At 69.1% G+C, this 40,987-nt stretch carries 43 protein-coding genes and 3 tRNA genes (1 of these 46 cut by a window edge); 34 read left to right on the forward strand and 12 right to left on the reverse strand.

All coding sequences use genetic code 11. The features are described from left to right. Both ACODTB_RS18990 and ACODTB_RS18995 read right to left on the reverse strand, forming a co-directional pair. Nucleotides 1–327, reverse strand: partial view of a molybdopterin-dependent oxidoreductase gene (locus ACODTB_RS18990; protein WP_291117388.1) — the 5' portion only. Its footprint begins 1,980 nt before the window's first position; the window shows 327 of its 2,307 coding nt (coding positions 1–327); it begins with the start codon at nucleotides 325–327; its stop codon lies off the left edge, out of view. Nucleotides 328–361: 34 nt separating this feature from the next. Next, on the reverse strand, nucleotides 362–823 hold the full coding sequence (locus ACODTB_RS18995) for an Lrp/AsnC family transcriptional regulator (RefSeq protein WP_291117390.1): 462 nt from the start codon (nucleotides 821–823) through the stop codon (nucleotides 362–364). Nucleotides 824–949: 126 nt separating this feature from the next. Here ACODTB_RS18995 and metC point away from each other — a divergent pair, with 126 nt between their 5' ends. The 18 genes from metC to ACODTB_RS19085 all read left to right on the forward strand — a co-directional run bounded on the left by metC (nucleotide 950) and on the right by ACODTB_RS19085 (nucleotide 17,569). Continuing rightward, nucleotides 950–2,137 (forward strand): cystathionine beta-lyase, encoded by a 1,188-nt coding sequence (metC, locus tag ACODTB_RS19000; protein ID WP_488929627.1) that lies wholly within the window; start codon nucleotides 950–952, stop codon nucleotides 2,135–2,137. A gap of 125 nt (nucleotides 2,138–2,262) precedes the next feature. Further along, complete coding sequence (locus ACODTB_RS19005; protein WP_291117396.1) at nucleotides 2,263–3,198, forward strand: 4-hydroxy-tetrahydrodipicolinate synthase family protein; 936 nt, start codon at nucleotides 2,263–2,265, stop codon at nucleotides 3,196–3,198. A gap of 1 nt (nucleotide 3,199) precedes the next feature. Further along, the gene (locus ACODTB_RS19010) at nucleotides 3,200–3,979 is read left to right on the forward strand and encodes an SDR family oxidoreductase (RefSeq protein WP_291117399.1); all 780 of its coding nucleotides are present in this window, start codon (nucleotides 3,200–3,202) and stop codon (nucleotides 3,977–3,979) included. Between the two features lie 86 nt (nucleotides 3,980–4,065). After that, the gene (locus ACODTB_RS19015; RefSeq protein ID WP_291117401.1) at nucleotides 4,066–5,079 is read left to right on the forward strand and encodes a Bug family tripartite tricarboxylate transporter substrate binding protein; all 1,014 of its coding nucleotides are present in this window, start codon (nucleotides 4,066–4,068) and stop codon (nucleotides 5,077–5,079) included. Between the two features lie 64 nt (nucleotides 5,080–5,143). After that, entirely contained in the window at nucleotides 5,144–6,412 is a 1,269-nt protein-coding gene (locus ACODTB_RS19020) for a D-amino acid dehydrogenase (RefSeq protein ID WP_291117404.1), read from the forward strand. A gap of 76 nt (nucleotides 6,413–6,488) precedes the next feature. Continuing rightward, nucleotides 6,489–8,162 carry an arginine--tRNA ligase gene (argS, locus tag ACODTB_RS19025; protein ID WP_291117407.1) on the forward strand — a complete coding sequence of 558 codons (1,674 nt, stop codon included), beginning with the start codon at nucleotides 6,489–6,491 and terminating at the stop codon, nucleotides 8,160–8,162. Nucleotides 8,163–8,176: 14 nt separating this feature from the next. Continuing rightward, nucleotides 8,177–8,878 carry an SPOR domain-containing protein gene (locus ACODTB_RS19030; protein WP_291117410.1) on the forward strand — a complete coding sequence of 234 codons (702 nt, stop codon included), beginning with the start codon at nucleotides 8,177–8,179 and terminating at the stop codon, nucleotides 8,876–8,878. A gap of 73 nt (nucleotides 8,879–8,951) precedes the next feature. Next, entirely contained in the window at nucleotides 8,952–9,605 is a 654-nt protein-coding gene (locus ACODTB_RS19035) for a thiol:disulfide interchange protein DsbA/DsbL (protein WP_291117414.1), read from the forward strand. Nucleotides 9,606–9,727: 122 nt separating this feature from the next. Beyond that, nucleotides 9,728–10,363 (forward strand): lipopolysaccharide transport periplasmic protein LptA, encoded by a 636-nt coding sequence (gene lptA, locus ACODTB_RS19040; protein ID WP_291117417.1) that lies wholly within the window; start codon nucleotides 9,728–9,730, stop codon nucleotides 10,361–10,363. Continuing rightward, nucleotides 10,360–11,157: an LPS export ABC transporter ATP-binding protein gene (lptB, locus tag ACODTB_RS19045; RefSeq protein ID WP_291117420.1), complete on the forward strand. Its 798-nt coding sequence runs from the start codon at nucleotides 10,360–10,362 to the stop codon at nucleotides 11,155–11,157. Before lptA ends, lptB begins: the two co-directional genes overlap by 4 nt. Nucleotides 11,158–11,287: 130 nt before the next feature. Beyond that, on the forward strand, nucleotides 11,288–12,916 hold the full coding sequence (gene rpoN, locus ACODTB_RS19050; protein WP_291117424.1) for an RNA polymerase factor sigma-54: 1,629 nt from the start codon (nucleotides 11,288–11,290) through the stop codon (nucleotides 12,914–12,916). Beyond that, nucleotides 12,913–14,226 carry a THUMP domain-containing class I SAM-dependent RNA methyltransferase gene (locus tag ACODTB_RS19055; RefSeq protein ID WP_291117428.1) on the forward strand — a complete coding sequence of 438 codons (1,314 nt, stop codon included), beginning with the start codon at nucleotides 12,913–12,915 and terminating at the stop codon, nucleotides 14,224–14,226. Before rpoN ends, ACODTB_RS19055 begins: the two co-directional genes overlap by 4 nt. Nucleotide 14,227: 1 nt before the next feature. Then, complete coding sequence (locus ACODTB_RS19060) at nucleotides 14,228–14,653, forward strand: putative toxin-antitoxin system toxin component, PIN family (protein WP_291117431.1); 426 nt, start codon at nucleotides 14,228–14,230, stop codon at nucleotides 14,651–14,653. After that, entirely contained in the window at nucleotides 14,643–15,767 is a 1,125-nt protein-coding gene (locus tag ACODTB_RS19065; RefSeq protein WP_291117434.1) for a toxin-antitoxin system YwqK family antitoxin, read from the forward strand. The genes ACODTB_RS19060 and ACODTB_RS19065 overlap by 11 nt, the downstream gene beginning before the upstream one ends. Before the next feature lie 20 nt (nucleotides 15,768–15,787). Continuing rightward, a complete protein-coding gene (locus tag ACODTB_RS19070; RefSeq protein WP_291117436.1) occupies nucleotides 15,788–16,177 on the forward strand; it encodes a DUF488 domain-containing protein in 390 nt (129 codons plus the stop codon). Next, a complete protein-coding gene (locus tag ACODTB_RS19075) occupies nucleotides 16,174–16,638 on the forward strand; it encodes an anthrone oxygenase family protein (protein WP_291117439.1) in 465 nt (154 codons plus the stop codon). The genes ACODTB_RS19070 and ACODTB_RS19075 overlap by 4 nt, the downstream gene beginning before the upstream one ends. 31 nt (nucleotides 16,639–16,669) lie before the next feature. After that, nucleotides 16,670–17,026, forward strand: coding sequence for a GFA family protein (locus ACODTB_RS19080; protein ID WP_291117442.1), 357 nt, complete (start codon nucleotides 16,670–16,672; stop codon nucleotides 17,024–17,026). A gap of 72 nt (nucleotides 17,027–17,098) precedes the next feature. Then, entirely contained in the window at nucleotides 17,099–17,569 is a 471-nt protein-coding gene (locus ACODTB_RS19085) for a hypothetical protein (protein WP_291117445.1), read from the forward strand. A gap of 13 nt (nucleotides 17,570–17,582) precedes the next feature. Here ACODTB_RS19085 and ACODTB_RS19090 read toward each other — a convergent pair whose 3' ends face one another. Continuing rightward, nucleotides 17,583–19,202, reverse strand: a complete 1,620-nt coding sequence (locus tag ACODTB_RS19090) for an FMN-binding glutamate synthase family protein (protein WP_488929628.1) — start codon at nucleotides 19,200–19,202, stop codon at nucleotides 17,583–17,585. 67 nt (nucleotides 19,203–19,269) lie between these two features. Here ACODTB_RS19090 and ACODTB_RS19095 point away from each other — a divergent pair, with 67 nt between their 5' ends. The 4 genes from ACODTB_RS19095 to ACODTB_RS19110 all read left to right on the forward strand — a co-directional run bounded on the left by ACODTB_RS19095 (nucleotide 19,270) and on the right by ACODTB_RS19110 (nucleotide 23,642). Further along, entirely contained in the window at nucleotides 19,270–20,082 is an 813-nt protein-coding gene (locus tag ACODTB_RS19095; RefSeq protein ID WP_291117451.1) for a UPF0149 family protein, read from the forward strand. Nucleotides 20,083–20,233: 151 nt separating this feature from the next. Then, nucleotides 20,234–20,806, forward strand: coding sequence for a TetR/AcrR family transcriptional regulator (locus tag ACODTB_RS19100; RefSeq protein ID WP_291117453.1), 573 nt, complete (start codon nucleotides 20,234–20,236; stop codon nucleotides 20,804–20,806). 95 nt (nucleotides 20,807–20,901) lie between these two features. Next, complete coding sequence (locus tag ACODTB_RS19105; RefSeq protein ID WP_291117456.1) at nucleotides 20,902–21,363, forward strand: (2Fe-2S)-binding protein; 462 nt, start codon at nucleotides 20,902–20,904, stop codon at nucleotides 21,361–21,363. A gap of 14 nt (nucleotides 21,364–21,377) precedes the next feature. Further along, entirely contained in the window at nucleotides 21,378–23,642 is a 2,265-nt protein-coding gene (locus ACODTB_RS19110) for a xanthine dehydrogenase family protein molybdopterin-binding subunit (RefSeq protein ID WP_291117459.1), read from the forward strand. Between the two features lie 128 nt (nucleotides 23,643–23,770). Here the strand turns inward: ACODTB_RS19110 and ACODTB_RS19115 are convergent, their stop codons facing one another. Genes ACODTB_RS19115 through apaG form a run of 7 tightly spaced genes read right to left on the reverse strand, consistent with a single transcriptional unit; the run spans nucleotide 23,771 to nucleotide 30,114 of the window. Beyond that, the gene (locus tag ACODTB_RS19115; RefSeq protein ID WP_291117462.1) at nucleotides 23,771–24,442 is read right to left on the reverse strand and encodes a glutathione S-transferase family protein; all 672 of its coding nucleotides are present in this window, start codon (nucleotides 24,440–24,442) and stop codon (nucleotides 23,771–23,773) included. Between the two features lie 33 nt (nucleotides 24,443–24,475). After that, nucleotides 24,476–25,627: a DNA alkylation repair protein gene (locus tag ACODTB_RS19120; protein WP_291117465.1), complete on the reverse strand. Its 1,152-nt coding sequence runs from the start codon at nucleotides 25,625–25,627 to the stop codon at nucleotides 24,476–24,478. 5 nt (nucleotides 25,628–25,632) lie between these two features. Continuing rightward, nucleotides 25,633–26,121: a CinA family protein gene (locus ACODTB_RS19125; RefSeq protein WP_291117468.1), complete on the reverse strand. Its 489-nt coding sequence runs from the start codon at nucleotides 26,119–26,121 to the stop codon at nucleotides 25,633–25,635. 2 nt (nucleotides 26,122–26,123) lie between these two features. Further along, a complete protein-coding gene (locus ACODTB_RS19130) occupies nucleotides 26,124–26,642 on the reverse strand; it encodes a phosphatidylglycerophosphatase A family protein (protein ID WP_488929629.1) in 519 nt (172 codons plus the stop codon). Between the two features lie 22 nt (nucleotides 26,643–26,664). Continuing rightward, complete coding sequence (gene thiL, locus ACODTB_RS19135) at nucleotides 26,665–27,636, reverse strand: thiamine-phosphate kinase (RefSeq protein ID WP_488929630.1); 972 nt, start codon at nucleotides 27,634–27,636, stop codon at nucleotides 26,665–26,667. Next, complete coding sequence (locus ACODTB_RS19140; protein ID WP_488929631.1) at nucleotides 27,629–29,677, reverse strand: site-specific recombinase; 2,049 nt, start codon at nucleotides 29,675–29,677, stop codon at nucleotides 27,629–27,631. Before ACODTB_RS19140 ends, thiL begins: the two co-directional genes overlap by 8 nt. A 41-nt stretch (nucleotides 29,678–29,718) precedes the next feature. Continuing rightward, nucleotides 29,719–30,114, reverse strand: a complete 396-nt coding sequence (gene apaG, locus ACODTB_RS19145) for a Co2+/Mg2+ efflux protein ApaG (RefSeq protein WP_291117488.1) — start codon at nucleotides 30,112–30,114, stop codon at nucleotides 29,719–29,721. Nucleotides 30,115–30,217: 103 nt separating this feature from the next. Here apaG and rpe point away from each other — a divergent pair, with 103 nt between their 5' ends. Both rpe and gph read left to right on the forward strand, forming a co-directional pair. Then, a complete protein-coding gene (rpe, locus tag ACODTB_RS19150) occupies nucleotides 30,218–30,907 on the forward strand; it encodes a ribulose-phosphate 3-epimerase (protein WP_488929632.1) in 690 nt (229 codons plus the stop codon). Between the two features lie 122 nt (nucleotides 30,908–31,029). Beyond that, nucleotides 31,030–31,665 carry a phosphoglycolate phosphatase gene (gph, locus tag ACODTB_RS19155; protein ID WP_291121881.1) on the forward strand — a complete coding sequence of 212 codons (636 nt, stop codon included), beginning with the start codon at nucleotides 31,030–31,032 and terminating at the stop codon, nucleotides 31,663–31,665. Nucleotides 31,666–31,671: 6 nt separating this feature from the next. Here gph and ACODTB_RS19160 read toward each other — a convergent pair whose 3' ends face one another. Together ACODTB_RS19160 and ACODTB_RS19165 are read right to left on the reverse strand one after the other, a co-directional pair. Further along, a complete protein-coding gene (locus ACODTB_RS19160) occupies nucleotides 31,672–32,796 on the reverse strand; it encodes an ABC transporter substrate-binding protein (RefSeq protein WP_291121880.1) in 1,125 nt (374 codons plus the stop codon). 91 nt (nucleotides 32,797–32,887) lie between these two features. Then, on the reverse strand, nucleotides 32,888–33,481 hold the full coding sequence (locus tag ACODTB_RS19165; RefSeq protein WP_382162686.1) for a chalcone isomerase family protein: 594 nt from the start codon (nucleotides 33,479–33,481) through the stop codon (nucleotides 32,888–32,890). A gap of 418 nt (nucleotides 33,482–33,899) precedes the next feature. Between ACODTB_RS19165 and trpE the strand changes: the two genes are divergently transcribed. The 10 genes from trpE (at nucleotide 33,900) to ACODTB_RS19215 (ending at nucleotide 40,883) form a co-directional block, all read left to right on the forward strand. Then, nucleotides 33,900–35,414 (forward strand): anthranilate synthase component I, encoded by a 1,515-nt coding sequence (gene trpE / locus ACODTB_RS19170; protein ID WP_488929633.1) that lies wholly within the window; start codon nucleotides 33,900–33,902, stop codon nucleotides 35,412–35,414. Further along, nucleotides 35,411–36,004: an aminodeoxychorismate/anthranilate synthase component II gene (locus ACODTB_RS19175; RefSeq protein ID WP_488929634.1), complete on the forward strand. Its 594-nt coding sequence runs from the start codon at nucleotides 35,411–35,413 to the stop codon at nucleotides 36,002–36,004. The genes trpE and ACODTB_RS19175 overlap by 4 nt, the downstream gene beginning before the upstream one ends. 80 nt (nucleotides 36,005–36,084) lie before the next feature. Next, on the forward strand, nucleotides 36,085–37,155 hold the full coding sequence (gene ltaE, locus ACODTB_RS19180) for a low-specificity L-threonine aldolase (RefSeq protein WP_488929635.1): 1,071 nt from the start codon (nucleotides 36,085–36,087) through the stop codon (nucleotides 37,153–37,155). A 13-nt stretch (nucleotides 37,156–37,168) separates the two neighbouring features. Beyond that, nucleotides 37,169–37,807 (forward strand): LysE family translocator, encoded by a 639-nt coding sequence (locus ACODTB_RS19185; RefSeq protein ID WP_488929636.1) that lies wholly within the window; start codon nucleotides 37,169–37,171, stop codon nucleotides 37,805–37,807. Between the two features lie 20 nt (nucleotides 37,808–37,827). Continuing rightward, nucleotides 37,828–38,877 carry an anthranilate phosphoribosyltransferase gene (gene trpD, locus ACODTB_RS19190; protein ID WP_488929637.1) on the forward strand — a complete coding sequence of 350 codons (1,050 nt, stop codon included), beginning with the start codon at nucleotides 37,828–37,830 and terminating at the stop codon, nucleotides 38,875–38,877. A gap of 14 nt (nucleotides 38,878–38,891) precedes the next feature. Beyond that, nucleotides 38,892–39,692, forward strand: coding sequence for an indole-3-glycerol phosphate synthase TrpC (gene trpC, locus ACODTB_RS19195; RefSeq protein WP_488929638.1), 801 nt, complete (start codon nucleotides 38,892–38,894; stop codon nucleotides 39,690–39,692). Between the two features lie 7 nt (nucleotides 39,693–39,699). Next, entirely contained in the window at nucleotides 39,700–40,431 is a 732-nt protein-coding gene (locus ACODTB_RS19200; protein ID WP_488929639.1) for a uracil-DNA glycosylase, read from the forward strand. A 67-nt stretch (nucleotides 40,432–40,498) separates the two neighbouring features. Next, nucleotides 40,499–40,584 (forward strand) — tRNA-Tyr (locus tag ACODTB_RS19205). Between the two features lie 75 nt (nucleotides 40,585–40,659). Beyond that, nucleotides 40,660–40,733, forward strand: a tRNA-Gly gene (locus ACODTB_RS19210). A gap of 75 nt (nucleotides 40,734–40,808) precedes the next feature. After that, nucleotides 40,809–40,883, forward strand: a tRNA-Thr gene (locus ACODTB_RS19215). Nucleotides 40,884–40,987 lie beyond the last annotated feature (104 nt).

A 40,987-nucleotide genomic window follows, 5' to 3' on the forward strand; every position in this document is an offset into this window, starting at 1 on the left:
GACCGCGCCGTGGCCGTGTTGCCCGCGCACCCGGGCCAGTTCGCCGGCCACCAGGTCCAGCGCGGTGTCCCAGTCGACCTCGACGAAGCGGTCGTGGCCGCGCGCGGCGCGGTCGCTGCCCTCACGCTGGCGCAGCCAACCCTCGCGCACCGCCGGGCGCGCGATGCGCAGCGGCGAATGCACCATGCCCGGCATGGAGCGCAGGATGGGCGAAGGCACCGGGTCGCGCGCGAAGGGCAGGCAGTCGACCACGCGGCCGTCTTCGACCACGGCGGTGAAGGCGCCCCAATGGGACAGGGAGGGAAAGTGCTGGCGCGGATGTGGCATGGTTGGAAATGGAGGCCGCGTCTGGCACGGGGGGTCAGGCGGCGTAGTTGAGCGGCAGCGCGGTGGTGTACTTGATCTCTTCCATCGCGAAGCTGGAGCTGACGTCGAACAGCTCCACGATCTGGATCAGCTTCTTGTAGACGACGTCGAAGCCGGCGATGTCGGGCACCACCACCTTGAGCAGGTAGTCGGTGTCGCCGCTCATGCGGTAGAACTCGACCACCTCGGGCAGGTCGCGCACGCCCAGGGCGAAGCGGCGCAGCCATTGCAGGTCGTGGTGGCTGGTCTTGATGGACACGAACACCGTCACGCCCAGGCCGAGTTTGGCGCTGTCGAGCAGGCACACCTGCTGGCGGATGTAGCCCTGTTCGTGCAGGCGCTGCACGCGCTTCCAGCAGGCGGTGGTCGACAGGCTCACGCGCTCGGCGATCTCGCTGACGGGCAGCCGCGCATCGGTCTGCAGCAGGGCGAGGATGGCTCGGTCTTTCTTGTCCATGGGTGCTTCCGAGTGTCGGGTCGGCAATGGTAAATTTTTTTCACTTGCACGGTGGATTGAGTGCCCATTTGGAAAAAAACGTCTCCGCCCCCGCTCCTAGACTGGCCGCTCAAGGAGTTCCCTCACATGCAAGAAAGCACCCGCCTGGCCTCCCTCGGCCGAGACCCCCAGCGCTTTGGCGGCCTGGTCAACACGCCCATCTTCCGCGGCTCGACGATCCTGTCGTCCAGCATGGCCGAATGGGAGCAGCGCAAGGTCGATCGTGCCGCCGACGTGCCGGGCGCTACCACCTACGGCCGTTTCGGCACCCCCACCACGCACGCGCTGGAAGACGCCATCGCCCAGCTCGAAGGCGGCCACCGCGCCCAGCTGTTCCCCTCGGGGCTGGCCGCCATCACCACCGTGCTCACCGGCCTGCTGCGCCAGGGTGACCATGTGCTGGTGACCGACAGCGCCTACGGCCCCACGCGCGGCTTCCTCTCGCGCGTGCTGGCGCGCTTCGGTGTCGAGATGACGCTGTACGACCCCCGCATCGGGGCCGGCATCGCCGCGCTGATGCGACCCAACACCCGCGTCGTCTACGTGGAATCGCCGGGCTCGGAGACCTTCGAGATCCAGGACATCCCGGCCATTGCCGAGGTCGCGCACCGCCAGGGCGCCCACGTGGTGATGGACAACACCTGGGGCACGCCGCTGTTCTACAAGCCCTTCGAGCACGGCGTGGACGTGTCCATCCAGGCCGCCACCAAGTACATCGTCGGCCATTCGGACGCCATGCTGGGCATCGCCACCTGCACCGCGCAGACCTGGCCGCTGATCAAGCAGGCGGCCCAGGACCTGGGCCAGACTACCAGCCCTGACGATGCCTACCTGGCGCTGCGCGGCCTGCGCACGCTGGGCGTGCGCCTGCGCCAGCACCACAGCGCCGGCCTGGAGGTGGCGCGCTGGCTGGAAGGCCACGACGCCGTCGAGGCCGTGCTGCACCCGGCCCTGCCCAGCCACCCGGGCCACGCCCTGTGGCAACGCGACTTCCTGGGCGCCTGCGGCCTGTTCTCCGTGGTGCTCAAGACCACCTCGGTGCAGGACATGCACGGCTTCGTCGACGCGCTGCAGCTGTTCGGCCTGGGCGTGTCCTGGGGCGGCTTCGAAAGCCTGGTCATTCCCTTCACGCCGGGCGGCGACCACACCGCGGCGCGCTGGCCCTGGCGCGGCCAGGCCCTGCGCCTGCACGTGGGGCTGGAAGACCCGCAGGACCTGATCGCCGACCTCGATCAGGCCCTGCTGGCCATGTCGCGGCGCCTGCGCGCGGCCTGACATAAGCTTCTTTCCAATCTGTCTAAACGATCGGCTCCAAATGACCTTGCGGCGACTACCATCGCTCCCCTTGGAACATACTGGACGGTCGTTTTTCCGTTCCACCCCATCCCAGGTATCTCTCCATGAGCAAGATGAAAATTGAGGGCTCCTTCGTCGCCCTGATCACGCCGTTCAACCAGGACGGCAGCCCCGACTTCGGCGCCTTTCGCAGCCTGCTGAAGTTCCAGGAAGACAACGGCACCAGCGCGGTGCTCATCATGGGATCGACCGGCGAAGTCTCCATGCTCTCGCAGAAGGAGCGCGAAACCATCATCGCCGAGACCGCGCGTTTCAAGACCGGGAAGATGAAGTTCTTCTACGGTTGCACTGGCAACAACACCCAGACCACCATCGATTACCTGAAGTTCGCCCGTGCCAACGGCGCCGACGGTGCGATCCTGGCCGCACCGGCCTACATCTGCGGCCCCGAGGCCGATCTGGAGGACTACTTCCTGGAAGTGGCCGATGCCACCGACCTGCCGCTGGGCCTCTACAACAACCCGCCGCGCGTGAAGACCGACCTGCACTGGGACAACCTGCTGCGCATCTTCAAGCACCCCAACTACGTTGTGCACAAGGAATCGACCACCCGCGTGGGCCAGGTCGCGCAGGTGCTCAAGGCGCGCCCGGACGTGTCGGTGATGTGCTGCGACTCGCCCAACCTGGGCCTGGTCGTGCCGACCATGAGCCTGGGCGGCCATGGCACCGCCAACATGACCGGCAACATCGCCCCTGCCGAGATGGTGACGATCTCCAAGCCCTGGACCACGCCGGACGTGTCGGTCAGCTTCCGCGACGCCTACCTGGGCCTGCTGCCCATGCTTCATTACTCCTACTCCGCCATCAACCCGGTGGCCATCAAGTCCCTGATGAAGGCCGTTGGCCTGCCCTCCGGCATCCTGCGCAAGCCGCTCAAGAACCTGGAAGGCGAAGCGCTGCTCAAGGGCCTGCGCATCGTCAAGGAGCTGGAGCTGGACAAGAAGTACGGCTGGAGCTCGCCCGAGCTGAAGGCGGCCTGACATGGACCTGGGCATCGCAGGGCGCAAGGCGCTGGTGTTTGGCGGCAGCAAGGGCATGGGCCGCGCCTGCGCGCGCGAGCTGTCGGCCGAGGGCGTCGAGGTGGTGATCGCCGCGCGCACGCCAGCCACGCTGGAACAGGCGGCGGCCGAGATCCAGGCCGAAACGGGCACCCCGGTGCGCTGGGTGTCGGCCGACATCACCACCGATGCTGGGCGCGACGCGGCCTTGGCGGCCTGCCCGGCGCCCGACATCCTGATCAACAACGCCGACGGCATGCCGCCCGGCGATTTCCGCGAATGGACGCCGGCCGACTGGCACCGCGCGGTGGACTCGATGATGGTCGGCCCGATCGAAATGATGCGCCGCACCGTGGACGGCATGATCGAACGGCGCTTCGGCCGCATCGTCAACATCGTCTCGCGCAGCGTCAAGACGCCGCAACTGGAGCTGGGCCTGTCCAACGGCGCGCGCTCGGGCCTGGTGGGTTTCGTGGCCGGTCTGGCGCGCCAGACCGTGCGCCACAACGTGACCATCAACAACCTGCTGCCCGGCGTGTTCGCCACCGACGCGCAGCGCCACCACATCCTGGGCATGCTCGACACCACGGGCAAGACCTTCGACCAGCTCTGGCACGAGCGCGGCACCCAGAACCCGGCCGGCCGCTATGGCGAGGCCCATGAGCTCGGGGCGCTGTGCGGCTTCATCTGCTCGGCGCGCGCGGGCTACATCACCGGCCAGAACCTCTTGATCGACGGAGGCGCCTACCCAGGCACCTTCTGACGTCCGATTTGCAAGCCGGCACTCGACCGGCGTCACCGGAGACAGCGTCCCCACCACCGTCCCACCGCCAACCATCCGAGGTCTCCATGAAATCGATCCATCGCCGCGCTTTCACCCGTTATGGCGTCGCCCTGGCCAGCCTGGCCGCTGCTGGTGCGCTTCACGCGCCCCTGGCCCTGGCCCAGGCGCCGTATCCCACCGCCAAGCCCATCGTCATCGTCGTGCCGCACGCGGCTGGTGGCGCGGTGGACGGTGTGGCCCGCACCCTGGCCGAGCGCCTGGCCGAGGATCTGAAGCAAAGCGTGGTGGTGGAGAACCGCCCGGGGGCGTCGGGCCTGATCGGCGCCGCCTCGGTGGCGCGTGCCGATGCCGACGGCTACACGCTGTACTTCAACGCCTCCATCCACGCCGCGGCGCCCCTGCTCTACAAGAGCCAGGTCAAGTTCGACGCGATCAAGGACTTCACGCCGATCGGCATGGTGGCCGAAGGCGCACTGATCTTCAGCGTCAACCCGCAGGTGCCGGCGAACACGGTGATCGACCTGGTCAACGTGGTCAAGGCCAACCCCAACAAGTACAGCTTCGTCACCAGCGGTTACGGCTCCGCGGGCCACCTGGGCATCGCACAGTTCGTGTCCGACGTCGGCCTGGGCGACAAGGGCATTCCGATCGCGCTGTACAAGGGCGCCGCACCCGCGCTGCAGGACCTGATCGGCGGCCAGGTGCACGCCATGATGGACCCGTTCCTCTCTTCGCTGCCGCACGTGCAGAGCGGCCGCCTGCGCGCCATCGCCCAGACCGGCCGCGTGCGCAGCCCGCTGCTGCCCGATGTGCCCACCATGCGCGAAGCCGGCCTGCGCGACTTCGAGTTCTATTCCTGGTATGGCCTGTGGGCGCCGGCCAAGCTGCCCGCACCCGTGTTGAAGGCGCTGGAGTCCGCTACCGAGCGCTCCACGAAGTCGGCCGCGTTCAAGACCAAGCTCAACGGCCTGGGCTTTGACGCCACCTTCCGCAACTCGGCCGACTTCAACAAGTACATCATCAGCGAGACGGCCAAGTACCAGGCCATCATCGAGAAGGCCGGCATCAAGATCGAGTGACCACCCGGTCTTGCGCGGCCCCGGGCCGCGGGGCCGGAGGGCGCGCGAGCGAGCCGATCCGACGATGAAAGTCCTGGTGCTGGGCGCGGGCGTGGTCGGCATGGCCACGGCCTACTACCTCTGGCGCGATGGCCACGAAGTGACCGTGGTCGAGCGCAACGCCGGCCCCGCCGGCGAGACCAGCTTCGGCAATGCCGGCGGCCTGTGTCCCAGTTTCGCCGGCCCCTGGGCGGCGCCCGGCATGGTGTCCAAGGTGCTGCGCATGCTGCTGCAGGCGGACGCCCCCATCCGCTTCCGGCCGCAGGCCAGCCTGCACCAGTGGCGCTGGATCGCCCGCTGGGTGGCCGAATGCAACCCGGAGAGCTTTCGCCGCAACAAGCTGCGCATGCAGCGCGTGGCGCACTACAGCCTGGCCTGCCTGCGCAGCCTGGCCGACGAAGCCGGCCTGCACGACTTCGACTTCCACGCCGACGGCACGCTGTGGCTGTTCCGCACACCGCAGGAGGCCGAGCTCGGCCGCCTGGCCGCGCGGGCGCTGGACAGCTTCGGCGTGCCCTGGCGCTGGCTGGAGCCGAACGAGGTCGATGCCTGCGAGCCCGCGCTGGCGCAGCGCAGCGCCCGCATCGCCGGTGCGCTGCAGCTGCCCGCCGACGCCTCGGGCGACAGCCACCGGTTCGCCCAGTCGCTGGCGCAGCTGCTGCGCGACCAGGGGGTGGCGCTGCGCTTCAACACCACGGTCGAGGCGCTGGAGACCGAAGGGGACCGCGTCACCGGCGTGCGCAGCTCGGCCGGGCGGCTGACGGCCGACGCCTGCGTAGTGGCCCTGGGCAACCAGGCGCCCTTCCTGCTGCGCCCGCTGGGGCTGAACCTGCCGGTCTACCCGCTCAAGGGTTATTCGATCACCGTGCCGCTGCGGGAGGACGCGCCCGACATCCGTCCCGCGCTGATGGACGAGCACAACAAGGTCATGATCTCGCGCCTGGGCGGGCGCATCCGCGCGGCGGGCATGGCCGAGCTGGGCGGCTATGGCCTGAGCGCCGACCCGGCCCAGCGCGACATGCTGCTGCGCGTGGTGCGCGAGTTCATCCCGCGCGGCATGGACGAACAGCGGGTGGATTTCTGGGCCGGCCTGCGCCCCATGACGCCCGATGGCCCACCCATCCTGGGGCCCACGCGCTGGCTCGGCCTGTTCCTCAACAGCGGGCACGGCTCCAACGGCTGGACCCAGGCCTGCGGCACCAGCCGCATCGTGGCCAGCCTGGTGGCCGGGCGCCCGCCCGAGATCGACCTCGAAGGCCTCACTGGCGAGCGCTTCGGCATCAGCGCGCGCTGAGCCGGTGTAGCCCCGCAGGGTGCCACCAGGGCGCCGATCCCGCCGTGAAAGGCGGCCCCCGTAAAATTCCGCCCCTATGCTCAAGATCAAACAGGAACTGTTGGACGGCCTCGCCGCCGCGCTGGAAAGCCTCTCGCCCGGTGCCGGCGCCAAGGCGGCGTTCGAATCGCCCAAGGTGGCGGCCCATGGCGACTTCGCCAGCACCGCGGCCATGCAGTTGGCCAAACCGCTCAAGCTCAACCCGCGCCAGCTCGGCGAGAGCCTGCGCGCCCTGCTGCTGGCGCAGCCGGTGTACCAGCGCTGGGTGTCGGAGATCGACCTGGCCGGCCCGGGTTTCCTCAACATCCGCCTCAAGCCCGAGGCCAAGCAGCAGATCGTGCGCGAGGTGCTGCAGGGCGGTGACGCGTTCGGCATGCAGCCGTCCAACGGCCAGCGCCTGATGGTCGAGTTCGTCTCGGCCAACCCCACCGGCCCGCTGCACGTGGGCCACGGCCGCCAGGCCGCGCTGGGCGACGCGATCTGCAACCTCTACGGCACCCAGGGCTGGAGCGTGCACCGCGAGTTCTATTACAACGACGCGGGCGTGCAGATCGGCACCCTGGCCACCTCCACGCAGCTGCGCGCCCAGGGCGTCAAGCCGGGTGATGCGGACTGGCCCGAGGCCGCCTACAACGGTGACTACATCCAGGACATCGCCAACGACTTCCTCGCGAAGCAGACCGTGAAGGCCGACGACCGCGAGTTCACCGCCAGCGGCGACGTGAACGACCTCGACGGCATCCGCCAGTTCGCCGTGGCCTACCTGCGCCACGAGCAGGACCTGGACCTGCAGGCCTTCGCGGTGAAGTTCGACCACTACTACCTGGAGTCCAGCCTGTACACCAGCGGGCGCGTGGCGGCCACGGTGCAGAAGCTGATCGACGCCGGCAAGACCTACGAGCAGGACGGCGCGCTCTGGCTCAAGTCGACCGAGTACGGCGACGACAAGGACCGCGTGATGCGCAAGTCCGACGGCTCGTTCACCTACTTCGTGCCCGACGTGGCGTACCACATCGCCAAATGGGAGCGCGGCTTCAGCAAGGTCATCAACATCCAGGGCACGGACCACCACGGCACCATCGCGCGCGTGCGCGCCGGCCTGCAGGCCGCGGGCGTGGGCATTCCCCAGGGCTACCCCGACTACGTGCTGCACACCATGGTGCGGGTGGTGCGCGGCGGCGAAGAGGTCAAGATCAGCAAGCGCGCGGGCAGCTACGTCACGCTGCGCGACCTGATCGAATGGACCAGCAAGGACGCGGTGCGCTTCTTCCTGCTCAGCCGCAAGCCCGACACCGAGTACACCTTCGATGTCGATCTGGCGGTGCAGAAGAACAACGACAACCCGGTGTACTACGTGCAGTACGCGCACGCGCGCATCTGCTCGGTGCTGGCCTCGTGGGGCGGCGATGCCAGCACGCTGGCCGACGCCGACCTGTCCGCGCTCGACAGCGCGCCGGCCCAGGCCCTGATGCTGCTGCTGGCCAAGTACCCGGCGATGCTGAGCGACGCCGCGCGCGACTTCGCGCCGCACGACGTCACCTTCTACCTGCGCGAGCTTGCGGCCAGTTACCACAGTTACTACGACGCCGAGCGCATCCTGGTCGATGATGAGGCGGTGAAAACGGCCCGCTTGGCGTTGGTGAAGGCCACCGCGCAGGTGTTGCACAATGGGCTGGCCGTGCTGGGCGTCAGTGCCCCGCAGAAGATGTGATGGTGAAACAAGCGATGAAAAAGAAATCCTCCACCAGCCGAAGCAGCTTTGGCGGCACCCTGATGGGTTTCGTCATCGGCCTGCTCGTGGGCCTGGGCGCCGCACTGGCCGTGGCGGTGTACGTGACGCGCGTGCCGATCCCGTTCGTGGACCGCAACGTCTCGCGCAATCCCGATCAGGACGCGCTCGAGGCCGAGCGCAACAAGGGTTGGAACCCGAACCGCAGCCTGGGTGGCGCCCCCGTGCCGGCCACCCCGGCGCCCGCCGTGCCGGCCGCGCAGGCGCCGGGCGCCATCGTGGTGCCTCCGGCCGATGGCCAGCCCCTGCCGGCGCCGGCCGCGCCCGCCACCGGCGCGGCCACCCGCCCGGCCGCCGACCCGCTGGGCGACCTGGTGCAGTCGCGCCTGGGCCAGCCCGGGGCTGCCGCGCCAGCGCCCACCACGCCGGCCACCACGGCCGCCGCCCCCCCCGGGGCCGACCCCTTCACCTACTTCGTGCAGGCCGGCGCCTTCCGCACGCCGGAAGACGCCGAGGCCCAGCGCGCCAAGCTCGCCATGCTGGGCATCGATGCCGCGATCAGCGAGCGCGAGCAGAACGGCCGCACGGTGTTCCGCGTGCGCGTGGGCCCCTTCAACCAGAAGGCCCTGGCCGACCTGACGCTGGAGCAACTGCAGGTCAATCACATCGAATCGGCCCTGGTGCGCGTGCAGCGCTGAGGCGATCCTCCGGCGGGAACTTTTGCCGCTTCGGCCAGCCCCAACCGGGCCTGTTCCCCTGGAGTTTCATTTCATGCAACGTCGCGATTTCTCCCGTTCCCTGCTGGCCGCCGGCACCACCGCCCTGGGCGCCGCCAGCGGCCTGACCCTCACGCCCGCCCTGGCGCAGCGCGTGGGGCCCAAGGAGGGCGTGGACTTCATGCGCCTGGCCAAGCCGGCCCCGGTGCAGAGCCCGGCGAGCCAGGTCGAGGTGCTGGAGTTTTTTGCCTACAGCTGCATCCACTGTTTCAACTTCGAGCCGATCTTCGACGACTGGATCCAGAAGAAGCCGGCGCATGTGACCGTCAGGCGCATGCCGGTCGCCTTCAGCCCGCAGTTCGTGCCCATGCAGCGCCTGTACTTCACGCTGGAGGCCATGAACCTGGTCGACAAGCTGCACGCCAAGGTCTTCCAGGCCATCCATGTGGAGCGCCTGCCGCTGACCACGCCGCCGGCCATCATCGACTGGGTGGGCAAGCAGGGCGTGGACCGCGCGAAGTTCACCGAGATCTTCGACATCGCCGCGACCGGCCAGAAGGCCCAGCAGGCCGTGAACCTGCAGGATGCCTACGGGGTGGAGGGCACGCCTGCGCTGGGCATCGGCGGCCGCTACTACCTGCCTGGGCAGGGCCCGCGCACCCTGGTGGTGGCCAATGCCCTGATCGCCGAGCTGCGCGCCAAGGCCTGAAACCGCCGCTTGCCCTGCTCACAAGGCCCGCCCCGTGCGGGCCTTGTGGTTTGTGCGGCACTGCCCCGGGGATTGAAGTTGTCGCCGCTACAATGAATGCAAGTTTCGTGCCCTCAAATCCCATGCCCTTCCTTTCCACTTCCCGCCGCGCCGTTCCCTGGGCCCTCTGCCTGTCCGCCGCGCTGTGGTGCGCGAGCCCTGCCCAGGCCGAAAAAGCCGACCGCAACCTGCCCTTGAACGCCGAAGCCGATGCGCTGCGCCACGACGACGCGCGCCAGACCAGCGTGTTCACCGGCAACGTGGTCATCACCAAGGGCACCATCATCATCCGTGGCGACCAGGTCGAGGTGCGGCAGGACGCCCAGGGCAACCAGTTCGGCATCGTGCACGGCAAACCCGGCTTCTTCCGCCAGAAGCGCGACCTGGTCGACGAGTTCATCGAAGGCACGGGCCAGCGCATCGACTACGACGGCAAGGCCGACACCGTGCGCTTCACCGGCAACGCGGTGCTCAAGCGCTTCAAGGGCACGCAACTGAACGACGAGACCACGGGCAACGTGATCGTCTACAACAACACCACCGACGTGTTCACCGTGGACGGTGGCGTGGCCAACCGCACGCCGCAGAACCCCACCGGCCGCGTGCGCGCCATGCTCACGCCCGTGCCGAAGGAGGGCGGCGTCCCTGCCACCCCACCGCCGCCCGCCCCGCCGGCCACACTCAAACCCAGTCCCCAGCTTGAAGAGGGCCGCCAGTGACGGATGCCTCTCCCAGCCCGGCGGCCTCCCCCAGGGGCCGCCCCGCCCCGGTGGTCAGCCGCCTCGAGGCGCGCGGCCTGCAGAAGTCCTACGGCAGCCGCAAGGTGGTCAAGGACGTGTCGCTCGCGGTCTTCAAGGGCGAGGTGGTCGGCCTGCTCGGGCCCAACGGCGCGGGCAAGACCACGTCCTTCTACATGCTGGTCGGCCTGCTGCGCTCCGACGCGGGCCAGATCCTGCTGGACAACCAGCCGATCGAAAGCCTGCCCATCCACCGCCGCGCGCGCCTGGGACTGGGCTACCTGCCGCAGGAGGCCTCGATCTTCCGCAAGCTCAGCGTGGCCGACAACGTGCGCGCCGTGCTGGAGCTGCAGGAGGACGAGCAGGGCAAGTCGCTGGACCGTGCCACCATCGAAGCCCGGCTCGACGCCCTGCTGCAGGACCTGCACGTGGAGCACCTGCGCGATTCGCCCGCGCCGGCACTCTCCGGCGGTGAACGCCGCCGCGTGGAAATCGCCCGCGCCCTGGCCACCGAGCCGCGCTTCATCCTGCTCGACGAGCCCTTCGCCGGCATCGACCCGATCGCCGTGATCGAGATCCAGCGCATCATCGGTTTTCTCAAATCGCGTGGCATCGGTGTGCTGATCACCGACCACAACGTGCGCGAAACGCTGGGCATCTGCGACCGCGCCTACATCATCAACGACGGCCACGTGCTCACCAGCGGCACCCCCGCAGAGATCGTGGAAAACGCCGACGTTCGCCGGGTGTATCTCGGCGAACACTTCAGGATGTGAGGGTCGGCATGTCGCTCGCATCAGAACGCCCGCGAGGGCCTGCATTCACCAGGGCTCCCGAGGATCCGGCTTTGCCGGGCCCAGGGTGCGCCCCCCTGGGGGGGGCGCGCAAAGCGCGGCGGGGGGGCTTGTGAAACAAGGCCTTTCGCTCCGCGTCTCGCAGCACCTGGCGCTCACGCCCCAGCTGCAGCAGTCGATCCGGCTGCTGCAGCTGTCCACGCTGGAGATGGCGCAGGAAGTCGAGCAGATGCTCGACGACAACCCCTTCCTCGAACGCGCGGAGGAAATCGCCGAGCGCGAGACCTTCGGGCTGGAGCAGACCGATGTGCCGGTGAGCGCCGGCGAGCAGATCGCCGAGGCGGCCCTGCCCGAGGCGCCGGTGTCTTTGTCCTCATCGCTCGAATCCACCAGCGCGAGCACCGACAGCGCTGACGGCGATGGGCTGGAAAGCAAGCTGGACGGCGCCACCCCGGTGGAGGAAAGCTGGGAGGGCGACGGCACGGTGGAGATGGCGCCTGACGACAGCGAGTGGGGCGGCGACGCGCCCGCGCGCAACAACGGTTCGGGCGACAGCGACGAAACCGCCAGCGCCGCCGACCTGGCCCGTGCTCCGGTCAGCCTGCAGGACCACCTGCACGACCAGGCACGCTGCCTGCGCCTGTCGGACGAAGACCGCGCCGCGCTGTACTTCCTGATCGAATCGCTCAACGACGACGGCTACCTGGAAGAAAGCCTGGCCGAACTGGCCGACGCCTGGCTGCATCTCTCGGGCACGCCCCAGCTCGCGGGCGACCCGAACGACGCGCTGGAGGCGCGCGAGGCGCTGGAGCAGCGCCTGGCGGTGGCGCTGCAGCTGCTGCAGCACATGGAGCCCTCGGGCGTGGGCGCGCGGGATCTGGGCGAATGCCTGCGCCTGCAGATCCTGGAGCTGCGCAACACCGCCGAGGCGCGCGCCGCGCTCGCCATCTGCAACCAGCCGCTGGAGCTCATGGCCAAGCGCGACGTGAAGCGCCTGTGCAACCTCTGCGGCATCGACGACGAGACCGCGCGCGCCGCGCTCGGCCTGATCGCCCGCCTCGAACCCAAGCCGGGCCGCCGCTTCGTCGACGTGGAGCGCAACGTGGTCGTGCCCGACGTCATCGTCACGCGCGCCGGCCGAGGCTTCAAGGTCATCCTCAACCCCGACGTGATGCCGCGCCTGCGCGTGCACGATGTCTACGCCAACGCCATGCGGCAGAACCGCGGCGGGCGCGACGGCGGCGGCGAGGCCGGCCACGCCGCCATGCAGCAGCGCCTGCAGGAGGCGCGCTGGTTCATCAAGAACATCCAGCAGCGTTTCGACACCATCCTGCGCGTGTCCAGCGCGATCGTCGAGCGCCAGCGCAACTTCTTCATGCACGGCGAACTCGCCATGCGCCCGCTGGTGCTGCGCGAGATCGCCGACGAACTCGGCCTGCACGAATCCACCATCAGCCGCGTGACCACCGCCAAGTACATGGCCACGCCCTTCGGTACCTACGAACTCAAGTACTTCTTCGGCTCATCGCTGGGCACCGAGACCGGCGGCAACGCCTCCAGCACGGCGGTGCGCGCGCTGCTCAAGCAGTTCATCGCTGCCGAGGAGCCCGCCAAGCCGCTGTCGGACAACCAGCTCTCCGACCTGCTGCGCGAGCAGGGCATCGAGTGCGCGCGCCGCACCGTGGCCAAATACCGCGAGGCGCTGCGCATCGCGCCCGCCAACCTGCGCAAAGCACTGTGAACCAACTTCAAGTTTTTCTGCCCTGCGCCGCCGGCGTGGAGGAAATGCTCGCCGCCGAAGTGCAGCGCATCACCGGCGAAGCCTCGCCCTACAAGGCGCGCGGCGGTGTCGCGCTCAATGCCTCGTGGCGCGATGCCCTGCGCCTGAACCTGCACAGCCGCCTCACGCAGCGCGTGCTGGTGCAGCTCTGGCACGGCGGCTACCGCAACGAGCAGGACCTGTACAACGCCGCGGGCGAGGTGGCCTGGGAAATCTGGTTCACGCCGGCCGAGACCATCAAGGTCGAGATCACCGCGCAGCACAGCCCGCTGACCTCGCTGAACTTCGCCGCGCTCAAGGTGAAGGACGCGATCTGCGACCGCTTCCGCGCCAAGCGCGGCGAGCGCCCCAGCGTGAACACCACCTGGCCCGATGTGCGCATCTACGTGCACCTGACCACCGAGACGGTGAGCCTGTACATCGACACCTCGGGCGAGCCGCTGTTCAAGCGCGGCTGGCGCGAGGACAAGGGCGACGCACCGTTGAAGGAAACCCTGGCCGCCGCCATGATCGCGGCCACCGGCTGGGAGGCGGGCATCGACACGCCGCTGGACGCCATCGCGCCGCTGTACGACCCCTGCTGCGGCAGCGGCACGGTGGTGATCGAGGCCGCGCAGATCGCGCTGAACATCGCGCCGGGCCAGCTGCGCCGTTTCGCGTTCGAGAAACTGCTGCCGTTCCAGCCGCACGTGTGGCAGGCCATCAAGGCCGATGCCGCGCAACAGCAGCGCGAGTGGCCGACGGGCCATGCGCCCATCGTCTTCGGCAGCGACGTGTCATTCCGCATGGTCGATTTCGCGCAGCGCAACGCCGAGCGCGCCGGTGTGGCCCATGCCGTGGAGCTGCGCGGCGGCGACGCGCTGCAGCGCACGCCGCCCACCGCGCGCCCCGGTGTGCTGCTGCTCAACCCGCCCTACGGCGAGCGCATCGCCGCCGCCGGCGTGGCTGGTGAAAACGCCAGCGCCCGGGCCCAGCGCATGGCACCGCGCGCGCCCCGCACCTTCACCGTGGGCGCGCCGCCGCCACCCGCCGCCGGCCAGGGCCGCGAGAGCGCGCAGATGGCCGATGGCGGCGACGGCAGCGACTTCTTCAACCAGCTCGCCGCGCACTGGAAGACCCACTACGCGGGCTGGAGCGCCTGGTTGCTCACGCCCGACCTCAAGCTGCCCGGCAAGATGCGCTTCAAGGAATCGCGCCGCGTGCCGCTGTGGAACGGCCCGATCGAGTGCCGGCTGTTCCGCTTCGATCTCACCGCGAGAAAGACCGGCTGACATGGACACCGTCGTGCTCGACACCAACATCGCGCTCGATCTGTTCGTCTTCCAGGACCCCGCCACCGCGCCCCTGCGCGAGGCACTGGAGCGCTCGCATGGCCAGTGGCTGGCCACCGCCGCCATGCGCGAAGAGTTGGTGCGCGTGCTGGCCTACCCGCAGATCGCGCGCCGCCTGGCGGCCCAGGACCGGCCCGCGCAGGCCGTGCTCGATGCGTTTGACCGCTGCGCCCGGCTCGTGCCCGAAGCCTCCAAGGCCGCCTTCACCTGCAAGGACGCCGACGACCAGAAGTTCATCGACCTCGCCGCTGCGCACCGTGCCACGCTGGTCAGCAAGGACGACGCCGTGCTCTGCATGGCCCGGCGCATGGAGCGCATCGGCGTGACCATCTGCCGCGAATGGACGAGCCCTGCCCATGCGGTTTGAACGCCAGCTCCTGGGGCTGAGCATCGCGCTGATGGTCTGTGCCCCGTCCTGGGCCGTGCAGCGCTGCGAACTCAACGGCGAGAGCGTGAACCCGAACAACGGCCACACCACGGCCGGCAAGAGCGGCGTGATGCGCTGCACCGACGAGGACGGCCAGGTGCGCCGCCGCGAGCAGACCCTGCGCGAAGGCCGCTTCGTCGGCCCCGTGGTGATGGTGCTGGCGGACGGCGAGCGGCGCGAGTACAGCGTCAACGAGCGCGGCAACCGCCACGGCGTGGCGCGCACCTTCGATGCCAAGGGCACGCTGCGCAAGGAGGAGAACCTCGACAACGGCAGCAACGTGGGCGTGCAGAAAAACTTTGCCGAGGCCGGGTACCTGCAAGAACTGCACTTCGCTGACGAGCGCCGCACGGTGCTCACCATCGCCTACCTCGCGGACGGCACGCTGAAGGAACTGCGTTGCGCGCCGACCAGCGTGCTGCCGCAGGACCGCGATGTCTGCGGCCACGGCGGGCGCGCGAGCGAGGTCACGCTGTACCGCGAACCCGGCAAATCCTCGGGCACCGTGAGCTACCTCAAGGGCCAGATGCAGCGCCTGAGCGTGCTCGACCGCGAAGGCCGGCTGGTGCGCAACGAAGAACTCAAGGACGGCCGGCGCATCAAGCGCGTGTTCTACGCCTCGGGCCAGCCGCGTTCCGAAACCGATTTCATCGAGCGCGATCCCGGCGGCCCGGGCGGCCGCGAGGGCACGGCGCGCGAATGGGCCGAGAGCGGCCAGCTCACGCAGGAATCCACCTGGGCCCAGGGCTACGAGCAGCGCATCCAGCAGTGGTACCTGAACGGCCAGCCGAAAATGCGCCAGCAGATCCGCCGCGAAGGCCGCGAGCAGGAGCGCACCATCGAGAGCTTCTGGGACAACGGCAAGCCCGCGGCCGTCAACGCCGAGCGCAATGGCCGCCTCTGGGGCTGGCAGAAGTACTTCAACGAAGAAGGCGTGCTCGTGCGCGAGGACGAACATGGCGAACGCGGGCTGCTGCTGCGCCGCAAACGGTACAACGAACAGGGCAGGCTGGAGCGCGAGGAGCGCTTTCTGGAAGACGGCTCGCGCATCTGAAGTTTCACAAGGAGACGGCCATGGCCATTCGGGTGGTTCGACTGGGCAGCGACAGGGCGGCGGGCGAGGGCACCCGCATCGGCACGGTGCGGCGGCCGCCGCGCGGCGTGCCCAAGACCGAGTTCGCCTCGGGCAACTGGTACGACGTGTGGTACCCCAACCTCGCGCCCAGCGTGGAGACCATGAAGCTCGGTCAGTCCGCCGAGACGCCCGCGCAGTGGAGCGCCTTCACGCGCAAGTACCGCGCCGAGATGGCCACACCCGAGAGCGCGCGCAACCTGGAATTGCTTGCCGCGCTGTCGCACGGATCGGATTTTTCCGTCGGCTGCTACTGCGAGGACGAGTCGCACTGCCACCGCTCGGTGCTGCGCGAGCTGCTGCGGGAAAAGGGCGCGAAGGTCGAACCATGAGCGGCACCGACCTGCTGGCCCTGCTCACCGCCCTTGGCGCGGCCACGGTGGGGGGCGTGTTCTTCGGCTTCTCCAGCTTCGTGATGAAGGCGCTGGCGCAACTGCCCGCCGCGCAGGGCGTGGCCGCCATGCAGCGCATCAACGTCGTGGTGATCAACCCGTGGTTCATGGGGGCGTTCATGGGCACCCTGCTGCTGTCCATCGCCTGTCTGGCGGTGGCGCTGATGACCGCGTCCTCAGCGTTGCTGGTGGCAGGGCTGCTCTATGCGGTGGGGACGTTCGGTGTGACCGGGGCATTCAATGTGCCGCGCAACAACCGCCTTGCGCGCCTGGAGGCCACGTCTGCCGAAGCGGCAACATATTGGCCGGTCTACGTGCGCGAATGGACGCGCTGGAACCATGTGCGCACCGGGGCGGCTTTGGCGTCGGCGGTGTGTGCGGTCCTGGTTTGCTACAACTGACTTTCCCCTTCCAGGTTTGCGAGGTTCTTCCATGGCAAGCACACGCTATTCCGGCAGTTGCCATTGCGGCAAGGTCGCGTTCGACGTCGAGGGCGAGATCGGCAGCGCCCTGTCGTGCAACTGCTCCATCTGTTCCCGCAAAGGGTCCTTGCTCTGGTTCGTGCCGCGCGACCAGTTCACGCTGAAAACCCCCGAGGACGCGGCCAGCACCTACCTGTTCAACAAGCACCTCATCAAGCACCGCTTCTGCCCCACGTGCGGCATGCATCCCTACGCCGAGGGCGTCGATCCCAAGGGCAACGCCGTGGCGGCGGTGAACCTGCGCTGCATCGAGGGACTGGACCTGAGCACGGTCCCGGTGCAGGAATTCAATGGGCGAGACAGGTGAAATACGGTAGGGGGTAGTAAGTAAAAAGTATTGATAAACTCCCGGGCTTTCAACAAACCCGGGAGGTTTTTCATGATCCGTTTTTGTCTGTTTGCGCTCGGCGCGCTTTCGCTCACCGGCTGCGCCTCGGTGATCAACGACGTGACCCATCCGATGAAGGTGGAGACGAAGACGCCGGAAGGGCAGGTGGTGGCCGGCGCGGAATGCAAGCTCACCAACGACTACGGCGTCGTCCAGATGAAATCCGGTGACACCGTGCAGGTGCGCCGCTCCAGCAAAGACCTGGACATCGTGTGCAAGGATCCGTCGAACCCAGAGGCTGTGGCCAAAGCCGTTTCACGCGCGAATGGCGGCATGTTTGGCAACATCATTCTCGGCGGCGGCATCGGCGCCATCATCGATCACAACAAGGGAACGGCTTATACCTACCCTCAGTGGGTCCAGCTGGTGTTTGGCCGAACCCTGATGTTCGACCGTGCGGCCGAGAAGGATGGCATGCCCACGACGGGCACCGACGTGCCGACGGCAACCGCGAGCAAGTAGCTCGCTGCTCGGATCAGGCCAGGCTGAACCGCTCCGCGCTGGCCCGCTCCCAATAGGTCGTGAACACCGCGTGCTGCGCCGTCAGGTCGGTCAGCAGCGCGCCGGGTGGCGTGGAGGGCAGCAGGTTGGCCAGCAGGCGCACCTCGTTCTCGCTCACGCGGCGCACCAGGTGGTGCGAGGTGATCTGGCGCGGGTGCTGCAGCCCGGCGGCCTGCACAAGTTCCTGCAGCGCCATCAGCGTGCTCTGGTGGAAATGGAACACGCGCTGGGCCTTGTCGGGCACCACCAGCGCCTGCTGGCGCACCGGGTCCTGCGTGGTCACGCCGGTGGGGCAGTGGCCGGTGTGGCAGCTCTGCGCCTGGATGCAACCCAGCGCGAACATGAAGCCACGCGCGCTGTTGCACCAGTCCGCGCCGATGGCCATGGCGCGCACGATGTCGAAGGCGCTCACCACCTTGCCGGCGCAGCCGACCTTGATGTGCTCGCGCAGGTTCACGCCCACCAGGGTGTTGTGCACCAGGCGCAGGCCTTCCTGCAGCGGGGCGCCCACGTGGTCGGTGAACTCCAGCGGCGCCGCGCCGGTGCCGCCCTCGGCGCCATCGACCACGATGAAATCCGGCCGCACGCCGGTCTGCAGCATGGCCTTGACGATGGCGAACCACTCCCAGGGGTGGCCGATGCACAGCTTGAAGCCGACCGGCTTGCCGCCCGAGAGTTCACGCAACTGGGTGATGAAATGCATCATCTCGATCGGCGTGGTGAACGCGCTGTGCGACGAGGGCGAGACACAGTCGATGCCCACCGGCACGCCGCGCGCGGCGGCGATCTCGGGCGTGACCTTGGGGCCGGGCAGCACGCCGCCGTGGCCCGGCTTGGCGCCCTGGCTCAGCTTGATCTCGATCATCTTCACCTGCGGGTCGATCGCGTTGGCCTGGAAACGCTCGGGGCTGAAGCGGCCGGTCTCGTCGCGGCAGCCGAAGTAGCCCGAACCGATCTCCCAGATCAGGTCGCCACCGTTGAGGCGGTGCCAGGCGGAGATCGAGCCCTCGCCCGTGTCGTGCGCGAAGCCGCCCTTTTTCGCACCGGCGTTGAGCGCCTGGATCGCGTTGGCCGAGAGCGCGCCGAAGCTCATCGCAGAGATGTTGAAGATGCTGGCGTCGTAGGGCTGCGTGCACGCGTCGCCGCCGATCAGCACGCGGAAGTCGTGTGTGGCCAGCGTGCTCGGCTGCAGCGAGTGGTTGAGCCACTCGTGGCCGTCGGCATTCATGTCCAGCTGCGAACCGAAGGGGCGCTTGTCGGTCTCGCCCTTGGCGCGCGCGTAGGCCAGGCTGCGCTGGCTGCGCGAGAAGGGCGTGGCGTCGGTGTCGTTCTCCAGGAAATACTGGCGGATCTCAGGCCGGATCTTCTCCAGCATGAAGCGCAGGTGCCCGATGACCGGGTAGTTGCGCAGCACCGAGCTCTTGGTTTGCCGCAGGTCCCAGACGCCCACCGCTGACAGGGCCCCGAACAGCAGGAACGTGAACCCCCCGAGGCCGAAGGCCACCAGCGTGAACAGGCTCAGCAGCGCGATCAGCGCGCAGAGCGCGAAAGCGGTGTATCGCACGGGATAGAGGGCGTTGAGGCGGTCGAGCATGCGGGCTTTCTTGGGTGTACCGGGGAATACACTGCGGGGCATCATAAAACCCCGGCTTTTTTGCACCATGACAACGACGAACACCCCCTTCGACCCGGCCGGCGCGCTGGACCATGACGACTACGACGCGCTCGACGCCATCCTGGACGACCTGCGCACGCGCGGCGACGAGGTGCCGCAATGGGAGTTCTGCGAAGGCGCGATGGCCGCACTGCTGTGCACGCGCCGCCCGATCGAGCCCGCCGAGTGGCTGCCGGTGCTGCTGGGCACCGGCCCGCTGCCCACCGCGCCGCAGGACGACGGCACGCATTTCAGCAACACCGCGCAGTACGAGCGTTTCATGGACCTGTGGTCGCGCCGCCAGGCCGAGGTGGCGGCATCGCTGGCCGCACCCGTGGACACGCTGGAGGACGAGCGCAGCTACCACCCCGAGCTGATGGATGTGCGCGGCGCCGTGGCCGCGCTGCCGGACGAAGAGCGCGCCGAGTTCCAGGACCAGGAACTGCCGGCCTACGCCCAGGTGTGGGCGCTGGGCTTCATGTTCGTGGTGGAGAACTTCGGCGAGGACTGGGAGCCGCCGCGCGACAAGGAGACCGCCGCCTGGATCGACGAGGCGCTCGACAAGGTGGTCGCGCTGACCGAGGACGACACCGACACCCCCACGGTGAACATGCACGCCGAGGACGGCCCGCCCAGCGTGAGCGACGACCGGCTCAACGCCTTCGGCGCCGCCATCTGGGCGGTCTACGACCTGCACCAGATCGGCAAGAGTTTGGGGCCTCGCGTGGAGCCGGTGCGCAAGGAGGCCACGCCGGGCCGCAACGACCCCTGCCCGTGTGGCAGCGGGAAAAAGTACAAGAAGTGCCACGGCATGGCTTGACCCACCGCTGCGGCTGCGCGCCACCCCTCAAGGGGGCAATGCCAGCGGCCCGGCAAGGCCGGTTCCGCGGCATTTCTGAAGCAAGCACCTTGTTCCCTGGGCCATTCTTTGATTGACGGATGAACATTCATTCGCTTAAGATCGCGCCCTCATGAAACCCAAGGACGACGACAAACAGCAGGCCATTGCCCGTGCCACCCTGGCGCTGGTCGAGCGCGTCGGCCTGAGCGGGCTGACCATGGCCGGCATCGCGCGCGAGGCCGGCCTGGCCACCGGCACGCTGTACGTCTACCACCGCTCCAAGGAAGAGCTGCTCAACGCGCTGTACGAGCAGGTCAAGGGCGCGCTGGCCGCGCTGATCGACGCGGAGGTCGATCCTTCCACCCCCTTTCGCACCCGGTTCCAGCAGAACTGGATGCGCCTGCTGCGCCACCGCCTGGCGCATGGGCCCGAAGCCGTGTTCATGGACCAGTACTACAACTCGCCCTGGTTCAGCGAGGCTTCGCGCCAGTTCTCGGCGCGCTTTGCCGCCGGCTGCCTGCGTTTTTTCGACGAAGCGCGGGCTCAGCAGATTGTCAAGGACGCGCCGACCATGCTGCTGGCCGCCCATTTTTTTGGCTCGGTGCGCGACACGGCAAGCCTGTTGCGCAGCGGCGACCTGCCCGACACGGAAGCGTCTCTGGCGCAAGCTTTCGGCCTGTGTTGGGATGGCCTGAAGGCTTGAAAAAAAGCTCTAACTGCGTCACCATTTTCAGCAGATAACGAATGAACATTCATTCACTTGTGTACCGCTTCCACCCACGACAGGAGAACCCACGCATGCCTACCACGCTCAACATCAACGGCAAGGACGTTCGCGTCGACGCCGACGAATCCACCCCCATTCTCTGGGCCCTGCGCGACACCCTGGGCATGACCGGCACCAAGTTCGGTTGCGGAGCGGCGCTCTGCGGCGCCTGCACCGTGCACTTGAACGGCGCGGCCATCCGCTCCTGCGTCACGCCCATCGCCTCGGCCGTGGGCCAGAAGATCACCACCATCGAAGCCGTGGCCACCGACCGCGTCGGCCAGGCCGTGCAGCAGGCCTGGGTGAAGGCCGACGTGGCGCAGTGCGGCTACTGCCAGAGCGGCCAGATCATGAGCGCCACCGCGCTGCTCAAGGCCAACCCGAAACCCAGCGATGCCGAGATCGACGGTGCCATGGCCGGCAACATCTGCCGTTGCGGCACCTATGCGCGCGTGCGCATCGCCATCAAGGACGCGGCCCGCACGCTGGCCTGAAAGGACGAAGCACCATGCACCTGAACACCCACACCGCCGACCAGATCCGCGCCCACCTGCCGCCCGCGCTGGCCCACCGCCTGGAGGACGCCGAGGCGCCAGAAGGCATTGCGCGCCGCAGCTTCCTGAAGATCGCCACGGCCTCCGGTTTCGCGCTCGGCGCCTACCCCCTCATGTCCAGCGCCCAGCAGGGTGCGGCCCCGGCCGCCACTGGGCTGAAGCCCGACCAGCAGCCCGCCGCCTTCGTGAAGATCGCGCGCGATGGCACGGTCACCGTCACCATCAACCGACTGGAGTTCGGCCAGGGCACGCACACCGGCCTGGCCATGGTGCTGGCCGAAGAGCTGGACGCCGACTGGAGCCGCGTGCAGGCCGTGCACGGCAACGCCGACCCGGCCTACAACGACCCGGCCTTCGGCATGCAGATCACCGGCGGCTCGACGGCGGTGAAGCACTCGTACACCCAGTACCGCGAGCTCGGCGCGCGCACGCGCGCCATGCTGCTGGCAGCCGCCGCGAAGCAGTGGAACGTGCCCGTGGCTTCGCTGGCCACCGAGCGCGGCGTGGTGACCGGCCCCGGTGGCAAGAAGCTCGCCTACGGCGCCCTGGCCGACGCCGCCATGCAGCAGCCGGTGCCGGTGGAGGTCACGCTCAAGGACCCGTCGCGCTTCAAACTCATCGGCCAGCCCACGACGCGGCTGGATGCGAAGGCGAAATCCAGCGGACGGCAGGGCTTTGGCATGGACGTGCGCCTGCCCGGCATGCTCACCGCCGTGCTCCAGCACCCGCCGGTGTTCGGCAGCAAGGTGGCCTCGGTCGATGACGCCGCCGCGCGTGCGGTGAAGGGCGTGAAGGCTGTGCTGCGCGTGCCGCTGCACGATGGCGGCGAAGGCGTGGCGGTGGTGGCCGAGGGCTACTGGGCCGCGAAGCAGGGTCGCGACGCGCTGAAGGTGCAGTGGAACGACGCCGGCCGCGAGAAGGTGGACAGCGCGCAGCAGCTCGTGAGCTACCGCGCCCTGGCCGCCAAGACCGGCAACATCAAACACGACGCCGACATGGCGCCGCTGGCCAACGCGCCGCACAAGATCAGCGCCGAGTTCGTGTTTCCCTACCTGGCGCACGCTCCCATGGAGCCGCTGAACTGCACGGTGCAACTCACCGGCAGCGGCGCCGCCGCCAAGGCCACGGTGTGGACCGGCACCCAGATGCCGGGGCTGGACACCGCCGCCGCCGCGCGCACGCTGGGCGTGAAGCCCGAGCAGGTGACGATGAACGTGCAGATGGCCGGCGGCGGCTTCGGCCGGCGCGGCCTGCTCACCAGCGACTTCGTGGTCGAGGCCTGCACCATCGCGAAAGCCGCGCAGGCCGCTGGCCTGAGCGCGCCGGTGCGCACGGTGTGGAGCCGCGAGGACGACGTGCGCGGCGGCTACTACCGCCCCATGCACCTGCACCGCGCCGAGATCGGCTTTGACGCGCAAGGCAAGGTGCTGGCCTGGGACCACGTGATCGTGGGCCAGTCCATCATGGCCGGCACCTTCTTCGAACCCATGATGGTCAAGGGCGGCGTGGACGAGACCATGGTCGAAGGCATGGGCAAACCCTACAGCGTGCCGATGCGCCTTTCGGCCCACCACCCCAAGCTCAATGTGCCGGTGCTGTGGTGGCGCAGCGTGGGCTCCACGCACACCGGCTATGTGATGGAGACGCTGATCGACGACATCGCGCGTGCCACGAAACAGGACCCGGTGGCCTACCGCATGAAGCTGATGGACGACAAGGCCGCGCGCCACCGCGCCGCGCTGCAGCTCGCGGTGGACAAGAGCGGCTACGGCAAGAAGGCCTTGCCCGCCGGCCGCGCCTGGGGCGTGGCGGTGCACGAGTCCTTCGACTCGGTGGTGGCCTACGTGGTCGAGGCCTCGGTGGTCGACGGCACGCCCAGGCTGCACCAGGTCACGGCCGGCGTGCACTGCAACCTCGCGGTGAATCCGAAGAGCGTGGAGGCGCAGATCCAGGGCGGGGCGCTGATGGGCCTGTCCATGTGCCTGCCGGGCGCGGCCATCACCCTGAAGGATGGCGTGGTGGAGCAGAGCAACTTCGGCGACTTCGCCGTGCCGCGCATCACCGATATGCCGGCCATCGCGGTGCACCTCGTGCCCAGCGCCGACGCGCCCACGGGCGTGGGTGAGCCCGGTCTGCCGCCGCTGGCGCCAGCGTTCGCCAACGCCATCGCGAGCCTGACCGGCAAGCCGCTGCGCGAACTGCCGTTCAAGCTGGCGTGAGGGGCGCACCCCCCTGCGCCGCGCGCGGCTTCCCCCCTCTGTGGCGCGCCTTCGGCGCTTCGAGGGGGGACGGCATCTCGGGCCGGCGGAGCCGGACCCTGGATGCCTCTGGTGGGGTTGACGCGAACCTAGAACGACGACAGATCGAACGGCCCGCCCTGTTCCAGCGCACGCTGGTAGGCGGGCCGCTCGTGGATGCGGCGCAGCCAGTCCGCGAGCTTGGGCCGGTTCTTCAGCAGGCCGCGCGCGGCGGCCGCTTCGATGCCGAAGCTCATCTGCACGTCGGCCGCGCTGAATGAGCGCCCGGCGAACCACGGTCCGTGTTCCGTCAGCTCCGCTTCGAGGTAGTCGAAGTGCCGCTTGAGGTTGGGCGTGACGAGCAGCTTCTTGACCTGGGACGAGATGCCCAGCGCCACCGGGCGCACGATGAAGGGGCTCTTGCGCTCGATCTGGTCGAACACCAGCTGCAGCAGCAGCGGTGTGGCCAGCGAGCCCTCGGCGTAGTGCATCCAGTAGCGGTAGCGCAGGAAGGAGGGCGTGCCTCGCTCGGGCGCGAACCGGCCTTCGCCATAGGTCTCGACCAGGTACTCCAGGATCGCGCCCGACTCGGCCAGCGTGGCCTTGCCGTCGGTCACCACGGGCGACTTGCCCAGCGGGTGCACCTTCTGCAGCGCCGCTGGCGCCAGCATGGTCTTGGGGTCGCGTTCGTAGCGCTCGATCTGGTACGGCACGCCCAGCTCTTCGAGCAGCCAGAGCACGCGCTGCGAGCGCGAGTTGTTCAGGTGGTGGACGGTCAGCATCGGTCGTTCCTTTCGTGCACGGGGGTCGTCGGGTCAGGCCTTCAGCTCGAACGCCGCTTCGGCGAGCGCCACGCCGTTGACCCGCAGGTCGATGACGTGCGTGCCGGGGTAGAGCGTGCGCGTGGTCACGGGTTTGAGGCTGTGGCGTTTTTCCAGCGTGCGTTCTTCACCGGGCGCGAGCGTGAGCTTCCAGCCCTTGAACACCTTGGGCGAGGCGCTGCCGTTGGCGCGCACGTGGTGCACGGCGTAATCCACCACCAGCGACTGAGGCTGGCGCGCGCTGGAGCGCAGTTGCACGCGCAGGCCGATCTCGCCGCCGACCGCCGCGCGCTTCGCCGACAGCGCGAGCGTGGCCTCTCCCTGCAGGCCACTGCCCAGGCCCCAGGCCGCCAGCGTCGGTGCGTGGCCGGCCTTGATCAGGCCGCGGCTGGCGTGGCGCAGCAGCGCGCTGCGCGCATCGGGCGCGTCGATCAGGTGGTCGCGCACCCAGCCTGCGACCAGGTCGGGGTGGTCCTTGGCGATGTCGTTGAGGTGGTTGGCCACACTGCGGCGCACGTAGCTGCTGGGGTCGTCCTGCAGCGCGCGCAGCAGGGGCAGGGTGGGGGCCGGGTCCGCCACCAGCGCCTGCAGCCGCAGGCCCCAGGGCAGGCGGGGGCGGCTGCCTTCGCTCACCAGCCGGCGCACATGCGCGCTCGGGTCGTCCACCCACTGGGCCAGGGTGTCGAAGGCCAGGGCGGGGTGCCGCTGGATCAGCGGCCGGATGGCGAACTCGGCGGTGAAACGCTGCGTGACCGCGTGCAGGCAGGCCAGGCCGCGCCGGGCCGCCGCCTCGTCGGCCACGCCCCGGCGCGCCACGAATTCGCCGACCGCCCACAGGGCCCAGCCGCCGATGCCGTGCTCGTCGCGCGCCTCGCCGAGCTTGAGCGGTTCGCCCTGGGCGTCCATGGCCAGGGGTGGCGCGAGGCTGGCCTCCAGCAGGTCGCAGGCGGCGTTGAAGTCGTCGGGCAGTGTGGCTTCCAGCGCGTCGGCCAGCTGCATGGCGCGGGCCTTGAACTCCAGCTGCTCCAGGCCGGTGGCGGCCTGGGTCTCGAAGCGCTTGCGGTCGAATGTCGGCCAGGCGCGGCGCAGGTGGTGGCCGGCGTTGACGACGGTGGCCGGGCCGATGAGGTTCTTGAACGGTTCCATGGGCTTCAGGTGCGGGGCAGTCGTTGCAGAAGGCCGGCCAGCGCATGGCGCACCGTGGCCTGGCGCACGGCGGCGCGGTCGCCATCGAAGCGCTGGTGCTCGGTGAACACGCCCTCGGGCGTGGCCCAGCCGAACCACACCGTGCCCACTGGTTTCTCGGCGCTGCCGCCGGTGGGGCCGGCCACGCCGGTCACGGCCACGGCGAGCTGGGCTGGCGAGTGCGCCAGCGCGCCCGAGGCCATGGCGCGCGCCACCGGTTCGCTCACGGCGCCGTGTCGTTCGATCAGCAGGGCCGGCACGCCGAGCAGGCCGTGTTTGGCGGCGTTGGAGTAGGTGACGAAACCGCGCTCGAACCAGTCGCTGGAGCCCGAGAGTTCGGTGCAGGCACCCGCGATCAGGCCACCGGTGCAGCTTTCGGCCGTGGCGATCATCAGGCCGCGCGCCTTGAGGGCGGTCGCGAGTTGCTCGACCAGGGCGGTGGTGGTGTCGGGCATGTTCAGAGCCTCCACAGGGCGATGACGAGAAGCGTGCAGAAAGCGGCGGCGAAATCGTCGAGCAGGATGCCGAAACCGCCGCGCGGGCCGAAACCCTTGAAGGTCCGGTCGGCCCAGGCCATGGGGCCGATCTTGACCATGTCGAACAGCCGGAAGATCAGGAAGGCCGCGAGCTGGGCCCAGAAGCCGCTGGGCGAGATCATCCAGAGCACCAGCCAGAAGGCGACCACCTCGTCCCACACGATGTGGCCGGAGTCGGCCACGCGCAGGTGCCGCGCGGTGACGGTGCAGGCCCACCAGCCCGCGAGCGTGGCCGCGGCGATCACGACCGCCCAGGTCAGCGGCGTGAGCAGCGGGTCCAGCAGCAGGAAGGCGACCCAGGCCCAAAGCGTGCCGGCCGTGCCCGGCGCCAGGCGGCTCAGGCCCGCGCCGGCCCCAAGGGCGAGGAAGTGGGCGGGGTGGGCGAACAGGAAACGCCAGGTCGGGCGGGTGAGCGGCGCGTCGTTGGCGGTGTCGGGCATGCGGGGATTATCGGGCGCGCACTCAGGCGAAATGGTCGAAGCCTTGTGCGTGGAATGGCACTACCTGGCCCGCCGCGCCGAGCAGGCGCAGGCCCGGGGCCGCCGTGATGCGCCCGATGCGCGTCACCGGCGTGGCGCTGTCGGCCGAGGCCTGGGCAATGGCCTCGCGCTCTTCGGGCGCGGCGGTGAACAGCAGCTCGTAGTCGTCGCCACCGGCCAGCAGGCATTCGAGCCGCTGCGCCTCGGGCAGGCCTTGCAGCGCAGGGGCCACGGGCAGGGCGGGCAGTTGGATTTCGGCGCCCACGCCGCTGGCCTGCAGGAGGTGGCCGAGGTCGCCGGCCAGGCCGTCGCTCAGGTCGATCGCGGCGTGCGCGCCCGCCACGGCCGACAGCGCCACACCCAGGGCGTTGCGCGGTGTCGGCCGCTCCAGGCGCGCGCGCGCTTCGGCGCCCACGGCCGTGCCGGCCCATCCGGTGCCGCGCAGCTGCTCCAGCGCCAGCCGGGCTTCGCCGGTGCGGCCACTCACATACAGGTCATCGCCCGCGCGCGCGGCATCGCGCCGCAGCGCCTGGCCGGGTTTCAACTCGCCGAAAACGGTGACGCACAGGTTGAGAGGGCCGCGCGTGGTGTCACCCCCCACCAGCGGGCAGGCGTGCGCATCGGCCAGCGCGAACAGCCCTTGCGCGAAGCGCGCGAGCCAGTCGCTGTCGGCGTGGGGCAGGGCCAGCGCGAGCGTGAAGCCCAGCGGGCGTGCGCCCATGGCGGCGAGGTCGCTCAGGTTCACGGCCAGCGCCTTGTGGCCCAGCGCTTCGGGGTCCACGTCGGCGAAAAAATGCCGGCCCTCGACCAGCATGTCGCTGGAGATCGCGAGCTGGTGGCCGGGGCTGGGTTGCAGCAGGGCGCAGTCGTCGCCGATGCCCAGCACCACCGCGCTGTCCCCGGCGGGGGCCGGTGCGCGCTGGAAATGGCGGCGGATCAGCTCGAACTCACCCATGCGCTTGGGGCGAACCGGCCGAGGGTGCCGGGGCAGGGGGGTCGTCGTCTTCGCCGCGGCGCGCGGCCCGGGGCGGAATCAGGAAGCTCAGCGGCGCGGCGCGGATGCGGCGCTTGATCGCGGCGCGGATCAGCTGGCGGTTGACCTCGCTGATGTTCTGCGCCTGCAGCGCGAGGCGGAACGCCAGGTAGAAGCTCACGCCCAGGTTGAGCGGCCCGACGGCGAGCACGCCGGCCACCGCCCACCAGAAGGCGGGCTCGGTGAACACGTCCCAGCCCAGCGCCATGGCCGCGGCCGTGACCTGGCCGGCCGAGAGGGTGACGTGGCGCACGTCCAGCGGCAGGCTGAAGAAGGCCGCGAACGCGGGCACCAGGCCCAGCATGAAGCCCAGCGAGATGTTGGCCGCCAGGCCCGAGATGTTGCGGCGCATGAAATCGGCCCAGCGCGCGGCGCGCTCGCGCCCGAGCACGGCGGTGAAGCGCGGGTTGTGCTGCATGGCCGAGTCCAGGTTGTGGAACACGTACCAGTTCTCGACCCAGCCGGCGATGATGCTGGAGGCGAACAGCAGCACCCCGGTGAAGGCCGCGAAGAACACGGTGGGGCCGAGCAGGTGGATGTCGTTGAGCACGTGGTGCGCCTTGTCCTCGTTCACCATGGCCTGGCCGGTGAGCAGCTGCAGGCCCAGGCTGATGAGCACCACCACCGGGATCACCAGGCCCACGTTGCCCACGATGGCGGCGATCTGCGAGCGGAACAGGTTGGCCACCTCGTCGACGAAGCGGCGCACCGCGCCGGGAGCCTTGATGTCGCGCAGCTTGGCGACCATGGCCGGCGCGGTCACGGCGGGCTGCTTGGTGGCCACGGTGAGGTGCAGCAGCATGATCAGCACGAACGAGGCGGCGTAGTTCAGGCCGGCGGCAAAGCCGCCCCAGAACGCGGTGAGGCCCAGCCCGTACAGCAGGAACTTGATCCAGGTCGTCAGGCCGATGATGGCGCCGCCGCCGGCCGCCTTGCGCAGCATCTCGCGGTACTCGGCGGCGTTGCGGGTGATGTAGTGCTCGCCGCTCTCGGCGCTGCGCTCGGCCACCTTGGCCGCGGTGAGGTGCGAGCTGCTGGCGATGAGCGAGCGCACGCTGCGGTTGTCCAGCCCGACCTGGGCCAGGTCGGCCAGCAGCGCGGCGGTGGCGCGCTCGGGCTGCTCGGACTGCAGGCAGTCCAGCAGTTCCTTGACGCGCACGATGCGTTCGCGCAGCTGGCGCAGGCGGAACACGATGCCGACCGACACGCCGTGCTCTTCCAGGTGCGAGTACACGGTGTAGGCCGCGTGGCGGCAGGCGTCGAGCTGCTGGCGCAGCACATCGGCGGCGGCCAGGGCTTCGGGGCTGCGTGCGCCGTGGCGGTTCACGGCGCGGCGCAGCGCCTCGAAATCGGCCGGCAGTTCGTGGAAGGGCCGCTGGGCCTGCGCCTCGGGCGACATGCGGATGCGGATTTCCGAGGCGAAGCCGGTGGCGCTGATCTGGCTCACGCAGTAGATCAGCGCGTCCATCAGCGCGGTCTGCCAGAAGCCGGTGGGCGAGTCGGCGGCCGGGGCCTCGTCGGCCGGCGCCGCGATCAGCAGGCTGCGCAGGCGCTTGAGGGTGTCGCTGTCGAGCGCCTTGAGCCAGCGCACGTCGAAGCGCGCGGACAGCAGCAGGTCGAACAGCTCGGCCATGTCGGTGGTCTCGGGCGTGCCCGGCAGCACCTTCTTGCGCAGGCGGTTGCCGAACTCGCTGAGAAAGGCGGTGCGCGGCGCGAAGCCGTGGTCGGCCAGCAGGGGCGTGAGGTCCACGGTGGCGATGAAGCGGCCCCACCAGCGGCGCCAGCGCGCCTGCACGGCGGGATCGCCCTGCACGGTATCGAGGAACAGGCGCACGCGGCCGACGCTGGCCTGCACATCGGCCTCTTCGCCGCGCACCCAGCGCAGCGCGCCGATCAGCCACAGGTGGCGCAGCGCCAGCGGGGCGTCCGGGTCCAGGGTGTCGAGCGGGGTGGAAGTGGGCATGCGGTCGTCGGGGTGGGGGCCGCGTGTCGGGGCGCCGGGTTTCAGTGCAGCACCCGTGCCGGGGCGTCGCCCGAACCCGGGGCGCGCAGCGCGAACTCGGCCACCTCGGCCTCGAAACGCTCGCCGTCTTCGGCCACGCAGAAAAAGCTGCCGCGCATGGTGCCCGTGGGCGTGGCCAGGCGCGTGCCGCTGGTGTACTGGAAGGATTCGCCGGGCCGCAGCAGGGGCTGGTGCCCGACCACGCCCAGGCCCTTGACCTGCTCGGTCTGCCCGCGCGCGTCGTCGATGATCCAGTGGCGCGCGATCAGCTGTGCCGGCACCTCGCCCGCGTTGGTGATGGTGATGGTGTACGCGAAGGCGTACACGTCTTCGTCGGGCGACGACTGTTCGCTCAGGAACTGGGGTTCGACCTCGCAGGTGAACAGGTATTTCGGCATGGGCGGCATGTTACCGCGCGCCTGCATCAACGCGGTGGCCCTGCGAGAATGGGGTCTTTGGTCCGATCCCGCGCCCACCCATTCCCCACCAGCCAGGTTGCCCATGTCCCAGCTTCCCATCCAGCACCGCATCGCCCCCTCCATCCTGTCCGCCGATTTCGCCCGCCTGGGCGACGAGGTGAAGAACGTCATCGCCGCCGGCGCCGACTGGATCCACTTCGACGTGATGGACAACCACTACGTGCCCAACCTGACCTTCGGGCCCATGATCTGCCAGGCGCTCAAGCCGCACGCGAAGAAGCCCGACGGCACGCCGGTGCCGATCGACGTGCACCTGATGATCCAGCCGGTGGACGCGTTGGCCGGGGCCTTCATCGATGCCGGCGCCGACCTGGTGAGCTTCCACCCCGATGCAAGCACCCACGTGCACCGAAGCGTGCAGGCCATCAAGGCCAAGGGCGCCAAGGCCGGGCTGACCTTCAACCCCGGCGCGCCGCTGGACGTGCTGGACTGGCTGATCGACGACATCGACCTGATCCTGATCATGAGCGTGAACCCGGGCTTCGGCGGCCAGAGCTTCATCGATTCCGCACTGCGCAAGATCGAGGACGCGCGCCGGCGCATCGAGGCCAGCGGCAAGGACATCCGGCTGGAGGTGGACGGCGGCATCAAGGCCGACAACATCCGCCGCGTGGCCGACGCAGGGGCCGATACCTTCGTGGCCGGCAGCGCGATCTTCGGCAAGCCGGACTACAAGGCCGTGATCGACCAGATGCGCGCGGCGCTCCAATGAGAAGCAGCGCAGACGCCCGGCTGGGCGCAGGGCCGCTCCCAAGCCCGGCCAGCCCCCTCGGGGGGCAGCGACCCGCACAGCGGTGGAGCGTGGGGGCCTTGATCGTCGACCTTGACGGCACCATGGTCGACACCCTGGGCGACTTCGACGTCGCCCTGAATGAAACCCTCAAGGACCTCGGCCGCCCGGTCGTCGCCCGCGCCGACATCGAGCGCATGGTGGGCAAGGGTTCGGCGCACCTGATCCGCTCGGCGCTGCTGCACGGCGGGCTCGGTGCCGACGAGGCCGCTCGCGTGCAGCCCGAGGCCTGGACGCGCTACCAGGCGCACTACCTGGCCATCAACGGCCAGCACAGCGCGGTCTACCCCGGTGTCGTCGAGGGCCTCGCGGCGCTGCGCGAGCGGGGCCTGCCGCTGGCCTGCCTGACCAACAAGCCGCTGAACTTCGCGCGCCCGCTGCTGCAAGCCAAGGGCCTGGCGGACTTCTTTGCCCACGTGTTCGGCGGCGACAGCTTCGAGCGCACCAAGCCCGACCCGCTGCCGCTGCTCAAGACCTGTGAAGCCCTGGGCATGGAGCCAGCGCAGACGCTGATGGTGGGCGATTCGCAGAACGATGCGCTGGCCGCGCGAGCGGCCGGCTGCCCGGTCGTGCTGGTGACCTACGGCTACAACCACGGCGAACCGGTGCGCGGGGTCGATGCCGATGCCTTCGTGGACCGCCTCGACGGCTTGCCCGGCTTGCTGCAGGCCGGGGCCTGAGGTCGATCAGTAAAGCAGCTTGCCGTCGCCGGACACCACACCGATGTCCACCCAGTTGCTGCCCAGGTTGCTCTTGGCGAAGTTGACGCGGAAACCGCCGAGGTCGACCTCGCCCATGGCGCGCAGCGACTGCGCGATGCCCGAGGGATTGAGGCTGCGGCTGCGCTTGGCGGCTTCGGCGAACACCCGGGCGGTGATGTAGCCCTCCATGTGGAAGGTGGTGTAGTCCGTCAGCGTGGGGTGCACCTTGCGCATCGCGGCGCGGAAATCGCGCTGCAGCGGGAGCGCCGCGCCCATGGGGTTGGGGAAGGTCTGGGACAGGCCCACGCCGCGCGCGCCGTTGCCCGCGAATTTCATCAGCGCCGGTGCGGGCAGGTAGGACAGGCTGAAGATCTGCTGCGAGACGCCCGCTGCCCGCAGCGCGGCAATGGCCTCGCCCGAGAACTTGGGCGCGCCCACCACCAGGGCCGACTGCGGGTTGGCGGCGGCCAGGGTCTTGGCCGCCTGCGCGAGCGCCGCGGCGTCGGTGGCGGATTGCGCCTCCACGATCTCGATGCCGCCGAGCTCGGCGGCTGCGCTGCGCGCCGAGGCCAGGCCCGAGGAGCCGATCGGGATGTTCTGGTGCAGCACGCCCATGGAGCGGATGCTCAGCGTGCGCGCGTGCGTCACGATCTTGTGGATCTGCTGCTCGTCGCCCGCGCGGATGTGGAACAGCTTGGGGTGCCCCGGCGAGCGCAGCACGCTGGCGCCCGGCACCGCGTTGAGGATCACGATGTCGGTGGTGTCGAGCAGTTTGCTGTCGAGCAGGCCTTTGAGCGTGGCGGAGCCCAGTGGCGTCAGCAGCGCCACCGGCTTTTGCGCCATCACCGTGCCCAGCTGCTGGCGGAAACCGTCGAAGGTGTAGGTGTCGTCCAGCTTGACGAGCGAGATGCGCCGGCCCTGGACGCCGCCGCGGCCGTTGATCTCGTCCAGCGCGGCGGTGATGCCTTCGTTGAGCTCCTTGGGGTCCGGCGCGGGCAGCACGGTGAAAGGCCCGATCTGTGCCACCACGATGTCGCCGCTGTCCTGGGGCAGGCCGGTGACGGGCAAAAGGGCGGCGGCCAGGGCGGCCATCAGGTTGCGACGGATCATGGTGAATGGGGCGTAGAGGGGATGACCCGCATTCTGGCGGGCCGGACCGCCCGTTCGGCGGCGCATGGGGGCCGCGCGTCGCGCGGACGGGTCAGCGTGCAGGCTTGCCCAGCAGGGCGTCCTTGAGCAGGTGGTCGGCCGGTTTGGGGCCCAGCCAGATGCGCAGCAGGGCATCGTAGAACTCGGGCTCCTTGAACGGCTCTCCCTCCACCTTGCCCTTGATGGTGAGCACGGCGCCGGTGCCGGGCACCCAGTCCACCAGGAAGTTGTCGCCGGCCTGCAGCTTCTTGTGGTCGCTGAACACCTGGCTCATGCGCAGCACGCCCGGGATGAGCTTGGAGAAGGCGCTGCGGTCCATGTTGTCTTCCATGCCGCGCGAGAACAGCTTGCCCAGCTCGGCCGAGTCGATGTCGCGCAGCATGGTGATGCTGATGCGCTTGGGGCCCTTGGTCGCGAGCACGGCCTCGGGGGTGCTCGCCTTCTCCCCGAGGTACAGGCCGGCGGTGTAGACCTTGAACACCGCCTTGTAGCGGATGCCGGCGCCGTTGAGCACCAGCGGGCTGCCGGCCACGGTGGCGCGGTCTTCGAGCTTCACGCCGGCGAGGTCGACGGTGGCGGCCTGCGCCGCACCCATGCCGAGCAGGGCAAAGACCAGGGCGAGGGTGGGCATCAACGGTGTTTTCATGGGGTGTGTCCGGATGAGGGGCGGTCGATGGCGCGCAAAAAAACGAACACCCGTTCGTTTCGTCGGAATTGTCCTTGTCGAGCCTGCGCCGGGCATCAGGGTTTGGCCGTAGAACCAAAGCTTGGGCGCGTGATGTGGGACACGGTCATGGCGCTTTGCTACACTGCGCCTTCCATGTTCAACCCACGCACATCCTTTTCAGGTGGTCTGCCGAGCCGCAATGGCCGGGGAGCCTGGCCCTGGCGCAAGCCAGCGTAAACGTGCACCTTCCCCCGGGGTTTGCACAGTCCGCGCGCGTTCCACGCCGCCACTGTCACCCCACCCCGAACCCGGCGGATGTTTCGCCGGATGGCATGGACCCCAGCCCCACCCGATGCGTCGACGATGACCCGGCGTGTGGCCGATGGAAAGAACGAACATGATCACGGAACTCGAATTCAAGAGCCTGGCCCAGCAGGGCTACAACCGCATCCCGCTGATGGCCGAGGCCTTCGCCGACCTCGAAACCCCGCTCTCGCTCTACCTCAAGCTCGCGCACGGGCGCGGTGATGGCAAGCACAGCTTCCTGCTCGAATCGGTGGTGGGCGGCGAGCGCTTCGGGCGCTACAGTTTCATCGGCCTGCCCGCGCGCACCCTGCTGCGCGCCAGCGGCTTCGGCGCCCAGGCCAAGACCGAGGTGGTGCGCGACGGCGCTGTCATCGAGACCGCGCACGGCAACCCGCTGGACTTCATCGCCGCCTACCAGAAGCGCTTCAAGGTCGCTCTGCGCCCCGGCCTGCCGCGCTTCTGCGGCGGCCTGGCCGGCTACTTCGGCTACGACGCGGTGCGCCACATCGAGAAGAAGCTGGAGAAGAGCTGCCCGCCCGACACGCTGGGCTGCCCCGACATCCTGCTGCTGCAGTGCGAAGAGCTGGCGGTGATCGACAACCTCTCGGGCAAGCTCTACCTCATCGTCTACGCCGATCCGGCCCAGCCCGAGGCGTATGCCAACGCCAAGAAGCGGCTGCGCGAACTGCGCGAGGCGCTGAAGTACTCGGTGAGCGCGCCGGTGGTCAAGCCCAGTCAGAGCTACCCGGCCGAGCGCGACTTCGCCAAGGCCGACTACCTCGCGGCGGTGGAGCGCGCCAAGGAACTCATCGCCGCCGGTGATTTCATGCAGGTGCAGGTGGGCCAGCGCATCAAGAAGCGCTACACCGAGTCGCCACTGAGCCTGTACCGCGCGCTGCGCTCGCTCAACCCGTCGCCCTATATGTATTACTACCACTTCGGGGATTTCCACGTGGTGGGGGCTTCGCCGGAAATCCTGGTGCGCCAGGAGCACACGCCCGAGGGCCAGAAGATCACCATCCGCCCGCTGGCCGGCACGCGCCCGCGCGGCGCCACGCCGGAGCTGGACAAGGCCACCGAGACCGAACTGGTCAACGACCCCAAGGAACGCGCCGAGCATGTGATGCTGATCGACCTGGCGCGCAACGACATCGGCCGCATTGCCAGGACCGGCACCGTGAAGGTGACCGAGGCCTTCGCGGTCGAGCGTTACAGCCACGTGATGCACATCGTGAGCAACGTCGAGGGCATCCTGGTGGAGGGGCCGGACGGCCAGCCTGTGGGCAGCATGGACGTGCTCAAGGCCACCTTTCCGGCCGGCACGCTCACCGGCGCGCCCAAGGTGCACGCCATGGAGCTGATCGACCAGCTCGAGCCGACCAAGCGCGGCATCTACGGCGGCGCCTGCGGCTACCTGAGCTACGCCGGCGACATGGACGTGGCCATCGCGATCCGCACCGGCATCATCAAGGACCAGACGCTCTACGTGCAGGCCGCGGCCGGCGTGGTGGCCGATTCGGTGCCCGAGATGGAATGGAGGGAAACCGAACACAAGGCGCGCGCACTGCTGCGCGCCGCCGAACTGGTCGAGGAGGGCCTGGAATGAAGCCGATCCGCTTGCTCATGGTCGACAACTACGACTCGTTCACCTACAACATCGTGCAGTACTTCGGCGAACTCGGTGCCGAGGTCAGCGTGTTCCGCAACGACGAGATCACGCTGGAGGAGATCGATGCGCGCCTGGCCGCCGGGCAACTGGATCGCCTGGTGATCTCGCCCGGGCCGTGTTCGCCCGCCGAGGCGGGCATTTCGGTTGCGGCGATCCAGCACTTCGCGGGCAAGCTGCCCATCCTTGGTGTGTGCCTGGGGCACCAGAGCATCGGCGCGGCCTTCGGCGGCAAGATCGTTCGCGCGCAGGAACTGATGCACGGCAAGACCTCGCCGATCACCACCACGCGCCAGGGCGTGTTCGCGAACCTGCCCGAGCAGTTCACCGTGAACCGCTACCACTCGCTGGCCATCGAGCGCGCGAGCTGCCCCGATTGCCTCGAGGTCACGGCCTGGACGCCGGATGGCGAGATCATGGGCGTGAAACACAAGACGCTGGCCATCGAAGGCGTGCAGTTCCACCCCGAGAGCATCCTCACCGAGCATGGGCATGCCATGCTCAAGAACTTCCTGGAGCAATCCCTATGAGCCCCCACACTCCACCGCTGCGCGGGTCGTTGCCCCCCGAGGGGGCTGATCCGGCTTGGGGCGGCCCGGCGCCGGATCGCATGAACACCACCGTCGACTTGCGCAGCGACACCGTCACCCAGCCCACCGCCGCCATGCGCGAGGCCATGATGGCCGCGCCCCTGGGCGACGACGTGTTTGGCGACGATCCCTCGGTGCAGGCGTTGCAGCAGCGCATCGCCGCCATCACCGGCAAGCAGGCCGCGCTCTTCATGCCCAGCGGCACGCAGAGCAACCTGTGCGCGATGCTGGCTCACTGCGAGCGCGGCGACGAGTACCTGGTGGGCCAGAACGCCCACACCTACCGCTACGAAGGTGGTGGCGCGGCGGTGCTGGGCAGCATCCAGCCGCAGCCTCTGGCGCAGAACGCCAGCGGGCAGATGCAGCTGGCCGACATCGCTGGCGCTATCAAGCCCGACGACCCGCACTTCGCCCGCACGCGCCTGCTGTGCCTGGAGAACACCTGGAACGGCCATCCCATGCCGGCCGACTACCTCGACGGTGCCACAGCGTTGGCGCGCGAGCACGGGCTGGCGGTGCACCTGGACGGCGCGCGCGTGTTCAACGCGGCGGTGGCGGCCGGTGGCGACCCTTATCAGGCGGTGCGCGGCATCGTCGACCGCTTCGACAGCGTGTCGGTCTGCTTCAGCAAGGGCCTGGGCGCGCCCGTGGGTTCGGCCCTGTGCGGCTCGGAAGACCTGATCCGCCGCGCGCTGCGCTGGCGCAAGATGCTCGGCGGCGGGCTGCGCCAGTCGGGCTTGCTCGCGGCGGCCGCGCACCACGCGCTGGATCACCACGTGCGCCGCCTGGCCGATGATCACGCGCTCGCGTTGCGCCTGGCCAAGGGCCTGGCCGGCATCGAAGGCTTGAGCGTGCGCTCCGCGCAGACCAACATCGTGTTCGTCGACGTGGCCGGCGGACGTGGCCCCGACCTGCTGGCCCACCTCGCGAAGGATGGTGTGCTCGCCACCGGCCTGATCGGGCTGCGTTTCGTGACACACCTCGATGTGGACACGGCCGGCATCGACCGCGCGATCGCCAGCACCCGGGCCTTCTTCGCGCAGGGCGGCACCGCGCCCGCCGCGCGGGCCGTCGGCACCGCCGTCTACTGAGCCGAAGTGCCCCATGCCCGATTGGCCGCAACTCCTGCTCTTCATCGTGGCCGGCTGGCTGCTCAACCTCACGCCCGGCCCGGACGTGCTCTACATCGTGAGCAACTCGCTGCGCGGCGGCGCGCGCGCCGGCATGGTGGCCGCGCTCGGCATCTTCGCGGGCTGCTTCGTGCACGTGGCAATCGCCACCGTGGGCCTGGGCGCCCTGCTGGCGGCCTCGGCCATGGCGTTCACGGTCGTCAAGTTCGTCGGCTCGGCCTACCTGCTGTGGATGGGCGTGCGCCTGCTGCGCGCGTCCACCCCGGGCTGGGCGCCCGACGCCGCCCCCGCCGAGCCGGATCTGGGCCGCGTGTTCCGCCGTGGCTTCCTCACCAACGTGCTCAACCCCAAGGTGGCGCTGTTCTTCCTGGCCTTCCTGCCGCAGTTCATCGCGCCCGGCGCCAGCCACAAGACCCTGGCCTTCCTGGCCCTGGGCGTGCTGTTCAGCTTCAATGCCCTGCCCGTGACCCTGGGCTACGCCTGGCTCGCGGCCTGGGCCGCGAACCGCGTGCAATTGGTGCGCCGCACCATGCGCTGGCTCGACCGCGCCGCCGGTGTGCTCTTCATCGGCTTCGGCCTGAAACTGGCCTTGACCGACCATCCCGCCCCGTAAAGAGACCCTTGGAGACCTTCATGTCACCCACCTCCGCACACAAGATCACCCCGCAGGAAGCGCTGCAGCGCACCATCGAGCACCGCGAGATCTTCCACGACGAGATGCTGCACCTCATGCGCCTGATCATGAGCGGCGAGATGTCGCCGGTCATGATGGCCGCCTTCATCACCGGCCTGCGCGTGAAGAAGGAAACCATCGGCGAGATCACCGCCGCCGCGCAGGTGATGCGCGAGTTCTCCACCAAGGTGCACGTGGCCGACAAGACCCACCTGGTCGACATCGTGGGCACCGGCGGCGACGGCTCGCACACCTTCAACATCTCCACCTGTTCCATGTTCGTGGCCGCCGCGGCCGGCGCGCGGGTGAGCAAACACGGTGGGCGCAGCGTCTCGAGCAAGAGCGGCAGCGCCGACGTGCTGGAGAGCCTGGGCGTCAACATCAACCTGCCGCCCGAGGCCATCGCTCGCTGCATCGAACAGGTCGGCGTGGGCTTCATGTTCGCGCCCAACCACCACCCCGCGATGAAGAACGTGGCCCCGGTGCGGCGCGAGCTCGGCATCAAGACCATCTTCAACATCCTGGGGCCGCTGACCAACCCGGCCTCGGCGCCCAACATCCTCATGGGCGTGTTCCACCCTGATCTGGTGGGCATCCAGGTGCGCGCGCTGCAGCGCCTGGGCGCCGAACACGCCGTGGTGGTGTATGGGCGCGACGGCATGGACGAGGTCTCGCTCGGCGCCGCCACGCTGGTCGGCGAACTCAAGAATGGCGAGATCACCGAATACGAAATCCACCCTGAGGACTTCGGCATGACCATGGCCAGCAGCCGCGCGCTGCGGGTGGAAACGCCCGAAGCCTCGCGCCAGATGCTGATGGGGGTGCTCGAAGGCCGCGACGACCCGGCCTTCAAGGCCGCCAGCGAGATCGTGGCGCTCAACGCCGGTGTGGCACTGTACGCGGCCAACGTGGTCGCCGACATGGGCGAGGGCATCGCGCTGGCGCGGCGCACGCTGGCCTCCGGCGCGGCGCTGGCCAAACTCGAACAACTCAAGGCCTTCGTGGCCTGATCTGGAACACCGTCATGAGTGACATCCTGCAGAAGATCGTGTCCGTCAAGCACGAGGAAATCGCCGCCGCCCGGCGCAAGAAGCCGCTGGATGCGGTGCGTTTCGACGCCGAGAGCCGTGTGCTCACGCGCGATTTCGAGGGCGCGCTGCGCGCCAAGATCGCCGCCGGCCAGGCGGCGGTGATCGCCGAGGTCAAGAAGGCCAGCCCGAGCAAGGGCGTGTTGCGCGAAGACTTCATTCCTGCCGACATCGCGCAAAGCTACGCCGAAGGCGATGGCCAGGTGAGCGCGGCCTGCCTGTCGGTGCTGACCGACCGCCAGTTCTTCCAGGGCAGCCCCGATTTCCTCAAGCAGGCCCGCGCCAGCTGCGACCTGCCCGTGCTGCGCAAGGACTTCATGGTCGACCCCTACCAGGTCTATGAGGCCCGCGCCATGGGTGCCGACGCCATCCTGCTGATCGCCGCCTGCCTGGACGACGCCCACATGGCCGAGCTCGAGGCCGTGGCGCTGGGCCTGAACATGGCCGTGCTGGTCGAGGTGCACGACCGCGCCGAACTGGAGCGCGCGCTGCGGCTCAAGACCCGCCTGATCGGTATCAACAACCGCAACCTGCGCACCTTCGAGGTGACGCTGCGGACCACGCTGGACATGCTGCCCGACGTGCCGGCCGACCGCCTGCTGATCACCGAATCGGGCATCCTGGGCCGCGCCGACGTGCAGACCATGCGCTCGGCGGGCGTCAACGCCTTCCTGGTGGGCGAGGCCTTCATGCGCGCGCCCGAGCCCGGGCTGGCGCTGGCCGAGCTGTTCGCCTGAGGTGGCGATGCAAGCCGGTTTCGACTGGGACGGGCCCGCGGTGGCCCCCCATCTGCTGTCGGCCCAGCCGGCCGACTGGCCGGTGCAGCCGGGTTGGGCCGGTCTGGTGGACCATTTCTGGGCCTCGTCCCCGGGGCGCGGGTTGCAGGACTTCCTGGCCGAGCGGCTGGCGCAGGGGGCGGTGGTCTACCCGCCCAGGCCGCTGCGGGCCCTTGAACTCAGTGCCCCCGAGGCGGTTCGCGTGGTCATCCTGGGCCAGGACCCTTACCACGGCCCCGGACAGGCTGAAGGGTTGGCCTTTTCCGTGGCGCCCGGCGTCAAGATCCCGCCCAGCCTGCGCAACATGTTCCAGGAGTTGCAGCGCGATCTGGGCACGCCTGTGCCAGCCGATGGCTCGCTGGTGCGCTGGGCCCAGCAGGGCGTCCTGCTGCTCAACACCGGCCTGACGGTGGAGGACGGCCAGCCCGCCAGCCATGCCGGCCGGGGCTGGGAGGCCTTGACCGACGCCGTCATCCAGCACTGCGGCCACACCGGCGACCCCAAGGTGTTCCTGCTCTGGGGCGCCCATGCCCAGAAAAAGACGCCTTTGATCGACGCCCGGCGCCATCTCGTGCTCAGCGCCAACCACCCGTCGCCACTGTCGGCCCGGCGCGGCCCTGTGCCGTTCGTCGGCTGCGGCCATTTCGGGCAGGCCAACGCCTGGCTGGCCGGGCGGGGCCGGGCGCCGATTGCCTGGTGACGGAATGGGCAGCAGGGGGCGGGCGCCAAGTGCCACAAATCCATGGCATAATCGCGGGCTGCGCTATGGAGGGGTGGCCGAGTGGTTAAAGGCAGCAGACTGTAAATCTGCCCGCTTACGCGTACGCTGGTTCGAATCCAGCCTCCTCCACCAGCGATCGATGTGACGTGTTTGTAAATGGGATGTTTCGCCCAGAGGGTCGGTGCCGTGTGGTGCCGGCTGGGTCAGGCGGGAGTAGTTCAATGGTAGAACCCCAGCCTTCCAAGCTGATGACGCGGGTTCGATTCCCGTCTCCCGCTCCATGTCCTGTCGGTGGTTGGATGTGTTTTTGACAGGCGTTTGAGTTTTCAGGGGTATCCGGTCCGCCGGGTGCCTTTGCCCATGTGGCTCAGTGGTAGAGCACTCCCTTGGTAAGGGAGAGGTCGCGGGTCCGATTCCCGCCATGGGCACCAGTGATATTCCTGCATTGTTCTGGTGTTTCGGCAATTTTGATTTTGGAGCTGAAAAATGGCAAAAGAGAAATTTGAGCGGACCAAGCCGCACGTGAACGTGGGCA

It is taken from the genome of Hydrogenophaga sp. FG152, from assembly GCF_057809615.1.

Bases quoted from the DNA above. Each gene is read 5' to 3' on its own strand.
- ACODTB_RS18995 (WP_291117390.1), bottom strand. From the start codon at position 823: ATGGACAAGAAAGACCGAGCCATCCTCGCCCTGCTGCAGACCGATGCG.
- metC (WP_488929627.1), top strand. From the start codon at position 950: ATGCAAGAAAGCACCCGCCTGGCCTCCCTCGGCCGAGACCCCCAGCGC.
- ACODTB_RS19005 (WP_291117396.1), top strand. From the start codon at position 2,263: ATGAGCAAGATGAAAATTGAGGGCTCCTTCGTCGCCCTGATCACGCCG.
- ACODTB_RS19010 (WP_291117399.1), top strand. From the start codon at position 3,200: ATGGACCTGGGCATCGCAGGGCGCAAGGCGCTGGTGTTTGGCGGCAGC.
- ACODTB_RS19015 (WP_291117401.1), top strand. From the start codon at position 4,066: ATGAAATCGATCCATCGCCGCGCTTTCACCCGTTATGGCGTCGCCCTG.
- ACODTB_RS19020 (WP_291117404.1), top strand. From the start codon at position 5,144: ATGAAAGTCCTGGTGCTGGGCGCGGGCGTGGTCGGCATGGCCACGGCC.
- argS (WP_291117407.1), top strand. From the start codon at position 6,489: ATGCTCAAGATCAAACAGGAACTGTTGGACGGCCTCGCCGCCGCGCTG.
- ACODTB_RS19030 (WP_291117410.1), top strand. From the start codon at position 8,177: ATGAAAAAGAAATCCTCCACCAGCCGAAGCAGCTTTGGCGGCACCCTG.
- ACODTB_RS19035 (WP_291117414.1), top strand. From the start codon at position 8,952: ATGCAACGTCGCGATTTCTCCCGTTCCCTGCTGGCCGCCGGCACCACC.
- lptA (WP_291117417.1), top strand. From the start codon at position 9,728: ATGCCCTTCCTTTCCACTTCCCGCCGCGCCGTTCCCTGGGCCCTCTGC.
- ACODTB_RS19060 (WP_291117431.1), top strand. From the start codon at position 14,228: ATGGACACCGTCGTGCTCGACACCAACATCGCGCTCGATCTGTTCGTC.
- ACODTB_RS19065 (WP_291117434.1), top strand. From the start codon at position 14,643: ATGCGGTTTGAACGCCAGCTCCTGGGGCTGAGCATCGCGCTGATGGTC.
- ACODTB_RS19070 (WP_291117436.1), top strand. From the start codon at position 15,788: ATGGCCATTCGGGTGGTTCGACTGGGCAGCGACAGGGCGGCGGGCGAG.
- ACODTB_RS19075 (WP_291117439.1), top strand. From the start codon at position 16,174: ATGAGCGGCACCGACCTGCTGGCCCTGCTCACCGCCCTTGGCGCGGCC.
- ACODTB_RS19080 (WP_291117442.1), top strand. From the start codon at position 16,670: ATGGCAAGCACACGCTATTCCGGCAGTTGCCATTGCGGCAAGGTCGCG.
- ACODTB_RS19085 (WP_291117445.1), top strand. From the start codon at position 17,099: ATGATCCGTTTTTGTCTGTTTGCGCTCGGCGCGCTTTCGCTCACCGGC.
- ACODTB_RS19090 (WP_488929628.1), bottom strand. From the start codon at position 19,202: ATGCTCGACCGCCTCAACGCCCTCTATCCCGTGCGATACACCGCTTTC.
- ACODTB_RS19095 (WP_291117451.1), top strand. From the start codon at position 19,270: ATGACAACGACGAACACCCCCTTCGACCCGGCCGGCGCGCTGGACCAT.
- ACODTB_RS19100 (WP_291117453.1), top strand. From the start codon at position 20,234: ATGAAACCCAAGGACGACGACAAACAGCAGGCCATTGCCCGTGCCACC.
- ACODTB_RS19105 (WP_291117456.1), top strand. From the start codon at position 20,902: ATGCCTACCACGCTCAACATCAACGGCAAGGACGTTCGCGTCGACGCC.
- ACODTB_RS19110 (WP_291117459.1), top strand. From the start codon at position 21,378: ATGCACCTGAACACCCACACCGCCGACCAGATCCGCGCCCACCTGCCG.
- ACODTB_RS19115 (WP_291117462.1), bottom strand. From the start codon at position 24,442: ATGCTGACCGTCCACCACCTGAACAACTCGCGCTCGCAGCGCGTGCTC.
- ACODTB_RS19120 (WP_291117465.1), bottom strand. From the start codon at position 25,627: ATGGAACCGTTCAAGAACCTCATCGGCCCGGCCACCGTCGTCAACGCC.
- ACODTB_RS19125 (WP_291117468.1), bottom strand. From the start codon at position 26,121: ATGCCCGACACCACCACCGCCCTGGTCGAGCAACTCGCGACCGCCCTC.
- ACODTB_RS19130 (WP_488929629.1), bottom strand. From the start codon at position 26,642: ATGCCCGACACCGCCAACGACGCGCCGCTCACCCGCCCGACCTGGCGT.
- thiL (WP_488929630.1), bottom strand. From the start codon at position 27,636: ATGGGTGAGTTCGAGCTGATCCGCCGCCATTTCCAGCGCGCACCGGCC.
- ACODTB_RS19140 (WP_488929631.1), bottom strand. From the start codon at position 29,677: ATGCCCACTTCCACCCCGCTCGACACCCTGGACCCGGACGCCCCGCTG.
- apaG (WP_291117488.1), bottom strand. From the start codon at position 30,114: ATGCCGAAATACCTGTTCACCTGCGAGGTCGAACCCCAGTTCCTGAGC.
- rpe (WP_488929632.1), top strand. From the start codon at position 30,218: ATGTCCCAGCTTCCCATCCAGCACCGCATCGCCCCCTCCATCCTGTCC.
- gph (WP_291121881.1), top strand. From the start codon at position 31,030: ATGGTCGACACCCTGGGCGACTTCGACGTCGCCCTGAATGAAACCCTC.
- ACODTB_RS19160 (WP_291121880.1), bottom strand. From the start codon at position 32,796: ATGATCCGTCGCAACCTGATGGCCGCCCTGGCCGCCGCCCTTTTGCCC.
- ACODTB_RS19165 (WP_382162686.1), bottom strand. From the start codon at position 33,481: ATGAAAACACCGTTGATGCCCACCCTCGCCCTGGTCTTTGCCCTGCTC.
- trpE (WP_488929633.1), top strand. From the start codon at position 33,900: ATGATCACGGAACTCGAATTCAAGAGCCTGGCCCAGCAGGGCTACAAC.
- ACODTB_RS19175 (WP_488929634.1), top strand. From the start codon at position 35,411: ATGAAGCCGATCCGCTTGCTCATGGTCGACAACTACGACTCGTTCACC.
- ltaE (WP_488929635.1), top strand. From the start codon at position 36,085: ATGAACACCACCGTCGACTTGCGCAGCGACACCGTCACCCAGCCCACC.
- ACODTB_RS19185 (WP_488929636.1), top strand. From the start codon at position 37,169: ATGCCCGATTGGCCGCAACTCCTGCTCTTCATCGTGGCCGGCTGGCTG.
- trpD (WP_488929637.1), top strand. From the start codon at position 37,828: ATGTCACCCACCTCCGCACACAAGATCACCCCGCAGGAAGCGCTGCAG.
- trpC (WP_488929638.1), top strand. From the start codon at position 38,892: ATGAGTGACATCCTGCAGAAGATCGTGTCCGTCAAGCACGAGGAAATC.
- ACODTB_RS19200 (WP_488929639.1), top strand. From the start codon at position 39,700: ATGCAAGCCGGTTTCGACTGGGACGGGCCCGCGGTGGCCCCCCATCTG.